Below are 57,671 nucleotides of genomic sequence, written 5' to 3'. Positions count from 1 at the left end.
CACCCCGAAAGGAAATGCTGAGCGAGCAATGTTTGTCGGTGAGATGGAGTTACCTATAATGGATTCAATTCTCAGATTAGCTCGTTTGCTGGACAATCCGAAAGATATTCCTTTCCTTGCTCCTATCTACACAAAGGAAATTCTATTCAGGCTTCTGCAAGGGCAGTATGGAGTTGCGCTGGCACAGATCGCAATGGAAGGAAGCTGCACCTATGGAATTAGGGATGCTATCGAACAAATTAGCAATAACTATGATAAACCTTTACGAATTGAAGAGCTTGCAGAAATAGCCAGTATGAGTATTTCTTCGTTTCACAGACACTTCAAAGAGGTAACTGCAATGAGCCCTATTCAATTTCAAAAACAGCTGCGATTGCAAGTAGCACGTCGCCTATTATTAACCGAATCAGCAGATGCCGCTGATGTGGCATTTCGAGTAGGCTATGAAAGCCCCTCGCAATTCAGCCGCGAATATTCTCGCATGTTTGGCTTTCCACCTAGACAAGATATAAAGCGCCTAAGAGCATAAAAAGGTTTAAAAATAAAAACAACCATTTATTTGCCAAACAGATCCATGGTGGAAGACTCTCAATATCTGCAATAATATACTATAGGGTCTTTACTCTAAGATGTAATATATGAGAATAGCCTGGAAGGAGGTTTCTCATGGATATTACATCTTTTTTGATTTACTGTATGATTGCTACGTTTACACCTGGACCGACCAATATCGTTATATTATCCACCGCTAATAATTTTGGGACAAAAAAGGCGATGAAATATACCTATGGAGCAACTGTTGGTTTTGGCTTATTACTTATTATTTCTGCAATGCTGAATACGATCCTCATCACGATTATGCCGAAAATAACAATTGTGATGCAAATCATCGGAACCGTGTATATGTTCTATCTTGCTTTTAAAATCTACAAAATGGATGCATCAAACCAAACGGTAAACCAAACGGCTACTTTTATATCTGGCTTTCTTGCGCAGTTTGTAAATCCAAAGGTCGTGTTATTTACATTGACTGTTATTCCAAGTTTTATTATGCCCCACTATAGCTCGAGCCCTGCTGTAACAATAAGCATTATCGTTATCACGGTCATTGGATTTTTAGCATTTGTGACATGGGTTCTTTTCGGTAAGATCTTCAAGTTATTTTTACAGAAATATAATAAGATTGTTAATGTTTTGATGGCTTTGTGTCTTGCTTATGCTGCTATCATGATTTGGATGTAAGTAGTTTACGAAGAGGTGAATGGAATGAACAGATTTATTTATAAAAAATCTGCGGGAATTACAGCGTTATCAGCAAGTATTACTGATTTTACGTATAAAAAACACTCTCACCAGGAGTATGCCATTGGAGTAACGGTACGCGGGATTCAAGAGTATAACTTAGAGGGCAGTTTACAATTATCCTATCAGAATGGAGTCATGCTTTTTAATCCGGAACAGGCCCATGACGGAATGGCACATGATAAGACCGGACTGGATTATGTCATGCTCTATATTGAGCCACAATTGCTTTTGGAAATTATTGAAAAAAAAGATACCGTACGATTTTCAAACCCGATTATTTATAATGATCGAATTGAACAACGAATATTAAGTCTTTCCCATGCAATATTGAGCGAAAAAGACGAGGCATTATGCAGTGAGTTGCTTCTGTCCCTCACAGATAGCCTCATTCAAACGAAGTTTTCGACAGACGATAAGAAGGATAACGCGTTAATTTGCAAAGCAAAGGACATGCTGCATACCAATCTGGAAAAGGTGCCTAAGCTCGACGAGATCAGCAACGAGCTTCACTTATCTAAGTTTCAATTTATCCGATTATTCAAGTCACATACTGGAATTTCACCCTATCAATACTTTCTTAACTGCAAAATCGAACGTGCAAAGCAGTTAATCGAAAAAAGTAGAGATATTTATTCAGCAGTTGCTGCATGCGGTTTTGTTGATTTAACCCATTTAAATAAACATTTTAAAAGTGTTTATGGAACAACCGCATTTGAATATATGTCACAATTTAAATGAATGAGCATTGAACTCCTTCAGTTTGATTTTCTCATGCAAGCTCGTGAATCCGCAGGATATCATCCTTAACGAGTCCAATGCTCCCCCTTATACCCGATTAAATGGATTAATAAGCTCATATTTTTCCTCAATTTTTATAAAATATCCTCAAATAAATCGGCCTGCTTGGGTGGCAAAGCCTGAGTTTTGAGACCGAGCATCTGCATAAGTTCCTTGGCATTATCCGTTGCGTCACCGCCGGAGTTGTTATTGAAGACGACGTAAATGTGTTTGCAGGACTTTTCCAATTCAAGCAGCCTGTCACGCCATTCCGTCAATTCTTGCGTATTGTAGCGGTACAAATAACGGAGAAGGCGCCAATCAGGGTGGTTGCTCTGGTGCCAGCCTTGCACATTGCGGCCATGCATGCGCACATAGGTGATCTCGGAGGAAGTCGCTACCGCTACGATCGGTATGGAGCCCGTTCCTGCTTGCGGTTCATCAACTACAGTATGAATCCAGTTCTCTTTGCTCATGAAATCGAGCGTCCGCTCGCGAAATTCGGGAGCGTACCAGCTCTGGTTTCGAAATTCGAGCGCACAAGGCACACTGCCCATCCGTTTTCGCGTATCACGAAGTACAGCAACATTTTCACGGCTGCACTCGAACCAAGGCGGATATTGAAACAGAACCATCGTCAGTTTCCCGGCATCAATGACCGGCTGGATGGATACATGAAACGCTTCGTACATGGCATCCGTTGTTTCGAAAAAGTTTTTCTTTCCCCTCAGGTGCCCGGTCATTCCCTGATAGGCCTTTACGATGAATCCAAAATCCTTCGGGGTGTCATGAACCCATTTTACATAGTTTTTTACTGGCTGTACGGCATAAAAGGGGCTATCCAGCTCAACGATGGGGAAATGCTCGCTATAAGTAGGCAGCCGTTTCGCTTGAGTAAGCTTGCCATATAATTCTTCATGGTCACCGAATCCGGTTAAGCCGATTGTAATCATATCTGCACCTCAATAAAGTTTTCGACAAGAAAACCGATTTTGTCCACATCGATCTAGGCAAGCAAATAATGCCAGTTTCTATTATTACACAAAATCGGCGCCATCGAAAATTTTTAAGTCTGAGACTGTCTGTAGGATATTAGGGAAGCCAAGCTCAGACACTCCCTTATCCCATAGGATGCAGAGCATTTATTGGAATATGTGCATGGTGGATAAAAGGCTTAAATACCGTTGTTCCAAGCCTCTGTAAGCAGCTCGCCATTGATCGCCATTGCAGCCATTGATCCCGCCGATGCAGCTGCAATCAGTTGATATAATTCCGATGCTGAATCTCCGGCACTGTAAACTCCTGATATATTGGTTTTACCGAAGCTATCGACAATGACAACTCCTGTTTCTGTGATTTGGCAGCCAATTGCTCCTGGTAAGTCCGAACCTGGAACAAGCTTCGGCGCGAAAAAAATTCCTGTGCACGGAATGGCTGTGCCGTCATGTAGGACGACTTGCTGTACTTGACCTTCCTGGGAGTCAATGCGCAGGATCGGATGATCGAAAACAGGAACGTTATGCTGTTGCAGCTCGTTACGCTGCTCGTCGGTCCAACCATCGGGTCCATTCGTGCAGATTGTATAGTGGCGAGACCATCCAGGCAATGTTTTGGCCATGTGGAAGGCTTTGGCGCCGCTGGCAATCAGAACGAGAGGCTGATCTCTCAATTCCCAGCCGTCACAATAGGGGCATACGAAGGCGCTCTTTCCATATACATCGGTCAATCCCTCAATGCCGAGAGGAGCATCCTTCATCCCAGTTGCAAAAAGCAGCTTTTTGACACGGAAGGTGATCCCTTGTGCGGTAGTTATTTGAAAATTCCCATCTAAACCCACGATCGTTATAGCACGGTCTGCAACAAAACGAACGGAGGGATAAGCGACAACTTGTTCCCTTGCAATTCTCCGAAACTCGCTTGGCGTGATGCCGTCTCGGGTAAGAAAACCATGGGATTCATGAGTGACCCGATTTCTTGGACGTTCTTCATCTATGACCACGACAGTCTTTCTTGCTCTTCCCAGCATAAGGGCTGCATTCAGACCTGCCGGTCCACCGCCGATAATACCTACATCAAATAGAGATTCCATGATGACCATCCTCCCGAATCTGTAATGTGCTTAATTAAAATGAAGCAGATCAGCTCATCTTGCAAAAACATCTTTTTTAGCAAATGAAACGTATTCCAGTACCCATTGAATAGAATAATAAATAAAACCAATATAGATCTTTAATATCCATAATAGAGGAATGGATTCCATTTTGCAAGGATTAAAACAGCTGCCTCCTGAGTAGGAAGCAGCTGTTTCAATCCTTATTTTCCACGGTGCTTGAGCTTGGCTTTCTGTGTTCTGAGTATCGCTCTCAGAGATGCAGCGACTCTAATTCCTTTTTCTCCAGCTGTCCCGTCAGACTGTTCATCCGGAACGTCTTGGGAGACACGCCATATTTATCGCGAAATACACGGTGGAAATATGAATAGCTGCCAAAACCGGACGTTTCCGCAATCTGCTCCAAGGTTAAATAGCTGTAGGCCATGCGTTCGACCGAGGTGGACAGGCGGATTTCCTGCGTATACTGAATGATCGTTTTGTTGAAGCATTCCTTGAACAGATGGACCGCTCGGGAAACGCTGATGCCGACATGATTGGCCACATCCTCGATCTTTAAGGGCAAAATGGCGTGCTCCTCTATAAAGCTTTTCATTCTTGTCGCTAGAAATGAGCTGCCATGGCGCGAATGGTTCTCGGAAATCGCACGATCTATGTAAAGACAAAGCGCGCGCAGTAAATAATCGGACAGCTCCTTGTTGTCTTCTTCATACCGCCGTTTTTCCAAAATAATTTGCCGCCAGATCGTAAGTATACGTTCATTAACAGCGATCCGTATCTTTTGAGGTTTCGAAGACTTGCCCCACCATTCGTTAATCCAGTCGCCCTTGCACATAATATAGTAGTCTCCGCTTGATACTACGGATTGCTGCAGCTTGTTTATATGCTCATCGATCCGCAGATCATAAGCGTCACCCGGCTTGAATAACAGGAGGTCGCCCGTTTCGATCAGTGTCATATTGCCGTTCACTTGCGCATAGCAGCAGCCTTCGGTTTGCAGTCGGAATAAATAGGTGGTCACGCCTTCTTTATAGCTGTTCGTGAATTTTTGTGAATGATACGAATAGCCGCAGGTTAATATATGGGAGTGCACGATAACACCTCGTTTGATTTTGTAGCCAGATTGTTCATGTGATAACCACATCGTTCATAGCTATTATAGGGCATTATTGATTACAATGGAATCAAATACAAATACTTTTGAAGGAGACTTGACCGATATGAGAAGAATGGGTATTGGCTTACAGCTGTATACACTTCGTGATGCTATGGCTGAGGATTTTCGAGGAATCTTGCGTCGTGTGGCAGAGCTTGGATATGAAGGTGTTGAGTTTGCAGGATATGGGGGTATGGAGGCTGAGGAATTAAGAGATCTATTGCAAGAATTGAATCTTAAAGCCATTGGTGCTCATGTGAGTCTCGTTAATACACGAACCCATATTCAAAAAGAAATCGCTTACCTAAAAACGATTGGCGCTGAATATTATATCATTCCACATATTGCTGTAGAGGACCGTCAAAGTCCACAGGCTTGGCAAACGCTGTTTGAATTTTTCGAGCATGCGGGTCAAATTGTACGTGAAGCGGGACTTAAGTTTGCTTATCATAACCATGCATTTGAATTCGAAATGAAAATCGGTGACGAGTTCGTATTTGATTCCATGTATACTTCGACAACACTTGAAAATGTTCTTGTGGAAATGGACGTGTGTTGGGTGCAATACGCAGGTCAAGACCCGCTTGAGTACGTAAAACGCTATACAGGCAGACTGCCATTGCTGCATTTAAAGGATTTCAAAACAAGCGATGCGGATCAAATGGACACCGTCGAGCTGGGTAAAGGCGAGGTTGATCTGAAAAATGTGATTCAAGCGGCCTCCGATGCCGGCGTGGAATGGCTGATTGTGGAGCAGGACCGCTGCGCGAATCCACCGATTGAAAGTGTAGAGACCAGTCTGGGATGGGTAAAAGAACATTATCTGTCTGCATTTTAAGAGTAAATCATGCATGAAAATGTAGTCCATGCCATCATAATTGAATGGGAGAGCTGAGATAAGTGAGTAAAATTAGAGTAGCGGTTATTGGTTGTGGTTCTATTGCTGAAAAAAGACATATTCCCGAATATGCGGACAATCCTAATGTGGAACTGATTGCTTTTTGTGATGTTGTGAATCAACGTGCCCAGCATTATGCGGACTTGTATGGCGCTAAAGCTTATACCAACTATGAAGAAATGCTGAGTGCCGAGAAGCCGGATGCAGTCAGTGTTTGTTTGCCGAATGTATTGCATGCTCCTGCTTCCATTGCTGCTGCTAATGCCGGTGCACATGTACTGGTTGAGAAGCCAATGGCAACGAACGAAGCCGATGCGCTGGCTATGATCGAAGCGGCCAAGGCAAACAATGTATACCTGATGGTGGGTCACAACCAGCGCTTGATGCCTCCCCATGTAAAAGCCAAAGAAATTTTGGAATCGGGCAAAATGGGTAAAGTATTAACATTCCGCACATCCTTCGGACATCCAGGTCCAGAGGGCTGGAGTATTGATGGTCGTAACAGCTGGTTTTTCCGTAAAGAAGAAGCAATTATGGGTGCTATGGGCGACCTGGGTGTACATAAGTCCGACCTGATTCGTTGGCTGCTGGAGGATGAAGTTGTTGAAGTGGCTGCTTTTGTGGGTACGCTGCATAAAGAAGGCACAGAGTGCGATGATAACTCCACTTGTTTGCTGCGGATGAAGAGCGGCACGATTGGAACACTAGTCGCAAGCTGGACCTACTACAAAGGTCAAGATAACAGCACAGTTTTATGGTGCGAGAACGGCTGCTTGCAAATCGGTACGGACCCTGAAGATCAGGTCATTGTACTGATGAAGGATGGTTCTGTAGAAAAGCATAGAGTTGGAGCTATGGCGACTAACGAGAAGCAAGTAACGAGCGGAGTTATTGATGAGTTCGTTGAAAGTTTGGTCACTTCGACACCTCCACGTATTTCCGGAGAAGAAGGTTTGAAATCATTAAATGTTATTCTCGCTGCTTTTGAATCGCAGGATACCAAAACTATCGTTGCTATTCAAGGCGTATAAAATTTTACTAGAATATATAGAAGATTCATGGAAAGCTCGTGCTGCTGTGGCAGCTACGGGCTTTTTATTTGCTTGCTGATTTTCTTATTTTTTTTTCGACCCTATGTTGTGTATAATGACTCTGATAGGCGTTCATATAGAAACAGAGATCAAGCGTCTGGGGAGGACTGTTGTATGCAATGGAGCAAGGTCGGAGTTGTCGGCGGAGGCACGATGGGACAGGGGATTTCGGAGATGCTGGCGGCCCAGGGCCTCGATGTGATTTTAATTGACAGAACGACACAGAAGCTGGAGCAAGCCTGGGAGCATATTGAAAATAGTTTGGATAAGCAAATGGAAAAATGGGCGATTACGGCTGCTGAGAAAAAGCTGATTTTATCCCGCATTCATAAAAGTACGGATATGAGCCTCCTAACGGACTGCGATATGGTTATTGAGTCGATCAGCGAGGATTTAGAACAAAAGAAACTGCTATTTGAGCAATTGGATATGCTGTGCCCAGCGCCTGTTATTTTGGCCAGCAACACCTCGACGCTCAGTTTGACTGAAATTGCGGCATCCACAGCGCACCCGGAACGGGTGATAGGCATGCATTATTTGTATCCGGTATCTCGAATCCACCTGGTGGAAATTATTAGAGGATTAAAAACCTCAGAAGAGACATTCTCGCAAACGAAGCGGTTCGTTGAGACAACGATACAAAAACACGGAGTGCAAGTCTATGAATCTCCAGGTTTCGTGACAACGAGATTAATCTGCGTGCTTATTAATGAAGCGATGCATACGTTGTCAGAGAGAGTCGCTAGTGCTGAGGATATTGATATGGCAATGCGCTTGGGGTACGACTTCCATTATGGTCCGTTGGAGCTGGCAGACCGTTTTGGATTGGATTCGGTACTGGTGGCTATGGAGCGAATGTTCCGCGAGTTCGGAGATGTCAAATACAGACCGGCTGTACTATTGAAGCAAATGGTCCGGGCGGGGGAGCTGGGAACCAAAACAGGACAAGGTTTTTTCCGGTATGACAGGGATGGTGATCGTCTATGAATATTTTAGTTATTAATGCGGGAAGCTCATCATTGAAGTTTCTCATGTACAATATGGATAATGAAACGGTTTTGGCTAGCGGAAGGGTCGAACGGATCGGCATGGATTCGGCGATTCTAAGTTATGAGCCTGAAGGTAAGGCAGAAATTCGCCAGGTAGCCGAAATCTTGGATCATACTACGGCGATTCGCAAGGTATTGGATATTCTTGTACACAAGGAGCATGGGGTACTTGCTTCTGTGTCCGATATTGATGCAGTTGGGCATCGCGTGGTGCATGGAGGAGAATCGTTCTCGAGCTCTGTGATTGTGAATGAGGAGGTCAAACGGGAGATTAAGCGGTTGTTTGATCTCGCTCCTCTGCACAATCCTGCGCATATGATGGGAATTCATGCTGTGGAATTGAATATGCCCGATGTACCTCAGGTTGTCGTATTCGATACGGCCTTTCATCAGACCATGCCTGCGAAGTCCTATCTTTATCCGGTTCCATTTGTTTTATATAGAAAGCATCAGGTGCGGCGCTATGGCTTTCATGGAACGTCACACGCATACGTAAGTGAACGTGCGGCCAGCTTTATAGGAAAACCGCTTGCCGAGCTGAAAATGGTGACCTGCCATATCGGCAATGGAGCCAGCTGCGCTGCTATACTAAACGGACAATCCATCGACACAAGTATGGGGATGACGCCACTCGAAGGACTCATGATGGGTACGCGTAGTGGAGACATTGATCCTGCTATTGTTCCATATGTCATGGGCAAAGAGGAATTGACCATGAATGAGGTCAATTCCATGCTGAATAAGCATAGCGGTTTAATGGCGATTTCGGGCATTAGCAGCGATATGCGGGAAATCCAGCAAGCGATGGCTGCAGGTGATCCAAGTGCGACTTTGGCCTTTGATATGTATGAGTATCGTTTGCGTAAATATATTGGCGCTTATGCCGCGGCCATGAATGGTCTGGATGTCCTTGTATTTACGGCGGGAGTAGGTGAGAATTCATCTGTTCTTCGTGAGGCGGTATGTCGGAATTTGACGTTCCTGGGGCTTGAGCTCGATGAGGAAGCGAATCGACAGCGCGCACATGTAGACAGGGCGATCTCAACTGCGGTTTCTCGAGTAAAGGTGCTGATTATTCCTACAAATGAGGAATTAGTCATCGCTCGTGATACATATCGATTAATAGTGGACCGGCAGAAAGTACAATAGCCAAGATAATGGATATAATGGTTGTAGAGGTTATAAGTGCCTGCCTACGTAAATAGCCATGCAAATTAGATGAAGGAAGGATGGAAAGCTGCGATGAGTCAACATTTAACAATGATTCGAGAGGTTGAGAAACACGCGAATGAAACGATTACGATGGGCTGCTGGCTGCACAATAAACGCTCCAGCGGCAAAATCCAGTTTTTGCAGCTTAGGGACGGTTCAGGCTACATTCAGGGTGTAGTCGTGAAAAGCGAGGTGCCTACAGAGGTTTGGGAGGCAGCTGGCAAGCTGACGCAGGAAAGCTCGCTGTATGTGACAGGTACAGTACGTGAGGATACACGCAGCAAGGGTGGATACGAGCTGAATGTGACGGGTATTGAAATTATCCAAATTACCGAAGAATATCCGATTACACCCAAGGAGCATGGTGTCGATTACTTAATGGACCATCGTCACTTATGGATTCGTGCGCCGCGTCAACGGGCGATTCTTGTGGTTCGGGCACAGATCATTCGTGCTGTGCAGCAGTTTTTTGATGATCGTGGCTTTCAATTGGTCGATCCGCCTATTTTAACCCCTTCGTCGTGCGAGGGTACAACAAATTTGTTTGCAACAAAGTATTTTGACGAGGATGCCTATTTAACTCAAAGCGGTCAATTGTACATGGAAGCGGCGGCGATGGCGCTGGGACGTGTATATTCGTTCGGACCTACCTTTCGGGCAGAAAAGTCCAAAACACGCCGTCATCTGATCGAATTCTGGATGATTGAGCCGGAGATGGCATTCGTGACTCATGAGGAAAGTCTGGTGATACAAGAGCAGTTCGTCTCGTACATCGTTAAATCCGTATTGGACAACTGCCGCAAGGAGCTGGAGGTTCTGGAGCGCGATGTGACCAAGCTGGAGAGCATCACAGCGCCATTCCCAAGAATATCGTATGATGATGCGGTTGAGTTTCTGAAGGCAAATGGCCATGAATTTGCATGGGGTGAGGATTTTGGGGCGCCGCATGAAACGGCGATAGCAGCAAGCTATGACAAGCCCGTATTTATTACGAACTATCCGACAGAAATCAAAGCATTTTATATGAAGCCGGACCCGAATCGGGCGGAAGTCGTACTGTGTGCCGATATGATCGCACCAGAGGGTTATGGGGAAATTATTGGAGGCAGCCAGCGGATTGACGATCCGGAATTGATGGAGCAACGCTTTACGGAGCATGAGCTTTCCAAGGAAGCCTACCAATGGTATCTCGATTTACGTAAGTATGGCACAGTGCCGCATTCCGGCTTTGGTCTTGGCTTGGAGCGGACGGTCGCCTGGATTTGCGGATTGGATCATGTACGGGAGACGATTGCTTTTCCAAGGCTGCTGTACCGGTTGTATCCTTAATTGTTGGGCATGAAGAGGTGGATCGGATGAAACGAATTGAGAACGATCATGAGCGGCAGGAGCTGCTGAGTGCTTTTGCAGCGGGCTGGAAGGCGGGACACATTGCTGTCCCTTACCTGCTGGTCAAGCATTATCATCAGTTGAAGCTGACGGAAGTCGATGCGATGCTGATGATCCATGTATTGGCTTTTATGGAAAAAGAGCGTAAGGAGTTTCCGACGCTTGAGGAGCTGCAGGGACGTATGTCCGTAACTCCGGATAAGGTCATTGTTTCGCTGCAAAAGCTTTTGAAAGCGGGTCATCTGACTATTGATGAGGCGATTGATCCTATAAGTGGCATACAGGGTGAAAAATACAATTTGGACCCGCTGCTGGAACGGTTGGCTGGATTCTGGTATGAGGAGGAACTGCAGCGTAAGAAAGCACTGGAGCCTGCAGAGCCGGAAACTCGCAAGGATATTTTTTCAATTTTTGAAAAAGAGTTTGCCCGCCCATTGACTCCGATGGAGCTCGAATCCATCACAGGATGGTTGGATAAAGATAAATATATGGAACCGCTGATACTCGCAGGATTGAAGGAAGCGGTGTTCGCGGGCAAGGTGCATTTTCGCTACATTGATCGGATCTTGCTGGAATGGAGTCGCAACCGCATTACAACGGTAGAGCAGGCCAAGGAGCATTCGCAAAAATTCCGTTCCAGTCGGTAAGAGTGGCAGGCATACATGTAATTGATAATCGCCACATTGTGAGAAGCACAATACCAATAATCGGACCGTAACCGCGGCAGCAGTGGAGGTCTGTAATAAGGGAGTCATCGGAATGCGTGCATTTAGTGATTTGAGCGCCAACGAATTGGCTGAAATCGAATTGAAATTGCAGGAGCAATACGACAGTTACAAAGAGCGTAAATTAAAGCTGGATATGTCCAGAGGAAAGCCGTCTCCAGAGCAATTAGATTTATCGATGCCAATGCTGGATACCGTGAAATCAGACGATTTGTTGAAAGCCGTGGACGGTACGGATTTACGTAATTATGGCGGTATTGATGGGGTTTTCGAAGCGAAGGCATTATTTTCGCAATTGCTTGAAGTTGATACGAAGGAAATCATCATCGGCGGCAATTCGAGCTTGAATATGATGCACGATACGATAGCGAGAGCGATGATTCACGGTGTGTACGGCAGTGAGACCCCATGGGGGAAGCTGCCGGTTGTGAAATTTCTTTGTCCAAGTCCGGGGTATGATCGGCATTTTGCCATATGCGAGCTGTTTAATATCGAGATGATTCTGGTTGATATGCTGGATAACGGACCTGATATGGATACGATTGAGCGGCTGGTTGGCGAAGATGATTCGATCAAAGGCATCTGGTGCGTACCCAAGTATAGTAATCCAGACGGTATCACTTATACCGATAAAGTTGTAGACAGATTGGCAGCGATGCCTACGAAAGCATCTGATTTTAGGATTATTTGGGATGATGCTTATATTGTTCATCATTTAACAGACCGTCCTGATCCATTGAAAAATATGCTTGCAGCGTGTAAAGCGGCAGGAAACGCGGACCGTGTATTCGTGTTCGCTTCTACCTCCAAAATTACTTTCCCCGGCTCGGGAGTTGCCGTTATGGCAGCTAGTGCAGCGAATGTCGGTTATATTCGGAAGCAGTTATCGGTTCAAACCATCGGACCTGATAAAATAAACCAGCTGCGGCACGTTCGATTCTTTGCCGATCTGGAGCAAATCACAGCACATATGAACCAGCATGCTGCTATTATTAAACCTAAGTTTGATGCGGTTCTAAACAAGCTTGATGAAGAACTCGGCGGGAAGCAGCTGGCTGCTTGGAGAAAGCCTAACGGAGGATATTTTATTAGTCTGAATACGTTGGATGGCTGTGCACAAGCAGTTGTCAGTTTAGCTGCGGAAGCGGGCGTTACCTTGACTCAAGCGGGCGCAACGTTTCCGTATGGGAACGATCCAAAGGATCGGAATATTCGGATAGCTCCGACATTTCCTTCGTTATCAGAGCTGGAAACAGCTATTGAAGTTCTCTGTGTTTGCATACAGTTGATAAGCGTTCGAAAGCTTCGGTCAGAAATAATTGCGGGTTAGAGCTAGAGCTGTCTTGGCGCTAGCAAGTCGTTGATGGCTACAATCTCGTATAGAGACCCTTACATCCACTTGGATGTGAGGGTCTTTGAGTTTTGTTTGAAAGGCTGTTGAATTGGATTCCGAGTTCGATAATAGCCATGTACTTTTCAAGTTTGTTATGTTATTATTTAATTACGTAATAACGTAATTAAATAATATAGGAGGTGTTCTTTTTGACTCGTGATCTAGGTTTGGAACTGGATGAATTGAAAAAGCAGCTTAATGAATTACAAAGACTCGTGCAGGTAAATGGAATTGAAACTCACCGAAAAAGTGTGATTGCAAGTGATCATGCAGATCCCGACGGCGAGGGGATTGATGATTTTGGGCACATTTATTATTCTGGGCAATATCGTAATTCGGCAATCAAGTACAAATGGAAAGCCCAGGAGCAGCCGATCAGCAGTCTGCTTAACCAGGATGGCGAAAAGCTGGCGAAGATTGTATCAGCACTCGGGAACAAGCAGCGTCTGGATATTTTAAGGTCTGTCCTTCAAGGACCCGTTACGGGCACGGATTTAGTAGAGCGGCTTCATATGGGGACGACTGGTCAATTGTATCATCATACAAAAGCATTAATAGGAGCAGATTTGCTCATTCAGGAAGAGAGGGGGGGCGAATACAGTTTGCCGGCACATCGGGTGCTTCCGGTCCTGCTGCTGCTCGCTGCTGCTGCTGATTTGGCGGATACGGGGACCTATATGGATATGGCGGAAGCCAGAGATCAGGCGGGTTTATATTTAGGTGTCGAAAAACCGAGATATGACCCCCATTTACTGGTTTGGGCTTTAATTGAAAATTCCATTTTAGAGCATCAATCAGGGTATTGCAGCCAGATCGATATTTTTCTGCACGATCATCGGACTGTGACTATAGCAGACAATGGTCGTGGTATTCCGGTAAGCGGCCTTAGCGGTCACGATAAACCGAATGTACAGGCCGTGTTGACCGATATTCAGCGTCCTGGCTTAAGTGCACCGTATTTTGCAGCAGGGGGAGAAAAGGGAATAAGTGTTGCCGTTGTCAATGCGTTATCGTATCAACTAGCAGTGGAAATACGTAGAGACGGCCATGTGTACAGACAGGATTATAAGCACGGTATTCCACAAACAGGTATGAGGGTTGTAGGAGCCACTGAAGAAACAGGTACGAGTGTAACTGTTGAGACAGATCCAGATCTGTTTGCGGCTGACTTTGAGCTTCCTATTTTGGAGAAAAGAGCAGGAGAAATACAGGCTGCTTATCCGAATCTCACCATTCGGGTACATTGAGGTTTGCGTGCATTTAATTTATGAATATTAAAATGAACGGCAGTCACCTCCGATGAGGATGTGCTGCCGTTTTCGTATTATTGTCGAAGTTTCAGCTAAATTCGATATGATTCAACATTCCAGTTAAATTTTATTGTCATTCTGTAACCTTTTGCTGATTTGACTCGTCTATCATTAAGGGAGTTTATTTTGTAAATCGAAGGTCAAAATTCGACTTATTAACAAATTAGGGAAAATCAGGTTCGTGGATGAACACTGGGTGAATCACGGTGAAGCAAGCTTTTTATGAAAGATTGCTATTGGATGGTTGCAAAGTTTGTTTTTCTTGCGAGTAGCCATTCGTGTAAGAACACCTTTAGGAGGATCAAAATGATAGGCTGGCTTCGTCCCAAAAACCAAACAAACAAGGTTTCTGAAGGGCATGGGCACCAGACAGAAACCGATTTAGAACCTATCCTGAATGATGGAATTGCTGCCCAAGGGGCGGAAGGCGTTGATATTGTACATCGTTTTGACACTTCCCAGCCGATTCTTACCGTCTCGGGAGTGGAGCGTTCGTTTCCCGTTGGAGGCGGTCAGCTGCATGTACTCAAAGGTATTAATATGTCTCTGTATCCGCTGCAGCTGGTCATGCTCAAAGGCCGCTCCGGCTCAGGCAAAACAACGCTGCTGAATTTGATTGGAGGGCTGGATCAGCCGAATACGGGGGAAATACGGTTTCTTAACCATCCGTTTCATCGCTGTAGTGATGATCAGCGCACACAAATTCGCCGCAAGGAGATAGGTTTTATTTTCCAATCATATGCCTTGATGCCTTTGCTGTCTGCCTGGGAAAATGTCGAACTGGCGCTGCGTATGGCTGGGGTTCCGCGTTCGGAATGGAAGCAGCGTGCTGCCCATTGCCTGGAACTGGTCGGCCTTTCCAAACGTATGCATCACCGTCCGTTCGAGTTATCGGGAGGCGAGCAGCAGCGTGTGGCGATTGCCAAAGCGATTGCCCATAAGCCATCCTTGCTGCTGGCTGACGAGCCAACAGCAGAGCTGGATTCCCAAATGGGTGCTCAGGTAATGGCGGTCTTTCGCGACATTATTACGACCGAGCAAGTAACAATATGTATGACGACACACGATCCGACAATTATGGAGGTTGCCGACCATGTATTCGAAATGGTGGATGGAAAATTTGTCAGCACGTAGCTTACCCACCCGGCCTATCGCAATCGCTTGTTTAGCGGCTGTGCTAGTGCTAGCTTCGGGCTGCTCCGTGCTGCCGAAGGAGGATGAAGAGGAGAAGCTTCCGGTCATAACTGCTCCCAAGTTATCCAAAAAGCCGGAGTACATCGTTAAAACCGAAACACTGGAAACCAAGGTGCGCGGCTCCGGCAAGCTGATGGCGACACAGGAGGAAGACCTGTATTTTACCGATGAGGCAAGCCGCAGAATCAAAAGTGTTCTGGTAAAAAGCGGCGACAAAGTAGAGCAAGGGCAGGTTATTGCCGAGCTTGATGTGACTGAGCAGGAGAGCCAGCTGAAGCAGAAACGGTTGCAAACCCGCAAGGATGAGCTTGTAATGATCGAAACTCTGCGCAAAGCGGATGAGATGACGGTGGAGTCACTAGAGCAGGCCAAAATCGATTTCGAGCTGAAACGTGAGGAATTGAACAAGCTGGAAAGTACGATTGCCAAGGCCAAGCTGACAGCACCTTATGCCGGAACGATTGTTTCTGTGTTTCTGAAAAAGGGTGATACGGCGCAAGCCTATGATGCCGTAGCAACGATTGCTGATTTGTCCCAGCTGACCGTTGTCGGGAGCTTAAGTGCCGACGATTTAAAAAAGGTCGCGATCGGTATGGAGGTTGTCGTAGACATTAATGCCGCAGGCCAGCACAAAGGAAAAGTCCTTCAGCTTCCTAGTCCGAAGACAGATACAGGTAATAACGGAATGGGTATGGGAGGTCAGGGAAACAATGGACAGCCTAAGCAACCAGATACGATTGACAACTATTTGGTAGTCCAGCTGGATTCCTTCCCACAGAATCTGAATCGGGGCACACCGCTCAGTGTGTCTGTAATTATTCAGCGCAAGGAAAAGGCGGTTACGATTCCGTTGTCTACGCTGCGCTCTTATTCAGGACGAAACTACGTACAGTTGGTTGACGAGCAAGGCAATAAAAAAGAAGTGGATGTAGAGATCGGCCAGCAAACATCGACGGATGTTGAAATCCTTAAGGGACTTTCGCCGGGGCAGAAAGTTGTAGGTCGATAATGTCGATACCGATGCTTCGATTTTTATACCGTAAAATGTGGAACACACGCTGGCTAACCTTAAGCTCGCTACTTGGCTTAATTATGGCTGTTGCTTTTACAACAAGTATACCGATGTATGCAGATGGATCACTGAAACGTGTTGTCAGCAAATCGCTAGAAGAGAAGAGCAATGGACTGCCAGCAGGCTCGCTGCTGATCCGTTACCAGGCAACGGGGAGCGACAAAGCCGATCTGGAAGCACTTGCCGACGCGAATCAATTCATCCAAACGGAGCTTCCCAAGGATATTGCCTTTCCTAATCAGGCTTATGTCCGAAGCTATTCGATTCGATCCTCCCAGCTATCACCTGCTGATCCTAAAACCGTCGATCCGAGCAAAAAACGTCAGATGACCTTGATGGCACAAAGCGGCTTGAAGGAGCAAATCGAGCTCGTACAGGGGAAATGGTATGCGGATCAGATTCAAAATGGTGTCGTTGAAGCAGTTATTTTGGAAGAAGCGATGTTCCGTAACGATATGCATGTCGGTGATGTATTTAATTACCCGATCAGCGGAGGTTTGGGTATCGCACCTCTCAAAATCAAGGTGGTAGGTACGGTCAAGGCGGTCAAGGACGGAGATCCGTATTGGTTTCAAGGCATGGAAGGGTTGGTTAACACCCTCTTTATGAGCGAGCAGTCATTTCAAACTTACATACTTCAACAACAAAAAATTCCGCTCAATTTGGCCAATTGGTATTATGCATTTGACTTAAGGGAGATTCAGACAAGCCAATTGTCTCCACTACAAAATAAACTGGAGCGTCTGGATATCACCTTGTATCAGAAGTTGAAAAATACACGGGTCGATTTATCGTTCATTCCCATTCTACAGGAATTCAGATCTCAGAGTCTGCAGCTGCAAATTTTGCTGTTTACTTTGGCTGCTCCGATGATTGCGATGGTTTTTTATTACATTGTTATGAATGCGCGTCAATCTCTGGATCGGCAGCGCAGCGTGATTGCTGTTTTGCGAAGTCGGGGAGGCAGTACCCGGCAAATTATAGGTATTTATTTGCTCGAAGGGTTTCTGCTTGGGGTGACCGCCCTAATTGTGGGTCCTATGCTCGGCTGGTTCATGGCTAAGAGCATCGGTTCCTCCAGTGGCTTCCTCACCTTTGTTGATCGCCAATCGGTGCCAGTTGGTGTCTCGGCAGAGGCTTTGCTGTACGGAGGTGCGGCTGTAATCATAGCGATTTTGGCCAGCGTCATACCGGCAATCGTGTATGCACGATCATCTATTGTGGGCTATAAGCAAAAGCTGGCTCGCGCTGACCGGTCGCCATTTTGGCAAAAATGGTTTCTGGATGTAGGATTGATTGCGGTTGTAGGCTACGGCTATTATTTATTCGATCAGCGGCAGCTGCTAACTGCTCAAACTGGGCTCACTACGGATCAATTACAGGTGCATCCCTTGCTGTTTTTTGTACCGGCTTTATCGATTATTTCATTGGGGTTGTTTTTCCTGCGAGTGTTTCCATGGCTGCTCCGTTTATGGAGTTGGATAGGTAAACGATTCCTCCCGGTGCCGATCTACTTGACACTGACCCAGCTGTCGCGTTCCGCCGGGTCATATTATCCGCTGATGCTGCTGCTTATTCTGACCTTAGGGCTCGGTGTGTATAATTCATCGGCAGCAAGGACCATCGATTTGAACTCCACCGATCGGATTCTGTATGCATATGGTACGGATGTAATCGTGCAGGCCGTGTGGACTGGTGTTTCCGATGAGCTTCCGCAGGATCAAAGTGCTGGTCAAAACGGAGATAGTGGAAATGGGGCAGGTGGCAATGGCGGCTCGCAGGGAAGCGGCGGCTCTCCAGGCAGTGGTAATAATGGTTCAGGTCAGCAGGGTGGTGGTGCACCTGGCAGTGGTATGGACGGGCCTCCTCCCAAGCTGCGATATGTGGAGCCTCCATTTATTGTATTCAAGCAAACGGAAGGCATAGACTATGCGGCACGAGTATTACGGACCAAAGGTAATGTCGTGGTTTCGGGGAAATCTTTAGGGCAGGGCATGCTGATGGGGATCGACAATGTGGATTTTGCTAAGGTTGCCTGGTTTCGCAAAGATTTGTTCAAAGCGCATCCCAACTCCTACCTGAATCTGCTTGGCACGTATGAGCAGGCTGTTATTATCCCCACTTCCTTTGCCCAAAAGAATCACATCAAGGAAGGGGACATCATTAACATTTCCATTCAGCAGCAGCAGGTTGAGTTTGTGGTTGTTGCTACGGTTCCGTATTGGCCGAGTCAATATCCGGACCAAACACCTTTTTTCATTGCTAATCTGGAATATATTTATGATCAGGCTCCCATCGTTCCTTATGAGGTGTGGTTAAAGATGAAGGAAGGGGCGAAGGTCGCTCCTATTGTCGAGGCACTGACAGCCAAACAAATTGAAATCGCTAGTGTCAAGGACGTACGCAACGAACTGATTACCCAGAATAAGCATCCATCCCGTGGTGGCGTATTTGGTATTTTGAGCCTCGGATTTCTGGTTTCCGTGCTCGTTTCATTAATCGGCTATATCCTTTACTGGTTTTTCAATCTTTCCAGCAGGGTTGTGCAGTTTGGTGTGCTGCGTGCGATGGGACTTTCACGAAGACAGCTGACGGGAATGCTTTTATTGGAACAAGGCTTTACAGCAGGATTGTCTATTGCACTCGGTATCGGAATTGGCAAGCTGACCAGTTATTTGTTCCTGCCTTTCTTGCAGACGGCAGAAAATGTGCAGACGCAGGTTCCGCCGTTCCGTGTTGTGTTTAATGCGCGTGATACGGATCAGTTATATGTCGTTGTGGCGTTCATGATGCTGACTGGAGCAGCGCTGCTGTTCCTGCATATTCGTAGGCTGCGTGTTCATCAAGCTGTGAAGCTGGGAGAGGAGAAATAAGCGATGATCAGCTGTGAGGAGCTTGTCAAAATATACAAAACCGACGAGATCGAGGTCGTCGCTCTCAAAGGTCTCAATATTTCCGTAGCCAGTGGCGAAATGATGGCGATTATCGGTAACAGCGGCAGTGGTAAGTCGACATTGTTGAATATATTGGGAGGTCTTGATCGTCCATCCGCAGGGCAGGTTCAGGTTGGAGAGTGGAATCTTCTGAAAATTACCGACGAGGAGCTTGTTCAATACAAACGTAAAACCGTTGGGTTTATTTGGCAAAATAATGCTCGTAATTTGGTTCCTTACCTGACTGCGTTGGAAAATGTCGAAATGCCAATGATGCTGAGTGGTCAATACGATAGAGCCTATGCGAAGCAGCTGCTGGAATGGGTTGGCCTCAAAGAACGAATGGGGAATAAGCTGCAGCAATTGTCGGGTGGCGAGCAGCAGCGGGTGGCGATAGCGATTTCTTTATCCAACAAGCCGACGCTGCTGCTGGCGGATGAACCGACCGGCTCGGTTGATACGCGAACCTCGGATATGATCATGGATATTTTTCGAAAGCTGAACCGCGAGCTGGGAGTTACGATAGTGATTGTAACTCATGATATGGAGCTGGCAAGCAAGGTGGATCGAGTTGTAGCGATTCGCGATGGAATGACCAGCACGGAGTTCATCAAGCGCAATCCTAATTTGGATGAGACTGGGGCTGAAGTGTCTACAGGCTCACATTCGATGCAGGATGTGCATGAGGAATATGTCGTGCTGGATCGTGCCGGACGGCTGCAAATTCCTAAGACATATTTACAGGCATTGAAAATTGATAGCAAGGCATCGATGGAGTTCGATGGGGAGAAGATCATTATACGTCCCCCTAAGGGCTTGTCAGATTGAAAGCAAGCTAACAGCATCCATTAAACCAACTGTTAGTAAAGTACTAACCAATTTTAGTCAATTACAACAAAGGGGGATTTAGTAATGAAGCCATGGGTTAAGCAAGCTATGCTGCTTTCCGTTTGTGCGGGACTTACCATTCCGCTGCTGGCGGCCTGCACGAAAATGCCGGGGGCATCGGACAAGACAGAACGTGTATTGCGAATTGCAACGACAATGGGTGGAAGCGAGGATGAATATTTCCGTCAGCAATTTACGGAGATTTTTGAATTTGCGAATCCAACCATAAAACTGGAAATCGTATCGACTATAGATGAAAGCTATCGTTATGGCCGGCCGGACCCTAATAAAAAGCCAGTAGACCCTTTAGATAAGCTGAAAGAAGTCATGCAGGGCGATAATCCACCCGACGTTATTATGGTCGGTTATGATCAGCTCCCTGATTTAATTAACAACAACTTACTAACCCAGCTCGATCCGATGATCACCAAGGATAAGTTCGATACCTCTGACATGGTTCCCGCTGTAATCGAAGGTCTAAAAAAATCAGGTGACGGAAAGCTGTATGCGCTAGCTCCAACTTTTAACTCGTCTGCACTCGTTTATAACAAAAAAATGTTTGATGAAGCCGGAGTGGCGTATCCCAAAGACAAAATGACATGGGAGGAAGCTTTTGAGCTGGGAAAACGGTTGGGTAAAGGTGAGGGTGAAAACCGCAAATACGGATTCTCCTTCTCGACCCAATCCATGGGTGACCTGTTCTATTCAATCCAGATGTACACAGCTCCTCTTCAGCTTAGGATGTACGATGAGAAGGGCGAGAAAATGACGGTTGATACCGATCAATGGGAAAAGATCTGGAAAACGATGCTGCAGCTGAAGAAGGATAAAGTGCTTCCTGAACAGTTGGATCAGGCAGCCATGAGAGCCAAAATGTCGAACCCAAGCGGGGCTGATTTTAATCCATTCCAGTATGACGATTTCTTATCCGGACGTGTGGCGATGTCGATCATTAACTATGGTCAATTGAGTCAAATTACGAACGCGAACAAAAGTGCACAAAATATCAAGAGCTTTACACCGATTGATTGGGATGTTGTTACCTTACCTGTTCACCCGGAGGCTCCTGATGTGGGCGGATATATGAGTATGAACGGGATTATGGGAGTTAATGCCAAAGCTCAGAACGTGGACGATGCATGGAAATTTATCAAGTTTATCAATAGCGAGGATTGGGCGCGCCTGAAAGCCAACAGCTCTTATAATATCGTTACCCGCAAAAAATACATAAAACCAAAAGACGGTGTGCAGTTCCATATTGAAGCATTTACAACCTTGACACCTGCACCACAGCCTGATAGCAAGATTTATCGTGACAAACCGAATATTTACCAGGTCCAGGATATCGGACGCCGTTTGTTTGAAGACGTAGCACAGGACAAAGTTCAAGTCAGGGATGCTCTGAAAAAATGGCAAACCGATGGTGACGCGATGCTGCAGCAAATGAAGGATAATCCTAACGGACCCATTGGCACTATGAACGCTGTTCCAATGATGAGATAAGGTTTTTTCTAAAGCAAAGTCATTAAGAAAAACACAGTATCGCTTACGAGGTCAGTTTTCCTACGGAAAACACAGTATCGCTTACGAAGACAGTTTTCCTATGGAAAACTCTAAGGAGGGTAACCCCATCATGATCATAATTAAACAATCAACCGCTATCCTGCTGTTGTCAGCCGTTGTGGCCTTAAGTTCTGCTATTCCTGCCTTTGCGGCAGATAGCGGCACAACACCGCCGTCCAGCAGCGCCGTACTGACTACCGGATCGGCCCCTGCGCTCGGTAAGGTAGCTATTCAGGGAGGCAGCTACTTCGAGCTGAAGAATGTGACGATGCTAGCGGAGCAAAGCGGCAAGACGGTTTCCTTTACTTTGAGTGTCCATAATAATACGAGCAATGATCTACTTTTTATCGACTATTGGGTACGGATGCGGACACAATCAGGCAATCAAATCTCTGTCAGGGTGCTGCCGCAGGATAAGGATAAGAACCGGATAACACCACAATCGGTACAGGATATCAGCTTTTACGCATCAGTTAATGAAACGACCGAGCTTAGCGATCTTGTATTTGAGGTCATTAAATGGGACTTCTCGCAGCCGAATTTTGAACGTAAGCTAGGGGAGGTTGCGGTTCCAGCCGGGTACTCGGTGATCACGCCAGTGAACCAATCCCATACGATTAACATGGCGGGCACAGAGGTTAAAGGCTCGATAAAAAAAGTGCTTATGACCAAAAATGAGAAAAATTACTCGCCTACCGTTGTGATCAACATGGAAAATACGGGAAATCGCACGGCGGTTGTGCCCGCCTATCAGTTTTTGCTGCGTACAGCGGAAGGTTATATGTACCCATTGGATGCCAAAAGCTTAAAGGATTTGTCGATTAATCCGCAGATTAACAAAGAAATCGAATTAACTGGCTCCGTTCCAATTGCGGTCAGCACGGAAGGCTGGCAGCTCGTTATTATTCAGAATGCGGCTGATTTAAAGCTTAACCTGCCAATTGCGTACTTCCAACTGCCTGATGTGTCTGCTCCCGACACCGTAGATGCAGGTACGGAATATCATTTTACGAACAAGGCGGGTACGTACACCTCCAAGCTGAACTCCTTCCAACGCCTGCCGTGGGAAGATCAGGATATTTTGACAGCAAATTTAACGCTGCTTAATCAAGGTGTCGAGGCACTGCCGATACCGGATCTGGTAGGCTATTATTTACTGGACGATAATGTCAAAGTAGATGCCAAGCTAATCAAGACGGACAAAATGATCGGGCTCCCCAAAGGGAGCGAAGCGAATTTTCAGTTTATAGGTAAAATGCCTTATACGTATGAGTTTTCCACGATTAAGCTCGTACTTGAGGAAAAAACTAGTGAAACCGAGAAAGAGGAGCTGTTAAAATTCGCTCAAAGCTCCGAACTGCTCAATATGCCTTACGTCAATGTTGGGGAATTGTACAAAAAAGCTATTGTAGGCCGAAGCGCCAGCTATAAAGTGATGAGTGTGACTACCTATACAGGGGATACGGCAGACGTCTTTACCGTTCAGCTTGAGGCAACGAATCTGGAGAAGCGTTCTACAGACGTTTCCAAGCTTGTTGCACAATTTAAAACGATAGACGGCTCTGTTTATCCTGCTGCTATCTCCGAGATCAAGAATAAAGTAGGTCCGGGGGGCTCCGCTCTGTTATTTGTTTCCAGTACATTGCCAAAAGGTTTTCCGACAACGAACATGCATGTCATGATCGGTGAGGCCACAACTGAGGACAAATATACGGAGAAGGATGCCAAACCGGACGCTTATGTCAATGCCGCAGCATTTTGGCTGCCTACTGAGAGCTTTGCTGTGAAGGATGATTTCGAAAAAGTCGATCTGTTTCCGTACACATTTCATATTGGTGGTGTGAATACGTGGCTCGACCGTAATGAGCTCAGGCTCACTTTTGATTATGAGCTGACCAAAAACCTGCGGATCGAAGCGAACACCGAGGGACGCAAGCTTATTTTCGGCTTTGAGGATGAGAAGGGCAATAAGACTTTTACGAAAGAATTTGATTTTAAGGATTTTGATGGCAAAAGCTCGGATTCCAGTACTGGTGCTGGCGCAGTTTCCTTAGATCCGTCAGTGAATGATGATAAGATCAGACTGGGCAAAAAAGAGAAATTTCGGATTACAGAGCGTGATTCCGAACTGATTTTCCGTCTGGATACCTTAAAGACGTACAAGCTCAGCATTTACGATTCATTTCAGGGACAAAAAAAGCTGTTAGCTAGCAAGAAGATCGATTGGTTTACAACAACGGATTAACTGGGGTTAAAGAGTGTAAAAAAACCGAACCGTCCAACAGCATGAGAGCAGGCTGGTATGGGCGGTTTTTCGGTTTTTAATTATGAATGATTTGTTAAATTTTCTCAAATCTATTGACAGTTTTTTCAAAAGGAATTAGTGTTATTATCGTTAACAACATTGTTAATGATATCAACGACGGTTTAAGGAGATTGCTATGAAATCGCCACAACTATCCTTTGAAGAATTAAAAACAAACATAAGCAATCATATGTCGCTCTCCTTTGAGTCAGAAGGGTTTAGTCCTTTGGTGGGCAAGATTTTTGCCCAATTGCTGTTTGCGTCAAGCCCGATGAGCCTACAGGAGATAGCGGAAAATCTGGGTGTTACGAAAGCGGCAATCAGTGTACAGGCGCGGACTCTGGAAAAGCATATGATGTGTCACAAGCTGCCAACCAGCAGCAACCGTAAAGATTATTATTACATAAGCGATGACTTCAGTATGACAACCATCCAAATCATGATTATGAAGATAGGCAATATTCAGAAAATGATTGAATCAACTTTGAATTCATTTTCAAATTTGGCTGAAGTAGAGGAATCGGAGCAATCCTCCCTCTATGCTTCAAAACGACGTTTTTTGGAAATGCAAGCCCTTCATGAGATGCTGATGGCACGTTTGGAAGGCTTGGAGGAGGAATGGGAAGTTCGGCGTGAGCAGATTTTTTTGAATCTTGAATAGGTAGGGGGTATGGATAACGTACTGATTTCATGACATTTGTCACCTTACATAATGAGGCCTCAGAGCTATACTAATGAAATATGGGCTTAAAAATGAAGGGATAGCTGGAACAGTGACGTCTAAGAAGTCAGCCAATGTATATGGAGGAGTAGAGAAATGAATAAATTGACCCAATTTTCAATGAAAAATATTACCGCTGTCATCATTATTACGCTGCTGCTATTGGGAGGCGGTATTTATACAGCGACTACCTTGAAGGTAGAGAGCTTTCCGGATATTTCGTTTCCGGTTGTACTAATCAATACCCAATATACAGCTCCCCCCAAGGATGTTCTGGATGACATCACCAAGCCTCTGGAAAAAGCGATATCCAGTATGGATGGAATCAAAAATTTGACTTCTACCTCAAGTGATAACTTTTCGACCATTGTGATTGAGTTGGAGCAGGATAAGAAGCCGGATGACGTCAAAAAAGATGTAGAAAGCTTAATATCCAATGTCAAGCTTCCTCAATCATCGGAAAAACCCAAAGTGCAAACCCTCGGTTTCGCCTCACAGCCTGTCTATTACATATCTGTTTACGGAACGAACGGAATGAGCCAGCAAGATCTGGATAAAGTGTATAAGGATGTTATTTTACCTGGCTATGAATCCATCAAAGGGATTGACCACGTAGATTCCATCGGAAATCAGGAAGCTGTATTGACAATGAAAATGGATGCCAACGCGATAGGCAATTATGGCATGTCGCCCGAACAGGTATCTAGCAGCATTAAGGCCGCGTTGCAGACGAGTCCAGCAGGCTCTGTAGACTTCAACGGGAATACGCAAATGGTTCGTGTGAGAAGTGACTTGAACAGCGTCTATAATTTGGAAAACATGAAGATCACAACACCTTCCGGTAACACGCTGCTGCTTAAGGAGCTTGCCAAGATCGAAGCTATTAATGAAGCTACCTTTCTGTCCCGTCTAAACGGGCAGCCCGCTATCGGTGTCAATTTGTTCAAAACCAAAAACGCAAACGCGGTTGAATTTGGTGCTGCTGCTGACAAATTGATGGCTGTTTGGAAAACCCAATATCCGAACATTGTTTTTCATACGATTTATAATAGTGCTGTAGATATCAAGCATTCGATTAATGGGATGGTGCAGGAAGGTGCATTGGGCGCTGTTTTGGCCTCATTAATGATTTTACTTTTCTTAAGAAATGTACGAATGACACTCATCGTACTCGTGTCGATTCCGCTATCTATCATCGTAACCCTCTTGTTCATGGGTCCACTCGGTATTTCCCTCAATATTATGACACTCGGAGGCATGGCAATTGCCATAGGACGGGTCGTTGACGATAGTATCGTTGTAATCGAGAATATATACAGCGAGTTGGAGAAAGCACAGGAGCGCAATGAGTCGGTTATTAAAATGGCAACAGCTCAGGTAGCTTCTGCAATTACATCGTCTACGATCACCACAGTTGGTGTTTTTGGTCCTATTGCCTTTGTAAGCGGAGTGTTGGGTGAAGTATTCCGTCCGTTTGCCATTACACTGGCTGTAGCGCTCATGTCTTCTTTGATTGTCGCTTTGACGATTATCCCCATGCTAGCCAAGATATTGGTCATGAACGGTAAAATTAAAACCCATGATGAAGCGGACTCTCTGGGTGCATTCTCCAGATTGTACAAGAAAACTTTAATTTGGTCGCTCGGAAATAGCTGGAAAACGTTGTTTGTTGCTTTTATTTTATTTATTGTGACCATTGTCTCGACAGTACCGTTCCTCTCTACATCGTTCATGCCGGAGAGCGAATCGGATAAGCTCATGCAATTTTCAATTAAAATGCCGCGTGAAACCACGATTGAAACGATGGATGCCAAGGTCAAAGAAATCGAAGCGATGGTCCGCGATTCCAAGGATGCCAAAGGCCAGCCGACCTTTGAATATTTCGAATCCTTGATAGGCTATAACAACGGAAATGGAACGGATCGTATTGCGTATCGGTCATCGTTTTTCGCTTCCGCTTCACAAACATCGAATGCCAAAGACGTTGTAAAGGAATTTAAGGCCAAAATTCTATATACCTTGCCTAAAGGCTCAGAAGTCAATGGCTCTGTATTGTCCGCTGGAGGCCCTCCTGGATCCGATACCGATTTCTCCTACGCACTTAAAGGGGACGATCTGAACAGCTTGAAGGCAGCAGCCGAAAGCGTTAAAGCCAAAATGAGAGAATTCCCTGAGTTATTGGAAATTAAAGATACACTTAGTGAATCCAAAACAGAGGTTGAGATTAACGTTGATCAAAACAAAGCCCGTCTTTATGGATTATCCTCCGCACAAATTACGAATACGGTACGCGGTTGGCTGATCGAGGAAAAAATCGGAGATTTGAAATTTGATAATACCACCTTTAAAACCAAGATTATGCTTGATAAATCTTTCAAAGATTCAGTTGAAAAGATTGGAAGGTTTCCAATCAAAACCGCTACAGGCGTAACGGTAAATCTGAATGAAATTGCAAAAATCAAGCAAATTGATGCTCCGGTCTCGATAACCCGCGAGAAAGAAGAGCAAATCGTGAAGGTTAATGCCAAGATCGATAGCCCGGACAAAGGTGGAATCAGCGCCAAAATCAGTGAAGCACTCAAAACTGTTGAATTGCCAAGCGATGTCAGAACCGAGGTCAAGGGTGTAACCGACGATATTCAAACGAGCTTCCAGCAAATGTTTATCGCTATGGCAGCTTCGATCTTCATCGTATACCTGGTTATGGTATTGGCATTCGGTAATGCGAGTGCGCCGCTTGCGATTCTGTTTTCCTTGCCGCTTGCCGCTATTGGGGGGCTGCTCGGACTCTTTGTCACTCATGAATCCGTTAATATTACTTCCTTAATCGGCTTCCTGATGCTCATCGGTGTCGTGGTTACGAATGCCATTGTACTTGTAGACCGGGTGCAGCAGCTGCGGGAGAGCGGTCATAGCGTTCGTGATTCTTTAATAGAAGCAGGAACGACCCGACTTAGACCTATCATCATGACAGCAGGCGCGACGATACTTGCTTTGATGCCGCTTGGAATAGGGCTATCCAAGGGAACGATTATTTCCAAAGGCCTTGCGGTTGTAGTTATCGGCGGTTTGACGACTTCTACGCTGCTTACCTTGCTGATTTTTCCTATTATATACGCCATGCTAGCTCGATTTAATGATAGAATGGCTCGTTGGTTCAAGAAGAAAGATCATAATGCCAATGAAGCACAAGTGAAACCAGCATCGATAACGCATTAACCATACAGAGATATTGAAAGGGAGAATTGGCCAATGAACTTTACAATGATCAATACCGTCAAAAAAAGCACAAAAGTAGTAGTAGTCGTTATCTTGAGCACGGCGATCATGGCGGGCTGCACGAAGCCTGCAGCGTCTCCACAGCAGCCGGCAGCCGCTGAATCCACAATCAAAACGGTCAAGGTAGCCAAGGTAGAGAGAAAATCGATCGGGGCCCCTCTGGAGCAGGTGGCGGACGTTGTATCCTCCGTTCAGATGGATATCGTCACGAAAGTTGGCGGCGATGTTCAGGAGATTTATAAAAAACGCGGAGATATGGTCCAAAAAGGTGAGCTTCTTGTAAAGCTTGATCCTACGGATGTTGAGCTGCAGAAGCAAAAAGGTGTGCTTGGTGTGAAAAGCGCGGGCCAGCAGTTGACAAAGGCCAAGGAGGATTTGGTTAATTCGAAGGTCGATTTGCACAATGCAGTTACGAAAACCGAGCAAGCCGTCAAGGATGCCGAGAAAAATTTCAGCAAAGCCCGCAATGATTATGATCTGGGTCTGCTCACGAAATTTCAGTTAGATCAATCAGAAACGCAGTTAAATAACCTGAAGCTGGATTTGGAAAGTGCAAAGAACAAGCTAAACACAATCGAAACAACAAATTCCTTGTCCCAGCTAGAAACCCAGGTAGAATCGTCTAATCTGAGTATTCGCGAGGCAGATCGTACACTCAACAATCTGGAGCTGAAGGCGCCGGTGAGCGGTGTGCTTACAGAACTGCCCGTAGAAGTGGGAATGAGCTTGTCCGCAGGCTTTAAAGCAGCCCAGGTGCAGCAGCTGGACCCAATCAAGATAAAAGCTGAATTAACGGAAGCTTCTGCACAGCTGATTCGCGGTAAGACAGAATTGACCTTCTATGTACCAGGTAAAACTGAAAAACTGAAAGGTAAGGTCAGCTATTTGGCCGATGTGATGAGCTCACAGTCTAAATCGTATCCTTTAGAGCTTGAAATCGCGAATGCCGATACCAAGCTTAAGCCTGGTAACAAGGTGCAGATCCTTTTGACTGAAGAGAAGGACGAAATTGTAGTTACCGTTCCGACACTAAGTGTAGTTCGTGAAGGTGGAGATACTTCAGTATTTATTCTCGTTGGAGATACTGCTGAGAAACGTAAAGTACAGCTTGGGCGTCTGAATGAAACTGTTCAGGAAGTCATTTCAGGTATTAAAGAAGGCGAACAATTGATCGTTTCCGGTCAGAATCAACTGAAAGACAAGGAAAAAGTACAACTAGCGAAATAATCTGGCTAACTGGAGGAAATAAAAGTGAAAATGAATTGGAAAAAAACAGCAGTATCCGTCCTTATTACATCCTCTCTTATGACATCAAGCTACTCGGCCATGGCCGCTGAATTGGCAGGAGCCAAATCAGGAACACCTACTGCTGTTACCTATCAATTGACGAACAGCTTAAGTGTAGATATTAAAACCGTTCTGAACGAACGTGTGGACGGTGGAACTCGTGTGGGTGTAGTCGTACGCATGAAAAATACCGGAACTGCCATTACAAGGGTTCCGGAATACGAGCTTCGTGTTAAAACAATAGAAGGTGTTGAATATATACTGCAATCAAGTGCCTCTAATCCGCGCTCCATTCAACCGAAGGCGACGACGGAATTGAGCTATTTGGCTGTGATTGATCGTACAGATACAGTTACACTTTCGGAGGCCAATTGGACAGATGTGGACTATTATGTGTATCCAAAAACGGAAACACGAATTCTTGCTATCCCTATTAGCGGCCAATCCTGGAAGGGCAGCGATATGAAAATTACGGACCCTGCTTCAGTGAAGAAATGGGGCGAAACGTTCAAAATTCCTTCGTTGACTTCACCACTTGAATACACCCCTGTCAGCATAGATAAGGAAGTAACTGACAAAGGCACGATTCAAGTGCTGCAGCTGCTTGTAAGGAATCCGACAGATCAACGCGAGACCCTTCCTGAATTTATTATTGACGGCAAGACGTCATCCAAAGTATTTGAGGGTCAGAAGGTGGTTGAAGACGCGGCTGTACCTACAACGGCTGTTACGGGTCAACAAGTGCCTGTTTCATCGGCCGCTGACACTGCTGGATCCACCGAGAGTGCAGATGTTGCTGGTGCTGCAATGACTGCATCGGCCGCTGAGGGCACGGCTTCCGGAAATGCTGCATCGGACAGCTCCCAAGCGCAATCGTATTACGGGAAAAAGGTTGAACAAGGAGAAGTTATTCTGGAAGCAAGAGAGCAAAAGTATATCCACTTTGCTATCTCCACGAATAATGATACCGTTCTTTCTAGCATCAACGTATTGACTCCGGAGAAATTTTCGCAAGCCAGCGCTACCGGAGTTCCAAACGTTGTTACGTATAATGTGGGAAGACTTAATATATTGCTGCCAAGCACGTCTGCAAGAATTGCTTATCCTGCTTACAAATTGGGCAATCCGATGTCCTTCGATTCCTTAAGTGAACTGATTCATCCGAATCTTGAGGTGTCGGTTGTTGAGTTTCATATTAATGACAATACCGATGAAGGCTCCAAGAATGTAACTTCGAAGTTTAAGATTTTTAATAGAAGTGATATTCCAATGGCAGTTCCAGTATTTCAAACTGAGCTTCTTAGCACTGACGGCTATACCTACAGCGGCAACCGCCAAACGGTATCTACTCAAAGGATTCTACCTAACTCAGGCTTGGTTGTAAGCTACTCATACACTTTGCCGCAGTCCGAGAGCGGTAAGGATCTGGTATTGAAAATCAACGATATGGTGAAGGCGGCTCCTTACAAAACGAACATCGCTGCTTATAGTATGGAAATTCAGCCGGCAGAAAAGGAAGAGAAATTCAGCATATATCCGTTCGATGCCAAAGTTACTTACTGGACGATTTCACCGATATATAATCGTACAGGCAATAACGGCTATTCCTATAAAACACGCTTTAATCTTGATTTGACAAGGCAGGAGCAAATTCAGGTTGATGCCAGCTTTTCCAAGCTGCTCTTTGAGCTATATGATTCCGCAGACCGTTTAATCGGTACTGTATCAGGCAGCTTTATTGGGCCGAATCGTCTGGTTAACGGGGAAAACAACCTTATCTTTAATGCAACGACGGAGCAATTGGACCGTCCGTTAACGATCCGTTTGTATGAATCATTTACGACACCTGCAGGAGAATCGAAACGTCTGTTGGGTGTTTACAAGCAATAGATATAGAACTTATAGAGCTTTTTCCTATCTTTTGTTACGAATAAAAAGTCTTGATAACCACTGTTCAAGTGGGGATCAGGGCTTTTTGCCTTATAATTGAACTCATGCAGCATTGTCTGAGATAAGGATGAACTATTTGGGTTATGCTACAAGCGAGTAGGCTATAATATTTCAGATAGGGTGATCATCGTGAATTGGGTATATTGGGTCAAGCTGTACGAAAGTAAATTCCAGGCGGGCTGCTTAGCCAAACGAATGGAAGAGGATTGGTGGATATATGGTTACGAATGTCCGCAGGAGGTGGAAGTGTTCCGATCGCAAAAAGGCCGCTTCGGTGTACGCTATCTCTTGTAAACAATTTTAAAATAGTTCTTGACTTTTGTTTTAGAATTATTGTAGAATAGGAAACGTCGCTAAGAGAGCAAACGCCTCATTAACTATCGCGGGGTGGAGCAGCCCGGTAGCTCGTCGGGCTCATAACCCGAAGGCCGCAGGTTCAAATCCTGCCCCCGCAACTTAAATTACTTTGGGCCTTTAGCTCAGTTGGTTAGAGCGGTCGGCTCATAACCGATTGGTCGGGGGTTCGAGTCCCTCAAGGCCCATATCGAAATCCCTTAATACATAAGGCTTTTCAAAATAACGACAACAGACAAGCCCGGCATTCACTCCTGTATATGGAGAGAATTGCCGGGCTTGCTAACGTTTTGCCAACTAAAATGATTTATCGCTAGAGACGATCATGATCCAAGAGCTATACAAAATAAGAACGATAAACCTCATGTGTCGGCAGCAGAGGTTCGGGTGATCCGCTGAACCAGGCCCATTCACCAACACGGGGCATACCGCCGTAATAACGTCTGGATTCATCGGGATCCGATAGCAGGCGGCAGTTATACAAGAATGCAATAAAATGGCCTCTGTTGATTTTGTTAACATCTAGGTCCTGAACAAAGGTGCGCGGTTCCTGATCATGTTCTACAATAGCTCCCAGCTCTATTTTACCTACCTTGATAATTCTATCGCTAAACCGCTCGTTATGACGAATCACTCCTCCAGGCAGATGCCAGCCTTTTCCGAAAATTTCATCATCTCTCCATGTAAATAAAATGTCTTTGGCAGCATTTTGAATCAGCAGATCGACGCAAATGAGCGGAGTAATACGACTGACAAATAAAAACAATTCCTCGGGTAGTCCATCTGCTTCTTTAACGATACTATGTTCTAAATGTTTGATGGCATCATGGCTATTCATCATTCCACACCTCCAATTAATAGGCAAGATTCGGCTCGTACTTCAGGCATCAGTATAATAAGGATTTTATTCTATTTAGAAGTTTAATTCATCGCCATCATTTTATCAACGATTGCACCTTGCAGGCCTTGTAAATAAATGTTTATATAGGGCTCTTACTGCTGTGAAAAATGTTTGTTTATTTATGAAATTATTCAAAAATTGATAAAACCTATGTGGAACCCATTGCGTTATCTTCATTAGGTGTAGGTACATCTAAATTATATTTAATGGAGGTTGGGATGAGTATGATGAAACGCAGTAAAGCAGCGGCATGGCTGCTTGCAGGAGCTTTTATGCTCGGCAGTGCATTTCCGGCGTGGGCGGCAGAGGCTCCAGTGTCGAGCAATGTGAAAACGGATGCACAAATTGTAGCAGATCTCGGTGTGCTGCAGGGGGATGGAAGTGGTGTCAGTGCTAGTTACTTGGCCAAGACTACGACAAGATTACAGTCGGCGATTTTATTTTTGAGATTGCAGGGTCTTGAGGCCACAGCAGCGGCGTTCAAAGGGGCGGACAACTTCTCGGATGCGGCTCAGGTCAATGACAGCAACAAAGCCATCCTTGGCTATCTGAAAGCGAATCCTCAGCTGGGTTGGACGGGTACCGGCAATGGTAAGTTTGAGCCTATGGCACAAATTACGGCACAGCAATATTACAAGGTTCTGCTGGAATCGCTCGGATATAAACAGGATACGGATTTTAAATACGATGGCGTCATTGCTTATGCAGGCACATTGGGCTTGTCTCAGGTCGCTAACGCAGGCTCTTTACGCAACCTACATATCGCAACAGCAACTGTCGAAGCTTTAAAGAGTAAAGTCAAGGGCGGCAGTAAGACGCTTCTGGACACATTGGTAGAGAAAAAGGTTGTAGACACTGCAAAAGCGGCTGGCGCCCAAACCGCTTCCATTAAAATAGCTGCTAATGCAGCAGTTGGTTCTTATTTGACGGACGAAGCCGGCAGAACACTCTATATGTTTATGAAAGATACACCGAATGTGAGCACTTGTAAGGACCAATGCGTTACGAACTGGCCGCTTTTTGCTGCAGATTCTATTCAAATCTCCGGTGATCTGAATGCTGCCGATTTTAAAACGATTGTTCGTGAGGATGGGAAAAAACAAACGACTTACAAAGGCTGGCCGCTCTATTATTACGCCAAGGATGAAAAGGCAGGAGAGACCAAAGGACAAGGCGTAGGCGGCTCCTGGATGGTGATGAACTACTCCGGTATCATAACGGCGAAGAATGATACGTTGGGTACGTTCCTGACGGATTCCAAAGGAATGGCTCTCTATCTGTATACGAGAGACACAGCTAACATAAGCGTATGCAAAGGGAACTGTGAAGTGAATTGGCCGATTTTCTATACGGAGCATTTTCCAAACATGGGCGATTTGAAAGCTGCTGATTTTGGAACGATTACCCGTGAAGATGGGACCAAGCAAACAACCTACCAAGGCTGGCCTTTATATTACTATATCAAAGATGTGAAAGCCGGTGATGTGACAGGTCAGGATGTGGGCAAGGTTTGGTACGTCCTTGACCCTGCTGCTACGCCTAAGGTTCCTGCTTCAGCTGCGCCTGCGCCTGCGCCAGCTCCGGCACAACCGACCCCAGCTCCAGCACAGCCAGCGACGACTCCGGCCCCGGCTTCTCAAGCAGCGGCTAAAAATTATTCCATAAACATGGATAATTTTAAATTCTCTGAAACGGTACTGACGGTTGAAGTGGGCTCTACGATTACATTTACTAATAATCATGCTTTCGAGCATAATGCCGTATCCGACAAGCTGAAGGCGGACGGTACTCCCGTATTTGAAACTAAGCTGCTGGCTAAAGGTCAATCCGAATCCATCACGCTGACAGAGCCGGGCGAGTATACTTACTATTGCGACCCACATAAAGACTTTATGAAAGCAACGATTATCGTTAAATAAGTCGGAATCCATGAAGTCCGCAGTCGGGGAAGAATCTCCTGAGCCTGCGGGCTTTTTTGTCGTTGGTAGAGCTGACTAGCTATTGCAAAATTTTTCTTATTATAAGAAGATAGGGGTAAACCTATTTCGTTATTTATTCGTTTCTTATAATAAGAGGGTCACAAGCTGACCCGAGGAGCGCAGATTACGTGCAGCCATATCCGGATGAGCAATTAATGCAGCTGATACAAGAGAAACAAAGCTTCGCACTGCGTATTTTGTATGATCGCTATGTGCGGCTCGTCTATTCATATGCCGTAAAATCAGGAGCGGGCACTGACGCTTCCTTTGCTCAGGATATCGTTCAATTGGTATTTACAAGAATTTGGACCTCCAATAAAGGGTACGATCCAGCCAAAGGGCAGTTCGTTAATTGGCTCATTACGGTCACGAGAAACATTACGATAGATCAGCTAAGAAAGCAGCGAAAGCAGGAGGTTCTCGTATCTTTTGATTATGAGATCCCCGAGACCGAGCACACGGCCCTATCGGGCAGGGATGAGCTTCAGGAAACGGTTGCCAGACGATTACTAAAACAGCAGATCGAAGCAGCCTATCCCTACTTATCAGACAATCAGGTTCAATTAATTCGGCATTTTTATTGGGAAGGCTATACATTAAGTGAAATTGCAGCTCGTAATGGAGAACCGATAGGAACTGTAAAGAGCAGGTTGCATCAAGCGCTAAAAACACTGCGAAAGCATTTGTCGCCGGAAGGAGAGGGGTAAGCTACCATGAGCGAGAAAATAAATGACTGCGATCAAGTATTTCCCTTCTTTTTAAAGGAGCTGTCTCCGGAAGCGTCGAATGCTTTTGCCTTGCATCTGGCGGCGTGCCCACAGTGCGCAGAAGAGCTGAGAAACCTTCAGCAGGTATGGCAAGCTTTACCCTACGAGATGGAAGAAATCGAGATTCCCGATTCCGTTAAAGGTCATATGTTCGATAACATTATGCAAAACGTCCTTGAGCATGAGCGGCAAGAGGGGATGGAACGGTCAGATGCACCCTTGATATCCGCTGCGCCACAAATGGCTGCAGAGGAGCCGCCAAAGCTGATTCAGACAGGTCGGAAGGCCGGAAGGTGGTCTTTTGTGGCGGCGGCCGTCTTATATATTGCTATAGGCGCGTCGATAGGGTGGGGATTAAAGGATTATGGAGATAGCAGGTCTTCTGGTTCGCCCAACACCTCATTGCCAGAGGTTCAGCCTGCTCAAGTCGTCAAACAGTTTATACTAAAGGCCTTTGACCCGAGTATGCCGGAGGCGACAGGTAAATGCTTCATCAAGCAGCAGGGAGATGCCAAACAGTTGGTGCTGCAGGTTAACGGCTTGAACAAAAACACCGGGGACTGGGCATATCAGGTGTGGTTTGTTAAAGAGGGTGTACGCTACAATGGAGGAACCTTCCGTGTGAATGAGAAGGGGGACGGCGTACTGACCTATGATTTGACGCCTGCCGAAAGCACATTTGAAACGTTGGGAATTACACTGGAGCCTGATGCACAAGGTACGAAGCCAAGAGGCAAAAAGGTACTGGGCACCTGATGTTTGGATTATTAAGGAATTTACCGTTATACTGAAGGAATTCGAAGTGAATAGCAGAGGGGTAATAAACAGATATGGCAACAAAAAAGATCGAGCATGTGGGTATTATGGTAGCTGACCTGGAACGCTCCATAGCCTTTTATGAGAACATTGTCGGGCTTACCTTAAAGGATACCCTGACGCATACAAATGGTGTGATTCGACTGGCATTTCTGGGCTTCGGACAATCGGCTGAAACGGAGCTTGAGCTCATCTCCGGATATAATGACAAGCTGCCGCAAGAAGGCAAGGTTCATCATATTGCGTTCACGGTGGATGACATTGAAGAAGAATTTACGCGCATCCGTACCAACACTAATTTGAAAATGATTGATTCCGAGATTACGACGCTGCCGAATGGTTCACGCTACTTCTTTTTTTACGGCCCTGACGGGGAATGGATCGAATTTTTCGAGACAACCCGTTAGACGTCAATAAGAAAGGAGAGAGCTATGAAAGCCAAACAGCCGAGAATTGCAGAAATACAAACTTTGCGCGGCTTTGCCTTTTTGGCGGTCGTGCTTCAGCATGCTATTGGTCATTATGCGTATTTGCCGGAGGCTGGCATTGCGGATGGCGCTATGCTGGCCATTGAGTTAATAGCGGCGAAATTCGCCGTTCCTGTGTTTATTTTTATAACCGGTCTTGTCTTATTTTATAATTATCAGGAGCGTGTTCACGCGAGCAGCTTTATCCGCAAACGATGCAAGGATATTGTACTGCCTTACCTCATCTGGTCAGCGATATATGAGATCGCTTTTCGTGAAGATGGGATCCCGCTCGGGCAGGAGCTCAAACGGATTTATGAATATGGGCTAACCGGTACTGCGTCGTATCATCTGTGGTATGTCATTATGGTTATTCAGCTGTATTTACTGTTTCCGTTGATTCAACAAGGGGTGTTCCGTATCCGGGCTGCTTGCAGTACAAGACAGATTGTAGCATTACTTATTGTACTCACAATCGGTTACATATGGCTTACCGCGCTGCAGGGTACGATCAGTGATGCTGTAATAGAATGGAATCTTCCTGTGCTCACACCCCTGTTCTCTGAATATGCGGACCGTAATGCGCTTTACTTTTTCATTTATTTTGTTATGGGTATGGTTGCGGGATTGAATATGAACCGATGGAAGCAGCTTTTACTGCAATGGAAGACAATAGGAATCAGCCTCTATGTGTTGGTTGCTTGTGCATTATTTTATAAAATTGTCAGTCACTTTTCAGTCAACGGAAAGATCATCATTCAATATAACGATACCTTGCTGGTGCAGCCCTTTATGGCGGTATTTCTGATGATTTCGGTGGTTGCCATGTATATAGTGGCGTTGGCTTTTCAGGAACACGCGAGCGAGCGATTCAAGCGGATTTTCAACTATTTGGGTCATTATTCATATGGCGCCTATTTGGCCCATGCATTGATGTTAACCGCAGCTACGTTTGTAACCGATCGATACCTGCTTGGCTGGAATGTATCACTGCGGACGATCGTTGCATTTGTTCTATGTACGCTGTTATCGGTCTTCGTTGCCCAATTACTCAGTCGGTTTCCGCTGGGCCGTCTGCTGACCGGAACTCCGGCTATGAAAAAAGGTTAATCACTTAAAACATAACCTTAAGTATCCTGTAGGGTCTTGTTCATGTTTTGGAATTTGGACTTCATTATGAAGATTACTTTACCGATATAGTTCTTAAGTCCCTGAAGCTAATAGACTAAGAATGATTATTAAGGAAGTGGTCTTATGAAAATTCCTTTTTCGACCATGAACGAGGAAGAATTGCTGAAAGAATTCCTTCTTCTATCCGAGGTCACAGAAAGCCTTGAGCATTTGAAGATCTACAATCCCGCTTTCCAATCGGCGATTGATAAAGTGAATGCAGATATACAGCAAATCAAAGGACAGCTTTTTTTTCGATATCAGGATCATCATCGAATTGACCTCAATCATGTTATTGTCAGCAATTTCGAGCTGCAATCCAGAATGAGGAAGTATATGGCGGCTGTGAATCACGTCGTTCATTGATATCAACCATAGTCCAAAAAGCCCCTTTCTGATGGAAATCAGAAGGGGGCTTTTTTTTACGACTTAGCTTTATTTCTGACAGCAAAAGATTTAAGCTGGTTCATCAAATTTTGACGGGTTTGTTTGTTTCTTAGCAAATATGCAGCTCCCAATCCAATGACAGCCAGTGCTTTTTTATTCATCACTTTTTCCTCCTTGGATAGTTATGACGTTGACTTTACTTACCCATTCCCCATTAAATCAAATCTTCCTTTTCAAACCTTCGATTTTCTCGTAAGCAATCAGAGTAATTTCGTTACCGACCAATTGCGCGATAGACGATTCGGCTTCTTCGATGATTTTTACGGCACGATCATAATCGCTAAGCGACGCAACCTTGAAGCTATCCGTATTAATGTTCGTATGGATCATTCCTTTAAATCAGAGTAGTTATAGCTTACCCGAACGATGAAACAGACATTCATAGCTTAGTGGAAGGAGCGGAATGTTCTGGATGATTTGCGTACCTGTGAGTAGCGTTTAGGCGGTTATCTCATACAATATGTACAAATGGGTTATAAGATGGGAGAGGTATCAGCAATGCCTTCAGTCGTTGGAAATATCAAAATTAATAGCGTGGAACAAAGTTCCAATGTCCAAATTGGAGATGCAGCTTATATCATTCTTTCCAGCACCTCCAAAAATTATGCGGGTGCCAACTCATTTTCACCAGGTGACAGTTTTGGATCTATAACGAATAATCAGAACAACAGTACGAACACGAACGATCCGGATCTTATTGATGGATCAAGCTCGACTGTCGTTTGATTTGGGTGATCAGGGCAAGAACAACGCACATCCTAAAAAATACCTGTTGAAATACGAATATTTGTTCGGTATATTGAATATAATAAATAGAACAAGTGTTCCTATTCTTGTGTTAACTTGCACGTGCTGGTGTACCCAATAACAAGACGTTCACGTGACTATTGGGTGTTTGTTAGCCACGAACTTTAAAAATCGTTCGGTGAGGTGTATGAATATGGAGATGCAGCGCTATATAGGTCAGAGGGTAGAGATTATGTATATGAATAAGAAGGGCGCCTTTACGCAGCGGTTTATTGAGGTGCGCTCGATCAAAAATAACTATGTCTGTGCCTACTGTTTCACTCAGAAAGGACTTCGAGTGTTCAAACAGGAAAATATTTTGGCAATCGCTCCAGAGAAGAGGTGGTCCGTATGAAGGAGCGTATCATATTTTTAGTGGACTGCCAGAGCTTCTATGCAAGCGTCGAGAAAGCTGCTCACCCCGAATATAGAGATAAGCCGCTTGTAGTTGCCGGTGACCCCGCCCTTAGGTCTGGCATTATTTTGGCGGCCTGTCCCATTGCCAAGGAGTATGGTGTGACTACAGCAGAGCGCCTGGGCGAATCTCTGAGCAAGTGCCCTGAGCTAATCATTGTGAAGCCTCGAATGCAGATGTACATTGATGTGTCATTACGAATTACGGAAATATTTGAATCCTTTACGAATCTTGTGGAGCCTTTTAGTATAGACGAACAGTTCCTGGACGTTACCAACTCGGTGGGGATGTTCGGTTCGCCAACGGAAATCGCCAAACAGATCCAGACCAAAATCATGCTGGCAACCGGTGTATGGTCAAGGGTGGGGATATCGTCAACCAAAATGCTTGCCAAGATGGCCTGTGACAATTACGCCAAGAAAAATCCAGAAGGCATCTACAGCATAGACAAAGCAAACCTGTCGGGTGATTTGTGGAAGCTGCCCATTGAAAAAATGTTCGGTGTAGGCAGTCGAATGAAAAAGCATTTCTTTCGGCTGGGCATACATAATATCGGGGACCTGGCACAAACACCTTTACCGAAGCTGAAAAGCTTGTTAAAAACACGATTCGGAAAAAACGCTGACATCCATGCAGATTTGCTATGGCAAACGGCGAATGGCATTGATAGCAGCCTTGTAACGCCAAGTACTCATCGTGTAGCGCCCAAATCTGTAGGACATATGATGACCTTGCCGCGGGATTACGTTACGGAGGAAGAGATCGACACGATACTCTTAGAGCTGACGGAAGAAATATGCCGGGATGCGCGGCGTAAGCAATATATGGGCTCGACGGTGACGGTCGGATGTATGTGCAGCCCGTTTGATGCACCAACGGGATTTTCGCGTCAAACAACATTACCGGACCCTACCAACAATACGAACAAAGTTTATGAGGCAGCACGCAGCCTGTTTTATCGCTTTTGGGATGGCATGCCGGTTCGCAGAGCCGGGGTGACTATAAGCGGCCTGGTTAAAGATGAAGAATACCAGATGACCCTATTCGAGGATCAGGAAAGGCAGAGGGCACTGGAGAAAGCTACGGATTTCATCAAGGACAGATTCGGCAGCGCGGCTATCGTTAGGGCTTCGTCAGCGGCAGCAGCGGGTCAAGCACGGCACAGAGCTCTTAAAATCGGAGGGCACTACAAATGAGTAAAAAACTGGAAGGTAACGGACGCTGGGAGTCTTCCCGGATGATGCTGCCGCAGCACAAGGAAGCCTTGATTGCGCGACAAAACCCGGAGCCGGAAATCAAGCAGGTGCAAAAGCCGACCGAGGATGAGCATGAGATGATACTGAATTCCATTTTGCTCCCAATGATGTTAACAATGGTAGAGCGGAATGGGAAAGAGTTTGAAGTGTCCACCAATATGCTGCGCAGATATTACATCGCAGCCACGCAAATTTTAATGAATCGCATCCATGCCGAAATGGTGAAAAATAAAAATGAATTGAAGGCCAGAAAAATCAGAGTGTTCGAAGATATTCGCCCGGATGATGACTTGCACTATAAATATGTTTGCCGCGGCTATGAGTATCCGTTTTCCGTTATGCGCGATGTCGTGAAATCGAGAATCAGCATCAAAATGGGAGAGTTCGTCAAGACGCTGCTTCATCAAATGAGGGAGTGATGGAACAGGTTTCATTAGCGAAACTTCTAACCATACGAAAGAGGCTCATTGCACAATAAAAAGCACCCTTGTCGGGTGCTGGTCTTATTGATTAGCCATTAATTTTCAATGATAATGCCGTTTAATTTGAGATTGACTTGGTTTGCAATGGTATCTCCAACCGGGCAGGTTTGTTCCAAAAATTGCACAAATTCTTCAACCTGTTCTCTTGGGGCATCGGTTTTGATATGAAAGTTATAACGAATATCAGAATAGCCGGGACGAACGTCTGATTTTTTAAAGAAGCCATCCAAGTCGAGATCTCCTTCAACTTCCACCCAGAAATCATCAAGTTGAATATTAAACTTTTTGGCGTATACCCTTGCCACGATGGATTGGCATGCGCCCAGAGCACCAAGCACCGCTTCAACAGGATTCATGCCAGTATCGGTTCCGCCTAAACTTTTGGGTTCATCGATTGTAAATTCAAAATCTCTAGAACGCACTTTAACAACCACGCCTTCTTGTAAATGCGCTGTAGCTTTAAATGTCGTAATCGGCATATGACACACTCCCTTGGTTTATGTAAATCTTAAGAAATCATACCACATAATTCCGATGTTGTTAATATAGATTTATGATAGTTCTGAATGCTAAGCCAGGTTCCCTATGGAGCTAAGAATAGAAAGAATCTAGCTGCAACAGCGTTTGGAAGTAGGGTCTGCTTTTGCAGCGCCTTCTTGCTGTCATGAGGTGCAGGAGAATGCAACGGATTCCTCAATAAACACGAAAGCCGCCCGCAAAAGGACCTGGTTGAACATTATACAATCCTTGATTATGGCTATTGTGATGTTTATTTTATTATTTTCTTGGGGTATGAAGCTATTATTTATGGGCGGATTTTACCTAATGACCTATATGACCCACTGCATTGCATATAAAAAGTGGCATTTTTACGCGTTATTTGTTTTGATTTTTTTCTTTATGTAAAAATAAAAGTTTGTTTTGTCAAACACCTCCGAATCAATGGCTGGTGTTATTTTATTTGGCTAATGTTTTTCTTCATTTTCTACGAGAGGCTCGGAATACAGCCGTGTGGTAAATTTATGAAACAATTCCAACGATGTTACGTATAACACAAAAGAAGCAGAGAATACAAAGTGGAGGTTAGGGATAAATGGAAGTCATACATGCCAGTAAGAAAAACAGTAATAAACCTATCAACGCAAATAAAATAGTGGCTTGGGGAGCCGGGATTTTCTTGGTAGTTATTCTGGTATTTAATAGTTTTGCATCTGTGGAATACGGTCACTTAGGCTTGTATAAAACTTTTGGGAAATTGAATGATGACATACTATCGCCTGGTATTCATATGAAAATGCCCTTTATTCAGACGGTTATTCAAATAAATACACAAATCACAAAAGTTGAAACCGACACATCTGCATCTTCCAAAGATCTACAGCCTGTGTCCACTCATGTTGCAGTAAACTATTCAGTAAATAAAGCAGCGATCTTTAATTTGATGAACAATATTGGAGGATCCTTTGATACTGTGATCATTTCCCCAGCCATTCAAGAGATTATTAAAGAAGTTACGGCGAAATATCCTGCAGAGGATTTAATTACGAAACGTGATTTAGTCGCAGGGGAAGTTAGTGACTTATTATCGAAAAGATTGGCAAGATATGACTTAGTGATAAATGACATCAACATTGTGAATTTTAAATTTTCTGATTCGTTCAACCAATCTATTGAGGCCAAGCAGGTTGCTCAACAGCAAGCGTTAAAAGCCGAAAATGATCTTAAACGTATTGAAATTGAAGCCAAACAAAAGATTTCGCAAGCGGGAGCAGAGGCAGAATCCTTGAGACTTAAAAGGTTGGAAATTACTCCCGACCTTATCAATTTGAAACAGATAGAGATTCAAGAAAAAGCGTTAGAGAAATGGGATGGGAAGCTGCCAACGGTTACTGGCGGTGCGATGCCTTTTATTGATTTCAGCTCTCTAGCTAAGAAGTAGAGTCTGTCAATTATTTGGTGTAAACCCAATGAGCAGATTGTGTCCCGGCCTTCGCCCCGAGAAAAGAACGTTTCCTCGGTGAATTTCTTTAGCGGATAATTTAACTAGCATTCACTTAAAAATGGCTGTGTAAAGCATTATAGTAAAACCGATAACAATAAATCCAACGACAAAATAATAAAAATATCTAACTGGCTTGGGCATGGTTTTGAGGTCAGCTCTTGTATTAGGAACCCCCATTATCTTTGAATAATGGTCTGTGGCGCTATTGAATGGTTCAACCGTGGTATTTGAGTTGTTCTCATCGAGATGTTTATCTTCCTGCATGGGTCATCAACCTCCATTTTTAACCAATAACTACGTTCTTTTCATTATGCGCTCTTGTCATGAATATTTATTGTTTTCTTATATTTCAGATAACGAATGATTGCAATAGGCAAATTCGTGATCCCTATAAATATGCCGCAGAAAATAGGTATAAGCTGTAGGAAAGAAGGAGCAGGGAAGACTCCATCTCCGATTTTTGGCTGGTTAGCATCCCATAAGCCATACAAAAGGGTGCATATAGGGAAAATTAACGTAAAGGCTGATATAACTATATAGAAAACATGCCTGTTCATCATATCACCTCAATGTATATGTTTTTTAATATCTAATCTGTATACGTATGCAACTGTTAAATGTTTCTATATGAAGAGGATGGCACAATAATCAAAATACCAAAGCCCTCAATCCATTGATCGAGGGCTTTTTTTCGTTTTCCAAAATTTTCGGATGCTATTCTTTTTTATCTTTACGATGCTTACCCATCGCCTTTTGAGCACGATCAGCAAGATCTATCGTATCTTCAACGGTATCATCAACGGTTTTCTGTATGAAGCTGGATACCTTATCGACCACAGAATTGTTTTCTTCCCTAGAGATAAATATCCCTCCCTCTTAAAATATTTGTTGTAGCCGCTACTAACGGATTGCCACTTAAATTTAAGTAACTATAAATTACCCCATCAATTACTGGATTATTCGCTGTTATATGGGGATATAAGGATCGATTGGAGAGTTTGTAAGAGAGTTTACACAAAATTACTGGAGGACCCTATTTATAGTGGCTAAGCAACTCACTTAAAAAAATTACTAATAATCCCAATCGCTATCATAATCATAGGTCCTATAATTATAAACCCAATTATTACTGCAATAAATTTAAGAGGGGCTGATATTCCTCTTTGTTTATCCATTGCATCTAATTTCTGATTTATTTTCTTAAGCTCATCAAGTATCTCATGATTCAATTCTTCAGACATTATCTTGAACCCTCCCTTTAAAGCATTTGCCTCGCATATACCATTATACTCCATTTTTGTTTTCATTTATTTTTAGTTTACTGACTTATTTTAACTATAATGACCATGAGCTCGATGAAAGGACGACAAACTTACCGTGCGGAGGTGATGGATTTTACTCTTACCATAATCCCAAGTTTTGGGGATATCAAAAAAACCTCGATGCTTCATGGTCAAGCCCCAATTTTGTAGACATAAAAAAAAGCCCTAGGCAGCAAGCAGGCCATGGTACTCAACCGGAGTCAGCTTGTTTAGTTTCTTCTGCACCTCCTAAAATAGTTTAGATTAACCCAGGAGTTTTTTCTAATGTTTATTTTAAGGGGGGCGGTTCACTAGGTCGGAGGGCTTCTTTTTTGTTCGTGTATTCCTATTGTTCAACCCCGGACGCGAACAACTATTACAAATATATTTCTTCTGGTGCTTCCATTACAGCTACGTATCCTCCATTAGATTGCCGTTCATCGTACTCGTCCAATCATTTTTAATTTCCTACACCAATGCGTCAAAAGAAAACCACAAAACGACGAATAGTCGAATTGTGGTTAATAAGTTCTTACCGTGGGAGCTTGACTTCGAGCTTTGGATGCTTCTTAGGTGGACTTTGTAGCACTCTCTCCAGGAAGTGAGTATAGTGTTTAGGAAATCGTGTCTTTACTATCTGAACCATTAGCCTGCATATGTTCTAGTTGGGCTTTGTAAAGCTCTTCTTTTGCTTCCTGAACGTCTTGCTCTCGATTGACATTACTATGTGTTGCTTCATTCAGCGTGTGGAGTGCATGATTCAGAGAATTTTGGGCTTGTGTCCTTTTACTTTGGTCTTGGTGGTTCGATTGTTGGTCAGTCATTGAGTATTCCTCCTTAAGGTTTTACAGCAAAGTTAATATGGTCAGAATGTTCATTTGTAATTCATATTATTTGGCATTTATGCCGAATTGTTTTTTAAGTGCCTGATTGACCAATAGCCCATTATTTTCTCGCAACACCTATTTGGCTTCGATTTCCTTTACCCTGCGGATGTTCAAGACAGAAGATCGAGAGATTCAAATTCTTGCCAAGTATGAGGCACCTCTGATTGTTGTACTAGTAATGAGGAATGCGATGAGCTAATTAAACATTCTAGGCAACAATTGCAACGTTCAAAAATAGGCGAAGATCATGCGGTCAATCAAATTAGAACGAGTAGCGGGGTGTTCTGTGAGGAGAGTGAGACGATTACAAGAATCGAGAAGCGACTCTCTCAAATTATGAATATTCCTATCGAGCATAGTGATGGCTTGCAAGTTTTGCTGTATACTCCTGGCCAAGAGTATCGACCTCATTATGATTTCTTCGCAGAAACGAGTCGAGCAAGTGCCAACAATCGAATTAGTACGCTAGTGATGTATTTGAATGATGTGGAGGAAGGCGGAGAAACGGCTTTCCCCATGCTTAATTTTTCTGTTGTTCCTAATCACCTTGCATGCAGGTATTTCAGTGATTAAAGGGGAAAAGTGGGTTGCAACGATGTGGATGAGAAGACAAGCCTTTCGCTTCTCCTAGATGTATGATCATGTACTGAGTGAGATTTGGAAGCAATGGAAAGTTAGGTCGATACTAATTCTAGTATCTCTCCAGTGACACCATGACTGTGACTACACCCGTAGAATCTCATGTTGCGATGTTCTCGGACAAGAGCTCGAATCCCCTAAGAATCCTGAATCCCTGTCTCAGCAAGGGGTTAAATCGCTTTTGGGGACAGGGGTTTGACTCGGTGTTAGTGAAATAGATCTGAATCGTACGTTGTCCGATCAGGATTTGTTTATGATATAATGTGGTGGACAGATTCTGCTGGAGGTGGCGAGATGCGTTGGGAAGAAGTGCAAGAACGATTCCCGCAAGAATGGGTGGTATTGGAAGCAACGAAGGCGCATTCAAAAGAAGGACACCGCTATATAGAGGAAGTCGTCGTTATTGATGCTTTTGACGATTCGACCAAGGCACGGCGGCGGTATAGTGAATTGCACCGAGAAGAACCACATCGGGAGTATTGCTTTTTTCATACCTCTCGCCCCGAGCTAGTAGCGCGTGAACGTTATGTGGGAGTACGTGGACCGAGATGAAGATTCATTTACAGCATGGGCTTCCTTTTGTAAGCGTTACGGTCGTGTTCAAAGGAAATGAATTAAGAATGGATAACGTGCTTCTGGACACAGGCTCGGCAAGTACGCTTTTCAATGCTGATTTAGTCCGAGATATTGGAGTGGTTCCAGAAGGAAGTGATGTTGTTGACACGATCCGAGGCGTGGGTGGGATTGAGTATGTCTACACAAAGATTCTCGATGCGATTCATTTTGGTAACTTTAGTATAGAGGAATTTCAGGTGGAGATTGGAAGTATGGATTATGGCATGGACATTGACGGAATCATTGGTTTTGATTTTATGGTGGTAGCAGGACTTGTGATTGATACCAAGTTGATGACTGTCAAATCTGATTGGTGATATTTTTCACGTTTTGCCAAGCCATGTTCCTCAAACAATTTTGGCATCACGCGGCGGCGAAATGTGGATTTGGTACACCACGGTTCGTCTCCATTGCTGAAAACCCTGTAGGTGATTTCCACACTGTAATGGTTGATATCGGTGGACTGCCGGATCACTACTCGTTCAACGTAATCCCGAAACACTTGTTTCTTGTCCTCATCACTTCCGGACAGGAGCAGGTGCTTCTTGTCGTTTATGGCACATCGAATCTACAGGGTATGGGGTGATTTTGTACAGCTTATGCTGATGTGAATTTGATGTGAAACATTAAGATCAAGGGTATTAAATCCATATGAAAGATCACAAACGAATAAGAAAAACATTGATTCTCTGCGGGTTTATAGCAATAAAACAGAAGGTCTAATAACCGGTTTGTTCCCGCAAACGTTGCATGCCCTTATTGTGAATTTCTTAACGGACCAACGCATGGTAAATTCCTAATCGATTGGGAATATGGTTACCAGACTATCTGGTGTTAGCATCATTCAAATTCAGATAGGCTTACGAATATATAAAGCAGATAAACAAAATAGACGTTAATCGGTAGATGCCGTTTAGCGTCTTTTCCTACTTCACAGGTTTATTTGGTTTGCTTTACCAGGAATTTTTGCGGTAAGTCAAATTATTGCATTAAATAAGGAACCCTGAAAATGAAGAAAAACCCTTGATTATCAAGGGTTTTTCTTGTATGACCTGTAGTGGGCTCGAACCACTGACCCCTACCCTGTCAAGATAGTGCTCTCCCAGCTGAGCTAACAAGTCATGTTTTAGCGACAAGTAGTATAATACCAACGATATCGAGGATTGTCAACACCTTTTTAAAATAAAAGTTTTTTACTTTCTTTCTTGTCCTGCTTCCAGCGGTGAACAAGATAACTTACAACTGCAAGTTGCAATTATGCTATAATATTTCCATAACATAACAAGCAGATAGAGGGGATCATTTATGAAGGATTTTCATCGGCATTTTCAGCCAATTCAAAGCGTGGTGACGAACAATGGAGATAGCGCTGTTGATTGGGGTGGACGTGAATGGGGCACACATCGTCATCATGTCCGTGAACTGCTGGAGCATGCTGTGAATTCCATTTCAATTAAAGATAAAGCTGCGGTTCTAGGTGCTGGTAATCACGGTGATCTCGATCTGCCGGAGTTGGCGAGACATTTTGCGCAGGTGACGGTGATGGACACAGAGGCTAATACAATAGAAGAAGTACTGGAACTGAGCTCGGGTACTTACTCTGGTAAAATTAAGTCGCTAACTGTAGATTACACGTGTCTGGATCAAATTCATTTTTATGAGACATGGGAGGATATGCTGATTAATCATGCTCCCGCTGCCGAAATTGCTGCTTATGTGAAAAATTGTGCATTTGAAGCAAGAAGGTATGAGGCCCTCCCGCATTTGAAAAAAAGCTTTGCCTTAGTTGTTTCCTCTTCTGTGCATACACAATTATTTTATATTCATGCTTTGACACAGCTTTCTGCTTATGCCGATCAATATAGCAGTCAAGAGGTTGGTCAGATCATGGAGGCATTAATATATTTACGCAATAGCCTTGTGGCTGATTATAACAGGCTGCTTTTATCCCTATTGAAGCCTGACGGCAGATTAGTGGTATGGTCGGATATGATTCGTTTGGATGCATCCAATGCAGCACTTCTGGATAGCCTGTACGCCTTACAAAGTGACGAGGAGCGCACACAGTTTTTATTTCGTTCGTTCGGCCAAGTTGGAATGGAAGCTGCGGTTGTGGGTCTGAAGGGATTGTACGAGCAGGTGAAGCCAGAGGGCCAGTTGTTCAAATCATGGGTATGGCTATCCGGTGTGGAGAAGCAGTATGTGGCAGCCGGATTGTCGGGAGTAGCAAGGAAGTAACAAAGAAAAACCGCTCATTAGCTGAGCGGCAATAGAATGCTTTCCTCTTCTAGAGAGGTATATACAATGGCATTGTTTCCTACGACTTCAATCATATCAATACGATTTAACAATGCTAGTGGTTCTTCTGGTTGTGTGCAGCGATGTTCAAGTGCTTGAATTAATGCGGGTATCGCCTTCTGGTCACTGGAGATGAAACGAACGGGAATCTTTTGATCATGAAACAAAATTTCAGTTTTCATAAACGGTTCTCCCTTCCTTTACAATCTGTCCTAATTATACCTCATTTTTGTGAAAATAGGCTGAATAATCTTAAATTTTTGGACAATATTAGGAGTTTTTATGATAAATTCACAAGTTAGCAACATGGATGCGATTGTACAGCAATATTTTAGCCAAGGTGTTTGGACGGTCGAAACGGGGGAGAGCGGAGTCAACAATACCACCCGCTTTGTCCATTATGGTAATCAAAAATATGTGCTGCGCATTTATGAAAACCACGCGGATCTGAACAAGGTTCGTTATGAGCACGCTGTACTGAAGGCGCTCCAACAGAAGAAGCTTTCTTTTCGCATACCCTCGCCTGTCCAGGCTTTATCCGGTGAAACCTATGTGCAAACACAGTCCTCCCAGCTTGCGGTGCTTTTCGAGTATATTGAAGGCAGTAGGGCTGATTTATCCGATGTGATGCATGTTCGATCGATTGGCCGCGCAATGGGTGAGCTGATTGATGAAATGGCGCAGTTGGCTGTGTCTCTTGAAGCCGCATATGAACGGTACTATGAGCTGTATGAGATCCATCCATTGGTCAATGAAGATAGATTGAAGACTTGGTTGAGTGACATGGAATCCGGTAAGGCTTCGGTGGAAGCCAAGCGGTTGAGGAAAGAAATTCAGCGAGTCGAACAGGCGATTCCTGTGTGGAGCCGACTTCCTGTTCAATTGGTGCACTCGGATCTTGTTGCTGGAAATGTGCTTGCCGATGATCATGGGGTAACGGGGATATTGGATTTTGAGTTTGTGACGATGGACTTACGGGTCATGGATGCAGCCGTCTTTCTCAATGAAATCATTCGATATCATGGAGACCGCTGGGAGCTGATTGAAGCATTTATTCAAGGATACGGACAATCGGGCAGCTTGAATACAGATGAAATCGCTGCATTGCCACAGCTTATTTTGCTCAGAAGCGTTGTCCTGTGCATCCATTTCCTGGGTAGGCATTGGGCAGGAATTGATCTCCGCGATGAGCTGCAGTCCTACTTGATCGGTTTTGCCGAGGTTCAGAATTGGCTTGGGTTACATGAGCATCACCTTAAGGAACGCTGCAGCTATTATTGGAATGGAGGGTTAGCGAATGAAGAAACTATATAGTCAAATGAATGCATCGGAACTTGCAGAAGAGCTCCAGGAAATTTTGGATGCTATGTCTCATGCTGAGTTTCCCAGCCAGAAGGAACTATTAGAACGTAAATATTACACAGCCAAAGCCTATACTCTGGAGCCAGCTGATTACCCTCCTGGGTTATATGAGGTTGAAGGAGAAGCGTCTGACAGATTCTTGCTGCAGTATGTAAATGGGATTATGGGTTGGGGTGTGCTGCTGGGCAGTAAAGAGGAGGCAAGCTTTCACATTTCGATGTTAAAACTTGTAGAAAATGTGCATGTTCACGATTAACAACCTGAAAGAGGTGTAAGTGTGAGTAGGGATACACAATTCGTTAATGATCAAAGTATAAATCCTCCACGATTAGATATTCAGCAATCTTGGTGGGCCATGATTGGATTAGGCAACGGTGAACGGGAATGGACAATGGAAGAAAAATTCGAGAAAATTGCAGAAGCTGGATTTACAGGTATTATGGGTCGTTTGCCTGAAGGTCGGGATGCGGATGTATGGCGCCGACTACTCGATGATTATGGTTTTAGCTTCGGTATTCATTCATTTCCTGGCAGACCCGAGGATATCACGGAATTATTGAAAGACGCCAAGCAATTCGGTGTACAGTATGTGAACTCCCAGGTAATGAGTTCCTTCCTAATCGGTCAGCCTGCTATCGATTTACTGGACGGGTTGGTGCAAGCAGGACGTTCAGCGCAAATGCCCTATTTTGTTGAAACGCATCGTGGCCGAGTGACACAGGATTTACATCGTACAGTGGAGTATGTAAGGGCGGTTTCTGACCTACGCTTGACTATTGATTTGTCACATTACATCGTTGCAGGCGAGGTTACAGGCAGTGACGAAAGCGTCTTAAATAAGGTGTCAGAGCTGTTTGATAGCCTACTGGAGCGTACCTCAAGTATTCACGCGCGTGTGTCCAATGGAGAGCAGGTACAGGTCGATATAGGATCTGGTGGAGAGCATCCGATGGTGCCTCATTTTATGGGCTGGTGGCAGCGAGGGATGGGATACTGGCTGAAGGATGCGCAGCCTGGTGATGTACTGCCATTCGTCACGGAGCTGGGTCCTCCGGATTATGCCATCACGAATCAATCCTACTTATTTAGCGGACGTTCAGAGATCTCTGATCGATGGGAGCAGGCGCGTGTACTAAAAAGATTAGGTGAAGAAGCTTGGAAGCTCGCTGTGAAAGAAAGTGGAAAGTAACGCTATTTCAGATGGCCTGGTTAATTGAACAAACGAACAAGTTATGATAAACTTGTAACAGATGAAAGCGCTATCAATCATGAGGTGGGGACAACTGATGAGACTAAGCCTAACCGTTTGTAGTATTTTACTTGCGATCTTTGTCATCTTTTCGGAAGAGGCTTTTGCACAAAAGCAGGAAGCTGCAGCTTATACGAGTGCTGAGGGAATTCGTTTTGTAAGCTATAGCAGCTTATGGAATGAGCAGAAATTAAAAGAGCTTTATGACAGCTTGCTCAAATGCGACCATGGTGAAGAATTATCTGCACTAAAGCAAGTTATTCTGGACCCAGCGCCTAGCGAGGGAAAGAGCGGCTCAAGAGTCGGCAACTACAATGCAGATACTCAAGTGATTAGGCTGTTTGAAGTCGAGTCTACACCGGTTATACGCACTCTCATCCATGAATATGGACATCATTTTACTTATTATTGGCTGAGAAAAAAGGAGGGTACATCTCCAAGACAGCTCACGGAGTCCTCAACCTGGTCAAAGGTTCGCCAGCTTAATGACTATCCTATCCGATGGTCTGGCAGTACGCTCCCTTATTTACATAAATGGGATCCCGGCGAAATTATGGCTGAAGATTATGTCATGCTTTTCGGCGTGGGAGGGAGTCCTTTGAATCCGAAGTCGGCGAGTGTTGTGAATATGCTTCGTCACGAAAATGAGTATATTCCTTCTGCGCAGTCGCAACCTGCACTTAGACAGTACTGGGAGCAGTTGGCAGGTTTGTCGACGAAGGAGCCTATCCGACTTCCGGAGATTAAGCAATGGCAAGCCTTGGAGGATATTGAGGAGGGCACGAATCGATTGGTGTTTACCTCTGCCGCCACTCAAAACTACCAGCTCATTCAATACGGTATTCATGTTACCAGCTTTAGAGAAGGACAACTGATCAACTGGACAACGGCTATCAATACGATGGGTAAAGAGCCTGTAGAGGTTAAGCTGGATATGAATGCTTTGAGAGACAAAGATTCGATGGAAGCCTTTAATGGTATTATTCAAATTTGGGCGCTAGACCCACAAAGCAATCAGCTCGTCTACACGCCTTTTTATATGAATTGGTTTACATTCGAGCCAAGTTCAAGAACCTTACAGGCAATACCACCCTCTTTTTCCGGCAGAGGACTGACAGCTATATTGAAACGGGATGGACTGGACAAATGGCCCCTTACGCATTTGATTATGAACGGGATGCCTTTAACGCCTATAAAGCGTTATGAAGATAAGGAAGGCAATGTATATGTACCTCTGCGCTTATTTAATGAAGAAACCGTTCAAGGATTAAAAGAGCAGCGAACGGTTGATAGCGATGGCGGTAGACGAATTAAAGTGAAATACAAACAGAGGGATATTCAATTGAGGCTGGATGAACAGCAAGCGATTGTCAATGGAGTCACGTTCAAGCTTAGCCAGAGAGTCAGGCGTATGGGCTCCGAATTTGTGGTTGGTACCGATGATCTAAAAACATTATTCAATGTAACCGCACGTTGGGATGAATCGGGTAGCAGTCTGCTTATGGAATCGATTTGATCTACGGGGAACCTAAATTTGGAGAAATCAGCACATAAAAAAAGATCTTAGAGGGCCAACTTGGCCTTATAGGATCTTTTTTAATGAGGTAGAGAAGTTTCTGCACGGTAAGCATCAGGAGAAGCAAGTGGGATGGTAATGGTCAGCTTGGTGCCTTTTCCGCTTTCACTTTCAACTTCCATCGTACCCTCATGATCTTGTACAATTTTATGACAGATGGATAAACCTAACCCTGTACCCGTGTCTTTGGTTGTATAGAAAGGAAGGAAAATTTTTTCTAGTTCGGATTGTGGGATCCCACTACCTGAATCTGATATTTCAATGACTGCTGACTGATTATAGCTGGAAAGATCAATACGTACTAGACCCTGCTCCTCCATCGCCTCAAACGCATTTTTGATCAAATTCAACAGCAGCTGCAGCATCTTGTCCTGATCCATCAATAGGTACAACGGTTGTTCAGCATGCTTGAACTGAATGTCATGCCCAAGTCGTGAGGCTTCCGAATCGAGCAGCGAGATGACTCTCTGTATGCATTCATCAATCGCATATATTTTAAATTGCGTCGCATGCGGTTTGGAGAACTGGAGGAATTCCGCAGTCAGCATACTCATGCGTGTAATTTCGTCCATAATCAGATCGTACCAAGGCCCAACATTGAAATTGTCCGCTCTAGAAAGCTGAAGAAAGCCTTTGATAGTTGTTAATGGATTACGAATTTCATGAGCCATACCGGACGCCAATTCCCCAACGACTCTGAGCTTCTCTGAACGAAGCATATGTTCTTCGCGTTTAAGCCAGGACTCCCTCTTCATCATATACAGATTGCGTTCCGCTATAAAGATCAAATCGTCCTTGAACATTCCGTCGTTAGGATAGAATGCCATTCCAAAGTTCATTTCGATGCCGGTTAGCTTAGGGAAATCAATGGTAAGCTGCTGTTCAATATGATGCGTCAGCTGCCCGATATGAGTCGATTCCAACACGATAGCAAACTCGTCCCCTCCGTAGCGGGAGATAAGCAGAGCTTCCGGGAACATGATACGCAGTAGTTGAGCGGCCTGTTTCAAAATTCGGTTTACACCATGAAATCCATTGGCGGTATTGAGTGATTTCAAATCCTTGCAATCAATCAGCACAACCGCGATAGGTTCACCTTGCTGAACCAGCTTGTCTAACTGACGGTGACACTCTTCATAGTTATAAAGGCCAGTGAGAGCATCATGGGTAGTCAGATGTTTTTTTTCATTATCCAATTGCTTGGTCTGATTTCGTAGAACAAGTATGTATTGATAAAAAAGAAAGGCGAAGGTAAGGCAGCTAATCGAACTGAATAAAAAAGTAGATACATTATAAAGGGTAAGTTTCATGTAAGAGTAAGATACCAGAGCGAACGTCAAGGTATACAAGAGGCTAATAAGAGCTGCGGCTTTTGGCGTTCGAATAATATGGAAATGTTTGCCGATTTGCGCAAAGTAGAGAGGTAAGCACCAAGCCATTTGACTGACGGAATGAAAGGCAATCAGCAGCACGATTTGAATAAAGATGGATATCAAGAGTCGTTTCTCAGTGAAATGAGCGATGATATATAAAATCGCTATGAGGAGAAGTAAAGCCGGATCTAATGTTTTCTCGAAAAAAATCGAAGAAATGCAGATCACGATGGTATAGCCGAATAGTATCCAATTATAGCCCATGCCTTTTTACTCCTTCTTAAGTGCATATGAATGAACGGATAGGAACCAACAAGCCATGAATACAGATAAGATTCTGAATACAAACGTTTTCATAACTAAGATCCAACATAAATGAAGAAGTGTAACCTCTCAAACGTTGTAAGCTATTACCATATTTTAAGGGAAAAACCTGACCTCAGGGGCCAGGTTTTTAGGGGAAAGTGTAGGTTGAATGCTGCTTCATAATTGTCATTTTTCCTGTTTTCCCTATAAATTCATCAATATAATCGTCATAATGCATAAGCATAACTGAGCCTTGAATGGATTCCGGTAAAGTCAGCAGCTCATCAAGGCTGGCATGAACAATACCTGGACTGGACAACTGACAATCATGCAAAATGTACTGACAGCGCTGCTCCCCTCGGAGCCCAACCAAAAGCGGATAATTGAATTTGGTATCGGAGCTGTAAAAGACCTTTTCATTAATCAATAGAGAGTAGCTCGGCTTGTCGTGAATATGTTCGGATCGTATCAGCTCCAGGGTAAGGCCTGGGTGAATAACTGTAGAGACAGCTTCTTCCATTACGATAAGCTCAAAATAATCCTCGAGTCCGAAAAAACCCTCATGCTTGTTCTCCAAACCGCCACGCAAGGACTGACTCCACAAAGAATCGACAAGCAAGGCTGGAACGAATAACTTCATTCTGTACTTGTATGTATACTTTAAACGAAAAGCGAATTCTTCCATACCACCTACATGGTCAGCATGGATATGGGTGATAAGTAAACCATTAATTTGATTAATCTCGACATCAAGCTCGTGTAAGGCTCTTGGTGCTGTATAACCGCAATCCACTAGCAAGGTGAAGCCGTTGCACGTTACTAACGCATTATTGTTATAAAACTTTTTGGAAAAAGCACTACCCGTGCCTATCATCTGGATTTGCAGGCTCACGAACGATCCTCCACTCATGGTTGCATAACGCTTACATATCTTTCTTAATCTATCATGGTTTGGAGTTAGAATTCAAGAGAATTTTGACACACTTTAACAATATTTTATCCTTTTCTTGTTTGTTTTTTATATTAAAGAATGGAAATGATTTGAATTTGTATTATGCTTTCAAAGTGTGGATAAGCTGATAACATATTTGAACCCTGAGATAAGTTTCCAAATTCGTGGCATATTTTGTATTTAATTTGCTTCTTGTGTCGAGTTTTGCACCATATATAGATTGCAGTCCAAAATCTTTTTTTGTTTTTTAAGAAAACAGCGCAACTCTTGAGGGCAATCCGAGTATAACATTGTATAAAACAAGTACAAGTCACGATGGAGGTTACACAATGAAAGTACCACGAATGCTAACGCTGGTGCTATCGCTCTCCTTGTTAGGAAATGCAGGCGTTTTTGCAAATTCGATCTGGGGCGATTACGAGGGATTTAGTAAAGTGAAAATGGTCGTTAATAATGTGGAACAACAATTTAAAGACGGTGAGGCGCCTGCCTTTTTGATTAAAGGTAACGCGGTGTTTCCGGTGCGTGAGCTTTCGGATTCTCTTCAGTCGCTCGTACGGTGGGATAATGCCAAGAATACCGTATCGATCTACAAGCCGAATGTTCATATGTTTGTTGCTGAGAAGGTAAATGAAGATTATTCGATCAAATCCCCCTTTGGTAAAGTGCCCAAAGGCAAAAAAATTGATTTTGCAGTATTTGCACAGGTTGACAGCTTGAAAACACCTTTTTATTCCTTCAAAATATCGATAGATTCTCCGAGCGGGGATCAAGCCGCACCGGCTCATGAAAAGATCGTTAACGGAGCGAAGGAAAACTTTTGGTATCCATGGTCATTTAGTGTTCCTTTTAACGAAGCAGGTGAATATGTAATTAAATTCTCCATCAAGCTGGACGAAAGTAGCGATTATACCGTGATTTCCCAGAAAGTCATTGTATCTGAATAAATGATTGCAGAGGATGCGTGTTGACAATTGACCTGTATGCATGAACATGTTACTATACGTGGGATAACTAAATTTTTAATGAAATGAGGTTTACCCATGAGCGAACATATACATGATGAGTCCTGCGACCACGATCATGACGAAGAGGATATTTTTGTAGTCACGGATAAAGATGGTGTCGAGCACGAAATGGTTATGGTATACACATTCGAGGCAGACAATCAGCCTTACGCTGTTTTATTGGATCGGAATGATCCAGAAGCGGATGGCGTCATTTTCAGAATTGAAGAAGAAGAAGAAGATGCTTATCTGGAAAGCATTGAAGATGAAGAAGAATGGGAACGCGTTGTCAAGATCTATAACCAGATCATAGAGGAACAGGCAGCTGAATAATTAGTGACGGAGGACCCTTCTTGTGATGACAAGAGGGGTTTTTCGTGTGATCAAAGACTTATTGGTTTTGGGCTGCAAATAACAAATAGACCGTTCCGCTTCAAGAGGGAAAGGTCTGCTCGATCGTTGTTATTTACGTGGATTGAAGTACATAATACGCCCGTTGAACAAGTGCAGCTCGGCTTTCCATAGTCTGGCCAAGTACTTGCAAAATTCGTTGCCTTTAGCTTTGTCGCCGTGGGTCGAACCATCAGGTAATACAATTTGTACAAAATGCCTGCTAGTGTCACCATCCTGTGTGGAGCCTGTCCCCATAACAATGTA

At 44.4% G+C, this 57,671-nt stretch carries 58 protein-coding genes, 3 tRNA genes and 1 pseudogene (2 of these 62 only partly in view); 46 read left to right on the top strand and 16 right to left on the bottom strand.

What is annotated here, in order from left to right:
* From BM210_RS16550 to BM210_RS16540, 3 genes are all read left to right on the top strand, one after another.
* On the top strand, window positions 1-529 hold the 3' portion of the coding sequence (locus tag BM210_RS16550) for an AraC family transcriptional regulator (protein ID WP_091170241.1). It extends 365 nt beyond the left edge of the window; 529 of the gene's 894 nt are visible here — the last part of the coding sequence; the start codon falls outside the window, past its left edge; its stop codon occupies window positions 527-529.
* A gap of 137 nt (window positions 530-666) precedes the next feature.
* A complete protein-coding gene (locus BM210_RS16545) occupies window positions 667-1,242 on the top strand; it encodes a LysE family translocator (RefSeq protein ID WP_091170238.1) in 576 nt (191 codons plus the stop codon).
* Window positions 1,243-1,266: 24 nt separating this feature from the next.
* The gene (locus BM210_RS16540; RefSeq protein ID WP_091170236.1) at window positions 1,267-2,043 is read left to right on the top strand and encodes an AraC family transcriptional regulator; all 777 of its coding nucleotides are present in this window, start codon (window positions 1,267-1,269) and stop codon (window positions 2,041-2,043) included.
* A gap of 134 nt (window positions 2,044-2,177) precedes the next feature.
* Here BM210_RS16540 and BM210_RS16535 read toward each other — a convergent pair whose 3' ends face one another.
* From BM210_RS16535 to BM210_RS16525, 3 genes are all read right to left on the bottom strand, one after another.
* On the bottom strand, window positions 2,178-3,035 hold the full coding sequence (locus BM210_RS16535) for a DUF72 domain-containing protein (RefSeq protein WP_091170233.1): 858 nt from the start codon (window positions 3,033-3,035) through the stop codon (window positions 2,178-2,180).
* 221 nt (window positions 3,036-3,256) lie between these two features.
* Window positions 3,257-4,171, bottom strand: a complete 915-nt coding sequence (locus tag BM210_RS16530; protein ID WP_091170231.1) for an NAD(P)/FAD-dependent oxidoreductase — start codon at window positions 4,169-4,171, stop codon at window positions 3,257-3,259.
* A gap of 274 nt (window positions 4,172-4,445) precedes the next feature.
* A complete protein-coding gene (locus tag BM210_RS16525; protein WP_177237846.1) occupies window positions 4,446-5,285 on the bottom strand; it encodes a helix-turn-helix domain-containing protein in 840 nt (279 codons plus the stop codon).
* 127 nt (window positions 5,286-5,412) lie between these two features.
* On the opposite strand from BM210_RS16525, the gene BM210_RS16520 reads away from it, so the two are divergent.
* The 21 genes from BM210_RS16520 (at window position 5,413) to BM210_RS16425 (ending at window position 32,149) form a co-directional block, all read left to right on the top strand.
* The gene (locus BM210_RS16520) at window positions 5,413-6,186 is read left to right on the top strand and encodes a sugar phosphate isomerase/epimerase family protein (protein WP_091170226.1); all 774 of its coding nucleotides are present in this window, start codon (window positions 5,413-5,415) and stop codon (window positions 6,184-6,186) included.
* A 62-nt stretch (window positions 6,187-6,248) separates the two neighbouring features.
* Window positions 6,249-7,277: a Gfo/Idh/MocA family protein gene (locus tag BM210_RS16515; protein WP_091170223.1), complete on the top strand. Its 1,029-nt coding sequence runs from the start codon at window positions 6,249-6,251 to the stop codon at window positions 7,275-7,277.
* Window positions 7,278-7,451: 174 nt separating this feature from the next.
* A complete protein-coding gene (locus BM210_RS16510) occupies window positions 7,452-8,324 on the top strand; it encodes a 3-hydroxyacyl-CoA dehydrogenase family protein (RefSeq protein ID WP_091170220.1) in 873 nt (290 codons plus the stop codon).
* Window positions 8,321-9,535 carry an acetate/propionate family kinase gene (locus tag BM210_RS16505; RefSeq protein WP_091170218.1) on the top strand — a complete coding sequence of 405 codons (1,215 nt, stop codon included), beginning with the start codon at window positions 8,321-8,323 and terminating at the stop codon, window positions 9,533-9,535. Before BM210_RS16510 ends, BM210_RS16505 begins: the two co-directional genes overlap by 4 nt.
* A 93-nt stretch (window positions 9,536-9,628) precedes the next feature.
* Window positions 9,629-10,927 (top strand): asparagine--tRNA ligase, encoded by a 1,299-nt coding sequence (gene asnS, locus BM210_RS16500; RefSeq protein ID WP_091170214.1) that lies wholly within the window; start codon window positions 9,629-9,631, stop codon window positions 10,925-10,927.
* Window positions 10,928-10,953: 26 nt separating this feature from the next.
* Window positions 10,954-11,634, top strand: coding sequence for a DnaD domain-containing protein (locus BM210_RS16495; protein ID WP_091170211.1), 681 nt, complete (start codon window positions 10,954-10,956; stop codon window positions 11,632-11,634).
* A gap of 112 nt (window positions 11,635-11,746) precedes the next feature.
* Entirely contained in the window at window positions 11,747-13,042 is a 1,296-nt protein-coding gene (locus BM210_RS16490; RefSeq protein ID WP_091170210.1) for an aspartate aminotransferase type Ic, read from the top strand.
* Between the two features lie 212 nt (window positions 13,043-13,254).
* Window positions 13,255-14,352: an ATP-binding protein gene (locus BM210_RS16485; RefSeq protein WP_091170208.1), complete on the top strand. Its 1,098-nt coding sequence runs from the start codon at window positions 13,255-13,257 to the stop codon at window positions 14,350-14,352.
* Between the two features lie 372 nt (window positions 14,353-14,724).
* Entirely contained in the window at window positions 14,725-15,549 is an 825-nt protein-coding gene (locus BM210_RS16480; protein WP_371263488.1) for an ABC transporter ATP-binding protein, read from the top strand.
* Window positions 15,509-16,618 carry an efflux RND transporter periplasmic adaptor subunit gene (locus BM210_RS16475; protein WP_091170204.1) on the top strand — a complete coding sequence of 370 codons (1,110 nt, stop codon included), beginning with the start codon at window positions 15,509-15,511 and terminating at the stop codon, window positions 16,616-16,618. The genes BM210_RS16480 and BM210_RS16475 overlap by 41 nt, the downstream gene beginning before the upstream one ends.
* A complete protein-coding gene (locus tag BM210_RS16470; RefSeq protein WP_177237842.1) occupies window positions 16,618-19,554 on the top strand; it encodes an ABC transporter permease in 2,937 nt (978 codons plus the stop codon). The genes BM210_RS16475 and BM210_RS16470 overlap by 1 nt, the downstream gene beginning before the upstream one ends.
* Before the next feature lie 3 nt (window positions 19,555-19,557).
* Window positions 19,558-20,442 carry an ABC transporter ATP-binding protein gene (locus BM210_RS16465; protein ID WP_091170201.1) on the top strand — a complete coding sequence of 295 codons (885 nt, stop codon included), beginning with the start codon at window positions 19,558-19,560 and terminating at the stop codon, window positions 20,440-20,442.
* A gap of 84 nt (window positions 20,443-20,526) precedes the next feature.
* On the top strand, window positions 20,527-22,005 hold the full coding sequence (locus BM210_RS16460) for an ABC transporter substrate-binding protein (protein WP_091170200.1): 1,479 nt from the start codon (window positions 20,527-20,529) through the stop codon (window positions 22,003-22,005).
* Between the two features lie 130 nt (window positions 22,006-22,135).
* A complete protein-coding gene (locus tag BM210_RS16455; protein ID WP_091170198.1) occupies window positions 22,136-24,310 on the top strand; it encodes a hypothetical protein in 2,175 nt (724 codons plus the stop codon).
* Between the two features lie 196 nt (window positions 24,311-24,506).
* The gene (locus BM210_RS16450) at window positions 24,507-25,031 is read left to right on the top strand and encodes a GbsR/MarR family transcriptional regulator (protein ID WP_091170196.1); all 525 of its coding nucleotides are present in this window, start codon (window positions 24,507-24,509) and stop codon (window positions 25,029-25,031) included.
* Between the two features lie 156 nt (window positions 25,032-25,187).
* Window positions 25,188-28,310 carry an efflux RND transporter permease subunit gene (locus tag BM210_RS16445; protein WP_091170193.1) on the top strand — a complete coding sequence of 1,041 codons (3,123 nt, stop codon included), beginning with the start codon at window positions 25,188-25,190 and terminating at the stop codon, window positions 28,308-28,310.
* 33 nt (window positions 28,311-28,343) lie between these two features.
* Window positions 28,344-29,597, top strand: coding sequence for an efflux RND transporter periplasmic adaptor subunit (locus BM210_RS16440; protein WP_091170191.1), 1,254 nt, complete (start codon window positions 28,344-28,346; stop codon window positions 29,595-29,597).
* Between the two features lie 30 nt (window positions 29,598-29,627).
* Window positions 29,628-31,547 (top strand): hypothetical protein, encoded by a 1,920-nt coding sequence (locus BM210_RS16435; RefSeq protein ID WP_091170317.1) that lies wholly within the window; start codon window positions 29,628-29,630, stop codon window positions 31,545-31,547.
* A gap of 189 nt (window positions 31,548-31,736) precedes the next feature.
* Entirely contained in the window at window positions 31,737-31,901 is a 165-nt protein-coding gene (locus BM210_RS34850; protein WP_177237841.1) for a hypothetical protein, read from the top strand.
* An 87-nt stretch (window positions 31,902-31,988) separates the two neighbouring features.
* Window positions 31,989-32,062: transfer RNA gene (locus tag BM210_RS16430), tRNA-Met, on the top strand.
* A gap of 13 nt (window positions 32,063-32,075) precedes the next feature.
* A tRNA-Ile gene (locus BM210_RS16425) sits at window positions 32,076-32,149 on the top strand.
* A 149-nt stretch (window positions 32,150-32,298) separates the two neighbouring features.
* Here the strand turns inward: BM210_RS16425 and BM210_RS16420 are convergent.
* Window positions 32,299-32,802, bottom strand: a complete 504-nt coding sequence (locus BM210_RS16420) for an NUDIX hydrolase (protein WP_143101059.1) — start codon at window positions 32,800-32,802, stop codon at window positions 32,299-32,301.
* A 278-nt stretch (window positions 32,803-33,080) separates the two neighbouring features.
* Between BM210_RS16420 and BM210_RS16415 the strand changes: the two genes are divergently transcribed.
* The 6 genes from BM210_RS16415 to BM210_RS16390 all read left to right on the top strand — a co-directional run bounded on the left by BM210_RS16415 (window position 33,081) and on the right by BM210_RS16390 (window position 38,427).
* Window positions 33,081-34,781: a plastocyanin/azurin family copper-binding protein gene (locus BM210_RS16415; RefSeq protein ID WP_177237840.1), complete on the top strand. Its 1,701-nt coding sequence runs from the start codon at window positions 33,081-33,083 to the stop codon at window positions 34,779-34,781.
* 188 nt (window positions 34,782-34,969) lie between these two features.
* Window positions 34,970-35,548, top strand: a complete 579-nt coding sequence (locus tag BM210_RS16410) for an RNA polymerase sigma factor (protein ID WP_256223671.1) — start codon at window positions 34,970-34,972, stop codon at window positions 35,546-35,548.
* 6 nt (window positions 35,549-35,554) lie between these two features.
* Window positions 35,555-36,364, top strand: coding sequence for an anti-sigma factor domain-containing protein (locus tag BM210_RS16405; RefSeq protein ID WP_091170185.1), 810 nt, complete (start codon window positions 35,555-35,557; stop codon window positions 36,362-36,364).
* Window positions 36,365-36,438: 74 nt separating this feature from the next.
* Complete coding sequence (locus BM210_RS16400; RefSeq protein ID WP_091170183.1) at window positions 36,439-36,831, top strand: VOC family protein; 393 nt, start codon at window positions 36,439-36,441, stop codon at window positions 36,829-36,831.
* 24 nt (window positions 36,832-36,855) lie between these two features.
* Window positions 36,856-38,001, top strand: coding sequence for an acyltransferase (locus BM210_RS16395; protein WP_091170181.1), 1,146 nt, complete (start codon window positions 36,856-36,858; stop codon window positions 37,999-38,001).
* A gap of 144 nt (window positions 38,002-38,145) precedes the next feature.
* Window positions 38,146-38,427 (top strand): hypothetical protein, encoded by a 282-nt coding sequence (locus BM210_RS16390; protein WP_091170179.1) that lies wholly within the window; start codon window positions 38,146-38,148, stop codon window positions 38,425-38,427.
* Window positions 38,428-38,483: 56 nt separating this feature from the next.
* On the opposite strand, the gene BM210_RS35715 is transcribed toward BM210_RS16390, so the two are convergent.
* Window positions 38,484-38,609: a hypothetical protein gene (locus tag BM210_RS35715; RefSeq protein ID WP_256223669.1), complete on the bottom strand. Its 126-nt coding sequence runs from the start codon at window positions 38,607-38,609 to the stop codon at window positions 38,484-38,486.
* A 58-nt stretch (window positions 38,610-38,667) separates the two neighbouring features.
* A complete protein-coding gene (locus tag BM210_RS34845; protein ID WP_177237839.1) occupies window positions 38,668-38,838 on the bottom strand; it encodes a hypothetical protein in 171 nt (56 codons plus the stop codon).
* A gap of 168 nt (window positions 38,839-39,006) precedes the next feature.
* Here BM210_RS34845 and BM210_RS16385 point away from each other — a divergent pair, with 168 nt between their 5' ends.
* The 4 genes from BM210_RS16385 (at window position 39,007) to BM210_RS16370 (ending at window position 41,384) form a co-directional block, all read left to right on the top strand.
* A complete protein-coding gene (locus BM210_RS16385) occupies window positions 39,007-39,234 on the top strand; it encodes a spore germination protein (protein ID WP_091170177.1) in 228 nt (75 codons plus the stop codon).
* A gap of 214 nt (window positions 39,235-39,448) precedes the next feature.
* On the top strand, window positions 39,449-39,649 hold the full coding sequence (locus BM210_RS16380) for a hypothetical protein (RefSeq protein WP_256223667.1): 201 nt from the start codon (window positions 39,449-39,451) through the stop codon (window positions 39,647-39,649).
* The gene (locus BM210_RS16375) at window positions 39,637-40,905 is read left to right on the top strand and encodes a DNA polymerase IV (RefSeq protein WP_091170173.1); all 1,269 of its coding nucleotides are present in this window, start codon (window positions 39,637-39,639) and stop codon (window positions 40,903-40,905) included. The genes BM210_RS16380 and BM210_RS16375 overlap by 13 nt, the downstream gene beginning before the upstream one ends.
* Window positions 40,902-41,384 carry a YhjD family protein gene (locus BM210_RS16370; protein WP_091170170.1) on the top strand — a complete coding sequence of 161 codons (483 nt, stop codon included), beginning with the start codon at window positions 40,902-40,904 and terminating at the stop codon, window positions 41,382-41,384. Before BM210_RS16375 ends, BM210_RS16370 begins: the two co-directional genes overlap by 4 nt.
* A gap of 98 nt (window positions 41,385-41,482) precedes the next feature.
* Here the strand turns inward: BM210_RS16370 and BM210_RS16365 are convergent, their stop codons facing one another.
* Window positions 41,483-41,926 carry an OsmC family protein gene (locus BM210_RS16365; protein WP_091170169.1) on the bottom strand — a complete coding sequence of 148 codons (444 nt, stop codon included), beginning with the start codon at window positions 41,924-41,926 and terminating at the stop codon, window positions 41,483-41,485.
* Between the two features lie 614 nt (window positions 41,927-42,540).
* Here BM210_RS16365 and BM210_RS16355 point away from each other — a divergent pair.
* Window positions 42,541-43,386: a prohibitin family protein gene (locus BM210_RS16355; RefSeq protein WP_091170163.1), complete on the top strand. Its 846-nt coding sequence runs from the start codon at window positions 42,541-42,543 to the stop codon at window positions 43,384-43,386.
* A 111-nt stretch (window positions 43,387-43,497) separates the two neighbouring features.
* Here the strand turns inward: BM210_RS16355 and BM210_RS16350 are convergent, their stop codons facing one another.
* The 4 genes from BM210_RS16350 to BM210_RS16335 all read right to left on the bottom strand — a co-directional run bounded on the left by BM210_RS16350 (window position 43,498) and on the right by BM210_RS16335 (window position 45,574).
* Entirely contained in the window at window positions 43,498-43,713 is a 216-nt protein-coding gene (locus BM210_RS16350) for a hypothetical protein (protein WP_091170161.1), read from the bottom strand.
* Window positions 43,714-44,163: 450 nt separating this feature from the next.
* On the bottom strand, window positions 44,164-44,286 hold the full coding sequence (locus BM210_RS35710) for a hypothetical protein (RefSeq protein ID WP_256223666.1): 123 nt from the start codon (window positions 44,284-44,286) through the stop codon (window positions 44,164-44,166).
* Between the two features lie 218 nt (window positions 44,287-44,504).
* On the bottom strand, window positions 44,505-44,690 hold the full coding sequence (locus BM210_RS16340; protein ID WP_091170156.1) for a hypothetical protein: 186 nt from the start codon (window positions 44,688-44,690) through the stop codon (window positions 44,505-44,507).
* A 674-nt stretch (window positions 44,691-45,364) separates the two neighbouring features.
* Window positions 45,365-45,574: a hypothetical protein gene (locus BM210_RS16335; protein WP_091170154.1), complete on the bottom strand. Its 210-nt coding sequence runs from the start codon at window positions 45,572-45,574 to the stop codon at window positions 45,365-45,367.
* A 106-nt stretch (window positions 45,575-45,680) separates the two neighbouring features.
* Here BM210_RS16335 and BM210_RS16330 point away from each other — a divergent pair.
* The 4 genes and pseudogenes from BM210_RS16330 (at window position 45,681) to BM210_RS34840 (ending at window position 47,477) form a co-directional block, all read left to right on the top strand.
* A pseudogene (locus BM210_RS16330) lies at window positions 45,681-46,268 on the top strand (2OG-Fe(II) oxygenase).
* A 302-nt stretch (window positions 46,269-46,570) separates the two neighbouring features.
* Window positions 46,571-46,828 carry a hypothetical protein gene (locus BM210_RS16325; protein WP_091170152.1) on the top strand — a complete coding sequence of 86 codons (258 nt, stop codon included), beginning with the start codon at window positions 46,571-46,573 and terminating at the stop codon, window positions 46,826-46,828.
* On the top strand, window positions 46,825-47,208 hold the full coding sequence (locus BM210_RS16320; RefSeq protein ID WP_091170150.1) for a retropepsin-like aspartic protease: 384 nt from the start codon (window positions 46,825-46,827) through the stop codon (window positions 47,206-47,208). Before BM210_RS16325 ends, BM210_RS16320 begins: the two co-directional genes overlap by 4 nt.
* Window positions 47,209-47,336: 128 nt before the next feature.
* Window positions 47,337-47,477, top strand: coding sequence for a hypothetical protein (locus tag BM210_RS34840; protein WP_177237838.1), 141 nt, complete (start codon window positions 47,337-47,339; stop codon window positions 47,475-47,477).
* Window positions 47,478-47,939: 462 nt separating this feature from the next.
* Here BM210_RS34840 and BM210_RS16310 read toward each other — a convergent pair.
* Window positions 47,940-48,012, bottom strand: a tRNA-Val gene (locus BM210_RS16310).
* Between the two features lie 184 nt (window positions 48,013-48,196).
* On the opposite strand from BM210_RS16310, the gene BM210_RS16305 reads away from it, so the two are divergent.
* Window positions 48,197-49,129: a hypothetical protein gene (locus BM210_RS16305; RefSeq protein WP_256223665.1), complete on the top strand. Its 933-nt coding sequence runs from the start codon at window positions 48,197-48,199 to the stop codon at window positions 49,127-49,129.
* 17 nt (window positions 49,130-49,146) lie between these two features.
* On the opposite strand, the gene BM210_RS16300 is transcribed toward BM210_RS16305, so the two are convergent.
* A complete protein-coding gene (locus tag BM210_RS16300) occupies window positions 49,147-49,371 on the bottom strand; it encodes a hypothetical protein (protein WP_091170145.1) in 225 nt (74 codons plus the stop codon).
* A 100-nt stretch (window positions 49,372-49,471) separates the two neighbouring features.
* On the opposite strand from BM210_RS16300, the gene BM210_RS16295 reads away from it, so the two are divergent.
* The 4 genes from BM210_RS16295 to BM210_RS16280 all read left to right on the top strand — a co-directional run bounded on the left by BM210_RS16295 (window position 49,472) and on the right by BM210_RS16280 (window position 53,316).
* The gene (locus BM210_RS16295) at window positions 49,472-50,503 is read left to right on the top strand and encodes a phosphotransferase (RefSeq protein WP_091170143.1); all 1,032 of its coding nucleotides are present in this window, start codon (window positions 49,472-49,474) and stop codon (window positions 50,501-50,503) included.
* On the top strand, window positions 50,487-50,807 hold the full coding sequence (locus BM210_RS16290; protein ID WP_091170142.1) for a DUF1811 family protein: 321 nt from the start codon (window positions 50,487-50,489) through the stop codon (window positions 50,805-50,807). Before BM210_RS16295 ends, BM210_RS16290 begins: the two co-directional genes overlap by 17 nt.
* Before the next feature lie 21 nt (window positions 50,808-50,828).
* Entirely contained in the window at window positions 50,829-51,740 is a 912-nt protein-coding gene (locus tag BM210_RS16285; RefSeq protein ID WP_091170139.1) for a sugar phosphate isomerase/epimerase family protein, read from the top strand.
* A gap of 97 nt (window positions 51,741-51,837) precedes the next feature.
* Complete coding sequence (locus tag BM210_RS16280; RefSeq protein ID WP_177237837.1) at window positions 51,838-53,316, top strand: stalk domain-containing protein; 1,479 nt, start codon at window positions 51,838-51,840, stop codon at window positions 53,314-53,316.
* A gap of 80 nt (window positions 53,317-53,396) precedes the next feature.
* Here the strand turns inward: BM210_RS16280 and BM210_RS16275 are convergent, their stop codons facing one another.
* Together BM210_RS16275 and BM210_RS16270 are read right to left on the bottom strand one after the other, a co-directional pair.
* Complete coding sequence (locus BM210_RS16275) at window positions 53,397-55,013, bottom strand: sensor histidine kinase (protein ID WP_091170135.1); 1,617 nt, start codon at window positions 55,011-55,013, stop codon at window positions 53,397-53,399.
* Window positions 55,014-55,203: 190 nt separating this feature from the next.
* Window positions 55,204-55,947 (bottom strand): MBL fold metallo-hydrolase, encoded by a 744-nt coding sequence (locus tag BM210_RS16270; protein ID WP_091170134.1) that lies wholly within the window; start codon window positions 55,945-55,947, stop codon window positions 55,204-55,206.
* Window positions 55,948-56,336: 389 nt separating this feature from the next.
* Between BM210_RS16270 and BM210_RS16265 the strand changes: the two genes are divergently transcribed.
* Window positions 56,337-56,954, top strand: a complete 618-nt coding sequence (locus tag BM210_RS16265) for a hypothetical protein (RefSeq protein ID WP_091170131.1) — start codon at window positions 56,337-56,339, stop codon at window positions 56,952-56,954.
* A 96-nt stretch (window positions 56,955-57,050) separates the two neighbouring features.
* Window positions 57,051-57,347 carry a DUF1292 domain-containing protein gene (locus BM210_RS16260; RefSeq protein WP_091170130.1) on the top strand — a complete coding sequence of 99 codons (297 nt, stop codon included), beginning with the start codon at window positions 57,051-57,053 and terminating at the stop codon, window positions 57,345-57,347.
* A 129-nt stretch (window positions 57,348-57,476) separates the two neighbouring features.
* Here the strand turns inward: BM210_RS16260 and BM210_RS16255 are convergent, their stop codons facing one another.
* Window positions 57,477-57,671: the 3' portion of a DUF1885 family protein gene (locus BM210_RS16255; protein ID WP_091170127.1), read on the bottom strand. Its footprint extends 225 nt past the window's final position; 195 of the gene's 420 nt are visible here — the last part of the coding sequence; its start codon lies beyond the right edge, outside the window; it ends in the stop codon at window positions 57,477-57,479.

It is taken from the genome of Paenibacillus sp. 1_12 (assembly GCF_900114475.1).
Lineage (GTDB): Bacteria > Bacillota > Bacilli > Paenibacillales > NBRC-103111 > Paenibacillus_S.
Note: the sequence above shows the minus strand (reverse complement) of the source record. Positions and strands in the feature narration are given on the sequence as shown.

What these genes read in the sequence shown, in the direction of transcription:
- BM210_RS16545 (WP_091170238.1), top strand. Translation starts at nt 667, where the DNA reads ATGGATATTACATCTTTTTTGATTTACTGTATGATTGCTACGTTTACA.
- BM210_RS16355 (WP_091170163.1), top strand. Translation starts at nt 42,541, where the DNA reads ATGGAAGTCATACATGCCAGTAAGAAAAACAGTAATAAACCTATCAAC.
- BM210_RS16445 (WP_091170193.1), top strand. Translation starts at nt 25,188, where the DNA reads ATGAATAAATTGACCCAATTTTCAATGAAAAATATTACCGCTGTCATC.
- BM210_RS16260 (WP_091170130.1), top strand. Translation starts at nt 57,051, where the DNA reads ATGAGCGAACATATACATGATGAGTCCTGCGACCACGATCATGACGAA.
- BM210_RS16400 (WP_091170183.1), top strand. Translation starts at nt 36,439, where the DNA reads ATGGCAACAAAAAAGATCGAGCATGTGGGTATTATGGTAGCTGACCTG.
- BM210_RS16460 (WP_091170200.1), top strand. Translation starts at nt 20,527, where the DNA reads ATGAAGCCATGGGTTAAGCAAGCTATGCTGCTTTCCGTTTGTGCGGGA.
- BM210_RS16300 (WP_091170145.1), bottom strand. Translation starts at nt 49,371, where the DNA reads ATGAAAACTGAAATTTTGTTTCATGATCAAAAGATTCCCGTTCGTTTC.
- BM210_RS16530 (WP_091170231.1), bottom strand. Translation starts at nt 4,171, where the DNA reads ATGGAATCTCTATTTGATGTAGGTATTATCGGCGGTGGACCGGCAGGT.
- BM210_RS16405 (WP_091170185.1), top strand. Translation starts at nt 35,555, where the DNA reads ATGAGCGAGAAAATAAATGACTGCGATCAAGTATTTCCCTTCTTTTTA.
- BM210_RS16335 (WP_091170154.1), bottom strand. Translation starts at nt 45,574, where the DNA reads ATGACTGACCAACAATCGAACCACCAAGACCAAAGTAAAAGGACACAA.
- BM210_RS16325 (WP_091170152.1), top strand. Translation starts at nt 46,571, where the DNA reads ATGCGTTGGGAAGAAGTGCAAGAACGATTCCCGCAAGAATGGGTGGTA.
- asnS (WP_091170214.1), top strand. Translation starts at nt 9,629, where the DNA reads ATGAGTCAACATTTAACAATGATTCGAGAGGTTGAGAAACACGCGAAT.
- BM210_RS16350 (WP_091170161.1), bottom strand. Translation starts at nt 43,713, where the DNA reads ATGCAGGAAGATAAACATCTCGATGAGAACAACTCAAATACCACGGTT.
- BM210_RS16290 (WP_091170142.1), top strand. Translation starts at nt 50,487, where the DNA reads ATGAAGAAACTATATAGTCAAATGAATGCATCGGAACTTGCAGAAGAG.
- BM210_RS16470 (WP_177237842.1), top strand. Translation starts at nt 16,618, where the DNA reads ATGTCGATACCGATGCTTCGATTTTTATACCGTAAAATGTGGAACACA.
- BM210_RS16280 (WP_177237837.1), top strand. Translation starts at nt 51,838, where the DNA reads ATGAGACTAAGCCTAACCGTTTGTAGTATTTTACTTGCGATCTTTGTC.
- BM210_RS16385 (WP_091170177.1), top strand. Translation starts at nt 39,007, where the DNA reads ATGCCTTCAGTCGTTGGAAATATCAAAATTAATAGCGTGGAACAAAGT.
- BM210_RS35715 (WP_256223669.1), bottom strand. Translation starts at nt 38,609, where the DNA reads ATGAATAAAAAAGCACTGGCTGTCATTGGATTGGGAGCTGCATATTTG.
- BM210_RS16380 (WP_256223667.1), top strand. Translation starts at nt 39,449, where the DNA reads ATGGAGATGCAGCGCTATATAGGTCAGAGGGTAGAGATTATGTATATG.
- BM210_RS16265 (WP_091170131.1), top strand. Translation starts at nt 56,337, where the DNA reads ATGAAAGTACCACGAATGCTAACGCTGGTGCTATCGCTCTCCTTGTTA.
- BM210_RS16420 (WP_143101059.1), bottom strand. Translation starts at nt 32,802, where the DNA reads ATGATGAATAGCCATGATGCCATCAAACATTTAGAACATAGTATCGTT.
- BM210_RS16295 (WP_091170143.1), top strand. Translation starts at nt 49,472, where the DNA reads ATGATAAATTCACAAGTTAGCAACATGGATGCGATTGTACAGCAATAT.
- BM210_RS16465 (WP_091170201.1), top strand. Translation starts at nt 19,558, where the DNA reads ATGATCAGCTGTGAGGAGCTTGTCAAAATATACAAAACCGACGAGATC.
- BM210_RS16415 (WP_177237840.1), top strand. Translation starts at nt 33,081, where the DNA reads ATGAGTATGATGAAACGCAGTAAAGCAGCGGCATGGCTGCTTGCAGGA.
- BM210_RS34845 (WP_177237839.1), bottom strand. Translation starts at nt 38,838, where the DNA reads ATGATCCATACGAACATTAATACGGATAGCTTCAAGGTTGCGTCGCTT.
- BM210_RS16475 (WP_091170204.1), top strand. Translation starts at nt 15,509, where the DNA reads ATGTATTCGAAATGGTGGATGGAAAATTTGTCAGCACGTAGCTTACCC.
- BM210_RS16340 (WP_091170156.1), bottom strand. Translation starts at nt 44,690, where the DNA reads ATGTCTGAAGAATTGAATCATGAGATACTTGATGAGCTTAAGAAAATA.
- BM210_RS16540 (WP_091170236.1), top strand. Translation starts at nt 1,267, where the DNA reads ATGAACAGATTTATTTATAAAAAATCTGCGGGAATTACAGCGTTATCA.
- BM210_RS16495 (WP_091170211.1), top strand. Translation starts at nt 10,954, where the DNA reads ATGAAACGAATTGAGAACGATCATGAGCGGCAGGAGCTGCTGAGTGCT.
- BM210_RS16490 (WP_091170210.1), top strand. Translation starts at nt 11,747, where the DNA reads ATGCGTGCATTTAGTGATTTGAGCGCCAACGAATTGGCTGAAATCGAA.
- BM210_RS16455 (WP_091170198.1), top strand. Translation starts at nt 22,136, where the DNA reads ATGATCATAATTAAACAATCAACCGCTATCCTGCTGTTGTCAGCCGTT.
- BM210_RS16505 (WP_091170218.1), top strand. Translation starts at nt 8,321, where the DNA reads ATGAATATTTTAGTTATTAATGCGGGAAGCTCATCATTGAAGTTTCTC.
- BM210_RS16440 (WP_091170191.1), top strand. Translation starts at nt 28,344, where the DNA reads ATGAACTTTACAATGATCAATACCGTCAAAAAAAGCACAAAAGTAGTA.
- BM210_RS16305 (WP_256223665.1), top strand. Translation starts at nt 48,197, where the DNA reads ATGAAGGATTTTCATCGGCATTTTCAGCCAATTCAAAGCGTGGTGACG.
- BM210_RS16435 (WP_091170317.1), top strand. Translation starts at nt 29,628, where the DNA reads ATGAATTGGAAAAAAACAGCAGTATCCGTCCTTATTACATCCTCTCTT.
- BM210_RS16395 (WP_091170181.1), top strand. Translation starts at nt 36,856, where the DNA reads ATGAAAGCCAAACAGCCGAGAATTGCAGAAATACAAACTTTGCGCGGC.
- BM210_RS16450 (WP_091170196.1), top strand. Translation starts at nt 24,507, where the DNA reads ATGAAATCGCCACAACTATCCTTTGAAGAATTAAAAACAAACATAAGC.
- BM210_RS16390 (WP_091170179.1), top strand. Translation starts at nt 38,146, where the DNA reads ATGAAAATTCCTTTTTCGACCATGAACGAGGAAGAATTGCTGAAAGAA.
- BM210_RS34840 (WP_177237838.1), top strand. Translation starts at nt 47,337, where the DNA reads ATGGTTGATATCGGTGGACTGCCGGATCACTACTCGTTCAACGTAATC.
- BM210_RS16510 (WP_091170220.1), top strand. Translation starts at nt 7,452, where the DNA reads ATGCAATGGAGCAAGGTCGGAGTTGTCGGCGGAGGCACGATGGGACAG.
- BM210_RS16520 (WP_091170226.1), top strand. Translation starts at nt 5,413, where the DNA reads ATGAGAAGAATGGGTATTGGCTTACAGCTGTATACACTTCGTGATGCT.
- BM210_RS16275 (WP_091170135.1), bottom strand. Translation starts at nt 55,013, where the DNA reads ATGGGCTATAATTGGATACTATTCGGCTATACCATCGTGATCTGCATT.
- BM210_RS16365 (WP_091170169.1), bottom strand. Translation starts at nt 41,926, where the DNA reads ATGCCGATTACGACATTTAAAGCTACAGCGCATTTACAAGAAGGCGTG.
- BM210_RS16370 (WP_091170170.1), top strand. Translation starts at nt 40,902, where the DNA reads ATGAGTAAAAAACTGGAAGGTAACGGACGCTGGGAGTCTTCCCGGATG.
- BM210_RS16320 (WP_091170150.1), top strand. Translation starts at nt 46,825, where the DNA reads ATGAAGATTCATTTACAGCATGGGCTTCCTTTTGTAAGCGTTACGGTC.
- BM210_RS16535 (WP_091170233.1), bottom strand. Translation starts at nt 3,035, where the DNA reads ATGATTACAATCGGCTTAACCGGATTCGGTGACCATGAAGAATTATAT.